Source organism: Dyella marensis, from assembly GCF_900112865.1.
GTDB classification, from domain to species: Bacteria; Pseudomonadota; Gammaproteobacteria; order Xanthomonadales; family Rhodanobacteraceae; genus Dyella_D; species Dyella_D marensis_A.
In genome coordinates this window covers 57672-113225 of sequence record NZ_FONH01000006.1, presented here as the reverse complement: position 1 = coordinate 113225, position 55554 = coordinate 57672, and the positions used below count along the sequence as shown (strand labels likewise).

At 68.2% G+C, this 55554-nt stretch carries 56 protein-coding genes, 1 tRNA gene and 1 riboswitch (2 of these 58 running past the window's edge); of the genes, 7 read left to right on the top strand and 50 right to left on the bottom strand.

Going from position 1 to position 55554, the window contains the following annotated elements; all coding sequences use genetic code 11:
- The 11 genes from BM172_RS11375 to thiL all read right to left on the bottom strand — a co-directional run.
- Positions 1-898 carry the 5' portion of an ABC transporter permease gene (locus BM172_RS11375; RefSeq protein WP_026633586.1) on the bottom strand. It extends 332 nt beyond the left edge of the window, so the window shows 898 of its 1230 coding nt (coding positions 1-898); its start codon is at positions 896-898; its stop codon lies off the left edge, out of view.
- Between the two features lie 18 nt (positions 899-916).
- On the bottom strand, positions 917-2230 hold the full coding sequence (locus tag BM172_RS11370; RefSeq protein ID WP_026633587.1) for an ABC transporter permease: 1314 nt from the start codon (positions 2228-2230) through the stop codon (positions 917-919).
- A gap of 43 nt (positions 2231-2273) precedes the next feature.
- Positions 2274-3512 carry an ABC transporter permease gene (locus BM172_RS11365; protein WP_035322361.1) on the bottom strand — a complete coding sequence of 413 codons (1239 nt, stop codon included), beginning with the start codon at positions 3510-3512 and terminating at the stop codon, positions 2274-2276.
- Positions 3513-3527: 15 nt separating this feature from the next.
- Positions 3528-4841 (bottom strand): ABC transporter permease, encoded by a 1314-nt coding sequence (locus tag BM172_RS11360; protein ID WP_026633589.1) that lies wholly within the window; start codon positions 4839-4841, stop codon positions 3528-3530.
- A 177-nt stretch (positions 4842-5018) separates the two neighbouring features.
- Positions 5019-5735, bottom strand: coding sequence for an ABC transporter ATP-binding protein (locus tag BM172_RS11355; protein WP_026633590.1), 717 nt, complete (start codon positions 5733-5735; stop codon positions 5019-5021).
- A gap of 39 nt (positions 5736-5774) precedes the next feature.
- The gene (locus BM172_RS11350) at positions 5775-7046 is read right to left on the bottom strand and encodes an efflux RND transporter periplasmic adaptor subunit (protein ID WP_026633591.1); all 1272 of its coding nucleotides are present in this window, start codon (positions 7044-7046) and stop codon (positions 5775-5777) included.
- 174 nt (positions 7047-7220) lie between these two features.
- Positions 7221-7793 (bottom strand): hypothetical protein, encoded by a 573-nt coding sequence (locus BM172_RS11345; RefSeq protein ID WP_051548328.1) that lies wholly within the window; start codon positions 7791-7793, stop codon positions 7221-7223.
- A gap of 113 nt (positions 7794-7906) precedes the next feature.
- Positions 7907-8122, bottom strand: coding sequence for a hemin uptake protein HemP (hemP, locus tag BM172_RS11340; RefSeq protein ID WP_026633592.1), 216 nt, complete (start codon positions 8120-8122; stop codon positions 7907-7909).
- A 122-nt stretch (positions 8123-8244) separates the two neighbouring features.
- Positions 8245-9213, bottom strand: coding sequence for a potassium channel beta subunit family protein (locus BM172_RS11335; RefSeq protein ID WP_026633593.1), 969 nt, complete (start codon positions 9211-9213; stop codon positions 8245-8247).
- 83 nt (positions 9214-9296) lie between these two features.
- Positions 9297-9797, bottom strand: coding sequence for a phosphatidylglycerophosphatase A family protein (locus BM172_RS11330; RefSeq protein WP_026633594.1), 501 nt, complete (start codon positions 9795-9797; stop codon positions 9297-9299).
- Positions 9794-10768: a thiamine-phosphate kinase gene (gene thiL / locus BM172_RS11325; RefSeq protein ID WP_026633595.1), complete on the bottom strand. Its 975-nt coding sequence runs from the start codon at positions 10766-10768 to the stop codon at positions 9794-9796. The genes BM172_RS11330 and thiL overlap by 4 nt, the downstream gene beginning before the upstream one ends.
- A gap of 143 nt (positions 10769-10911) precedes the next feature.
- Between thiL and BM172_RS11320 the strand changes: the two genes are divergently transcribed.
- On the top strand, positions 10912-11385 hold the full coding sequence (locus BM172_RS11320) for a nuclear transport factor 2 family protein (RefSeq protein ID WP_035322364.1): 474 nt from the start codon (positions 10912-10914) through the stop codon (positions 11383-11385).
- A 39-nt stretch (positions 11386-11424) separates the two neighbouring features.
- Here the strand turns inward: BM172_RS11320 and BM172_RS11315 are convergent, their stop codons facing one another.
- The 7 genes from BM172_RS11315 to BM172_RS11285 form a co-directional block, all read right to left on the bottom strand.
- Entirely contained in the window at positions 11425-11958 is a 534-nt protein-coding gene (locus BM172_RS11315; RefSeq protein ID WP_026633597.1) for a GNAT family N-acetyltransferase, read from the bottom strand.
- On the bottom strand, positions 11958-12404 hold the full coding sequence (gene nusB / locus BM172_RS11310) for a transcription antitermination factor NusB (protein ID WP_026633598.1): 447 nt from the start codon (positions 12402-12404) through the stop codon (positions 11958-11960). The genes BM172_RS11315 and nusB overlap by 1 nt, the downstream gene beginning before the upstream one ends.
- Complete coding sequence (ribH, locus tag BM172_RS11305) at positions 12404-12865, bottom strand: 6,7-dimethyl-8-ribityllumazine synthase (protein WP_026633599.1); 462 nt, start codon at positions 12863-12865, stop codon at positions 12404-12406. Before ribH ends, nusB begins: the two co-directional genes overlap by 1 nt.
- A gap of 44 nt (positions 12866-12909) precedes the next feature.
- Positions 12910-13869, bottom strand: a complete 960-nt coding sequence (gene ldcA, locus BM172_RS11300) for a muramoyltetrapeptide carboxypeptidase (RefSeq protein WP_026633600.1) — start codon at positions 13867-13869, stop codon at positions 12910-12912.
- Between the two features lie 82 nt (positions 13870-13951).
- On the bottom strand, positions 13952-15043 hold the full coding sequence (gene ribBA, locus BM172_RS11295; protein ID WP_026633601.1) for a bifunctional 3,4-dihydroxy-2-butanone-4-phosphate synthase/GTP cyclohydrolase II: 1092 nt from the start codon (positions 15041-15043) through the stop codon (positions 13952-13954).
- Positions 15044-15221: 178 nt separating this feature from the next.
- Complete coding sequence (locus BM172_RS11290) at positions 15222-15866, bottom strand: riboflavin synthase (RefSeq protein WP_026633602.1); 645 nt, start codon at positions 15864-15866, stop codon at positions 15222-15224.
- Positions 15867-15994: 128 nt separating this feature from the next.
- Positions 15995-16182: riboswitch (FMN riboswitch) on the bottom strand.
- Positions 16183-16274: 92 nt separating this feature from the next.
- Positions 16275-17177, bottom strand: coding sequence for a LysR family transcriptional regulator (locus BM172_RS11285; protein ID WP_026633603.1), 903 nt, complete (start codon positions 17175-17177; stop codon positions 16275-16277).
- Positions 17178-17267: 90 nt separating this feature from the next.
- Between BM172_RS11285 and BM172_RS11280 the strand changes: the two genes are divergently transcribed.
- Positions 17268-18278, top strand: coding sequence for a zinc-dependent alcohol dehydrogenase family protein (locus BM172_RS11280; protein ID WP_026633604.1), 1011 nt, complete (start codon positions 17268-17270; stop codon positions 18276-18278).
- 243 nt (positions 18279-18521) lie between these two features.
- On the opposite strand, the gene BM172_RS11275 is transcribed toward BM172_RS11280, so the two are convergent.
- The 6 genes from BM172_RS11275 to BM172_RS11250 form a co-directional block, all read right to left on the bottom strand.
- The gene (locus BM172_RS11275) at positions 18522-19544 is read right to left on the bottom strand and encodes a Gfo/Idh/MocA family protein (protein ID WP_026633605.1); all 1023 of its coding nucleotides are present in this window, start codon (positions 19542-19544) and stop codon (positions 18522-18524) included.
- Positions 19541-20383, bottom strand: coding sequence for a phytanoyl-CoA dioxygenase family protein (locus BM172_RS11270; RefSeq protein ID WP_026633606.1), 843 nt, complete (start codon positions 20381-20383; stop codon positions 19541-19543). The genes BM172_RS11275 and BM172_RS11270 overlap by 4 nt, the downstream gene beginning before the upstream one ends.
- A gap of 82 nt (positions 20384-20465) precedes the next feature.
- Complete coding sequence (gene ribD, locus BM172_RS11265) at positions 20466-21518, bottom strand: bifunctional diaminohydroxyphosphoribosylaminopyrimidine deaminase/5-amino-6-(5-phosphoribosylamino)uracil reductase RibD (protein WP_026633607.1); 1053 nt, start codon at positions 21516-21518, stop codon at positions 20466-20468.
- 107 nt (positions 21519-21625) lie between these two features.
- The gene (nrdR, locus tag BM172_RS11260) at positions 21626-22144 is read right to left on the bottom strand and encodes a transcriptional regulator NrdR (protein WP_026633608.1); all 519 of its coding nucleotides are present in this window, start codon (positions 22142-22144) and stop codon (positions 21626-21628) included.
- A 143-nt stretch (positions 22145-22287) separates the two neighbouring features.
- Complete coding sequence (gene glyA / locus BM172_RS11255) at positions 22288-23541, bottom strand: serine hydroxymethyltransferase (protein ID WP_026633609.1); 1254 nt, start codon at positions 23539-23541, stop codon at positions 22288-22290.
- 218 nt (positions 23542-23759) lie between these two features.
- A complete protein-coding gene (locus tag BM172_RS11250) occupies positions 23760-24653 on the bottom strand; it encodes a DUF817 domain-containing protein (protein ID WP_051548329.1) in 894 nt (297 codons plus the stop codon).
- Between the two features lie 201 nt (positions 24654-24854).
- On the opposite strand from BM172_RS11250, the gene ettA reads away from it, so the two are divergent.
- Together ettA and pyrF are read left to right on the top strand one after the other, a co-directional pair.
- Positions 24855-26516 (top strand): energy-dependent translational throttle protein EttA, encoded by a 1662-nt coding sequence (gene ettA, locus BM172_RS11245; protein ID WP_026633610.1) that lies wholly within the window; start codon positions 24855-24857, stop codon positions 26514-26516.
- Between the two features lie 214 nt (positions 26517-26730).
- Complete coding sequence (gene pyrF / locus BM172_RS11240) at positions 26731-27543, top strand: orotidine-5'-phosphate decarboxylase (RefSeq protein ID WP_026633611.1); 813 nt, start codon at positions 26731-26733, stop codon at positions 27541-27543.
- 88 nt (positions 27544-27631) lie between these two features.
- Here pyrF and BM172_RS11235 read toward each other — a convergent pair whose 3' ends face one another.
- The 5 genes from BM172_RS11235 to BM172_RS11215 all read right to left on the bottom strand — a co-directional run bounded on the left by BM172_RS11235 (position 27632) and on the right by BM172_RS11215 (position 35834).
- Positions 27632-28801: an acyltransferase family protein gene (locus tag BM172_RS11235; protein ID WP_026633612.1), complete on the bottom strand. Its 1170-nt coding sequence runs from the start codon at positions 28799-28801 to the stop codon at positions 27632-27634.
- Positions 28773-29933, bottom strand: coding sequence for a threonine aldolase family protein (locus BM172_RS11230; RefSeq protein WP_035322366.1), 1161 nt, complete (start codon positions 29931-29933; stop codon positions 28773-28775). The genes BM172_RS11235 and BM172_RS11230 overlap by 29 nt, the downstream gene beginning before the upstream one ends.
- A gap of 192 nt (positions 29934-30125) precedes the next feature.
- The gene (locus tag BM172_RS11225; protein WP_026633613.1) at positions 30126-30911 is read right to left on the bottom strand and encodes an AcvB/VirJ family lysyl-phosphatidylglycerol hydrolase; all 786 of its coding nucleotides are present in this window, start codon (positions 30909-30911) and stop codon (positions 30126-30128) included.
- Positions 30908-33511: a bifunctional lysylphosphatidylglycerol flippase/synthetase MprF gene (gene mprF / locus BM172_RS11220; RefSeq protein ID WP_231504130.1), complete on the bottom strand. Its 2604-nt coding sequence runs from the start codon at positions 33509-33511 to the stop codon at positions 30908-30910. Before mprF ends, BM172_RS11225 begins: the two co-directional genes overlap by 4 nt.
- A gap of 337 nt (positions 33512-33848) precedes the next feature.
- The gene (locus BM172_RS11215) at positions 33849-35834 is read right to left on the bottom strand and encodes an OPT family oligopeptide transporter (protein ID WP_026633615.1); all 1986 of its coding nucleotides are present in this window, start codon (positions 35832-35834) and stop codon (positions 33849-33851) included.
- 289 nt (positions 35835-36123) lie between these two features.
- Here BM172_RS11215 and BM172_RS11210 point away from each other — a divergent pair, with 289 nt between their 5' ends.
- Positions 36124-36585: a YybH family protein gene (locus tag BM172_RS11210; RefSeq protein WP_026633616.1), complete on the top strand. Its 462-nt coding sequence runs from the start codon at positions 36124-36126 to the stop codon at positions 36583-36585.
- Positions 36586-36600: 15 nt separating this feature from the next.
- Here the strand turns inward: BM172_RS11210 and BM172_RS11205 are convergent, their stop codons facing one another.
- On the bottom strand, positions 36601-37065 hold the full coding sequence (locus BM172_RS11205; RefSeq protein WP_026633617.1) for a hypothetical protein: 465 nt from the start codon (positions 37063-37065) through the stop codon (positions 36601-36603).
- A gap of 229 nt (positions 37066-37294) precedes the next feature.
- On the opposite strand from BM172_RS11205, the gene BM172_RS11200 reads away from it, so the two are divergent.
- The gene (locus BM172_RS11200; protein ID WP_051548330.1) at positions 37295-37633 is read left to right on the top strand and encodes a transcriptional regulator; all 339 of its coding nucleotides are present in this window, start codon (positions 37295-37297) and stop codon (positions 37631-37633) included.
- Between the two features lie 70 nt (positions 37634-37703).
- Here the strand turns inward: BM172_RS11200 and BM172_RS11195 are convergent, their stop codons facing one another.
- The 20 genes from BM172_RS11195 to BM172_RS11100 all read right to left on the bottom strand — a co-directional run bounded on the left by BM172_RS11195 (position 37704) and on the right by BM172_RS11100 (position 54209).
- The gene (locus tag BM172_RS11195; protein ID WP_026633618.1) at positions 37704-38066 is read right to left on the bottom strand and encodes an RcnB family protein; all 363 of its coding nucleotides are present in this window, start codon (positions 38064-38066) and stop codon (positions 37704-37706) included.
- A 179-nt stretch (positions 38067-38245) separates the two neighbouring features.
- A tRNA-Lys gene (locus tag BM172_RS11190) sits at positions 38246-38321 on the bottom strand.
- A 72-nt stretch (positions 38322-38393) separates the two neighbouring features.
- Entirely contained in the window at positions 38394-39089 is a 696-nt protein-coding gene (queC, locus tag BM172_RS11185) for a 7-cyano-7-deazaguanine synthase QueC (protein ID WP_026633619.1), read from the bottom strand.
- 110 nt (positions 39090-39199) lie between these two features.
- Positions 39200-39892: a 7-carboxy-7-deazaguanine synthase QueE gene (gene queE, locus BM172_RS11180; RefSeq protein ID WP_026633620.1), complete on the bottom strand. Its 693-nt coding sequence runs from the start codon at positions 39890-39892 to the stop codon at positions 39200-39202.
- A 10-nt stretch (positions 39893-39902) separates the two neighbouring features.
- Entirely contained in the window at positions 39903-40793 is an 891-nt protein-coding gene (gene ybgF, locus BM172_RS11175; RefSeq protein ID WP_231504116.1) for a tol-pal system protein YbgF, read from the bottom strand.
- Between the two features lie 2 nt (positions 40794-40795).
- Entirely contained in the window at positions 40796-41305 is a 510-nt protein-coding gene (pal, locus tag BM172_RS11170; RefSeq protein ID WP_026633622.1) for a peptidoglycan-associated lipoprotein Pal, read from the bottom strand.
- A 244-nt stretch (positions 41306-41549) separates the two neighbouring features.
- Positions 41550-42869: a Tol-Pal system beta propeller repeat protein TolB gene (gene tolB / locus BM172_RS11165; protein WP_026633623.1), complete on the bottom strand. Its 1320-nt coding sequence runs from the start codon at positions 42867-42869 to the stop codon at positions 41550-41552.
- A gap of 8 nt (positions 42870-42877) precedes the next feature.
- Positions 42878-43819: a cell envelope integrity TolA family protein gene (locus BM172_RS11160; RefSeq protein WP_026633624.1), complete on the bottom strand. Its 942-nt coding sequence runs from the start codon at positions 43817-43819 to the stop codon at positions 42878-42880.
- The gene (gene tolR, locus BM172_RS11155; protein ID WP_026633625.1) at positions 43806-44252 is read right to left on the bottom strand and encodes a protein TolR; all 447 of its coding nucleotides are present in this window, start codon (positions 44250-44252) and stop codon (positions 43806-43808) included. Before tolR ends, BM172_RS11160 begins: the two co-directional genes overlap by 14 nt.
- Positions 44253-44267: 15 nt before the next feature.
- A complete protein-coding gene (gene tolQ / locus BM172_RS11150; protein ID WP_026633626.1) occupies positions 44268-44954 on the bottom strand; it encodes a protein TolQ in 687 nt (228 codons plus the stop codon).
- Positions 44955-44978: 24 nt separating this feature from the next.
- Entirely contained in the window at positions 44979-45413 is a 435-nt protein-coding gene (ybgC, locus tag BM172_RS11145) for a tol-pal system-associated acyl-CoA thioesterase (protein WP_026633627.1), read from the bottom strand.
- Entirely contained in the window at positions 45406-46452 is a 1047-nt protein-coding gene (gene ruvB, locus BM172_RS11140; RefSeq protein ID WP_026633628.1) for a Holliday junction branch migration DNA helicase RuvB, read from the bottom strand. The genes ybgC and ruvB overlap by 8 nt, the downstream gene beginning before the upstream one ends.
- Positions 46453-46616: 164 nt before the next feature.
- A complete protein-coding gene (locus BM172_RS11135; RefSeq protein WP_051548331.1) occupies positions 46617-48518 on the bottom strand; it encodes a potassium transporter Kup in 1902 nt (633 codons plus the stop codon).
- A 4-nt stretch (positions 48519-48522) separates the two neighbouring features.
- Positions 48523-49116, bottom strand: a complete 594-nt coding sequence (gene ruvA / locus BM172_RS11130) for a Holliday junction branch migration protein RuvA (protein ID WP_026633630.1) — start codon at positions 49114-49116, stop codon at positions 48523-48525.
- The gene (gene ruvC, locus BM172_RS11125) at positions 49113-49631 is read right to left on the bottom strand and encodes a crossover junction endodeoxyribonuclease RuvC (protein ID WP_026633631.1); all 519 of its coding nucleotides are present in this window, start codon (positions 49629-49631) and stop codon (positions 49113-49115) included. The genes ruvA and ruvC overlap by 4 nt, the downstream gene beginning before the upstream one ends.
- Positions 49632-49682: 51 nt before the next feature.
- A complete protein-coding gene (locus BM172_RS11120) occupies positions 49683-50423 on the bottom strand; it encodes a YebC/PmpR family DNA-binding transcriptional regulator (protein WP_026633632.1) in 741 nt (246 codons plus the stop codon).
- Between the two features lie 114 nt (positions 50424-50537).
- Positions 50538-51194: an esterase/lipase family protein gene (locus BM172_RS11115; protein WP_026633633.1), complete on the bottom strand. Its 657-nt coding sequence runs from the start codon at positions 51192-51194 to the stop codon at positions 50538-50540.
- Positions 51195-51297: 103 nt separating this feature from the next.
- Positions 51298-53067, bottom strand: a complete 1770-nt coding sequence (aspS, locus tag BM172_RS11110; RefSeq protein ID WP_026633634.1) for an aspartate--tRNA ligase — start codon at positions 53065-53067, stop codon at positions 51298-51300.
- Between the two features lie 188 nt (positions 53068-53255).
- Positions 53256-53786 (bottom strand): DUF3011 domain-containing protein, encoded by a 531-nt coding sequence (locus BM172_RS11105; RefSeq protein ID WP_051548332.1) that lies wholly within the window; start codon positions 53784-53786, stop codon positions 53256-53258.
- A 129-nt stretch (positions 53787-53915) separates the two neighbouring features.
- Entirely contained in the window at positions 53916-54209 is a 294-nt protein-coding gene (locus BM172_RS11100; RefSeq protein WP_026633636.1) for an FmdB family zinc ribbon protein, read from the bottom strand.
- A gap of 250 nt (positions 54210-54459) precedes the next feature.
- Between BM172_RS11100 and BM172_RS11095 the strand changes: the two genes are divergently transcribed.
- A protein-coding gene (locus tag BM172_RS11095) for a TonB-dependent receptor plug domain-containing protein (protein ID WP_026633637.1) crosses the window boundary here: on the top strand, positions 54460-55554 show its 5' portion. The gene runs 1341 nt beyond the window's last position; the window shows 1095 of its 2436 coding nt (coding positions 1-1095); it begins with the start codon at positions 54460-54462; the stop codon falls past the right edge of the window.

Genomic DNA, 55554 nt, shown 5'->3' with positions numbered 1-55554 from the left:
CGGTGATCGCCAGCAGCACCAGGCTGATGACGCCCATCAGCACGGCCATGCCGCGGTCGCTTTCGTAGGCCATCGAGCGCACCTCGGCGAAGCTGAGGATGCCCTCCTTGTCGTCCCACACCCGTCGCGGGTTGTCCGCGAACAACGCCTTGCGCGCGGCGATCATGGCCGGCTCCAGCTGGCCGGGCTGGGTGCGCACGATGTAGAAGGCGCCTTCCGCGATCGCCATGCGGCGCGGCACGATCACCGATCGATACGCGAAGTTCGACGCCCAGCGCGCGACGCTCTGCGCCTGCAGCAGGTCCACCACGCCGACGATGGTGGCCGGGCCGCCGACCAGGTACACCGTTTTGCCCAGGGCGCTGCCGCCGGGAAACAGTTTCTCGGCCAGCGCCCGCGTGACCATGATCACCGGCGGCGCCAGGCGGTCGCGCATGCTCATGGGCTGGATCTCGTCGGCGCGGAAATTGCGGCCGCCGACCAGCTTCAGGTCCAGCGTGTCGAGGAAGTGCTCGTCGGCGAAATAGATCGTCGCGTCGGAGCTGTCCTCGATCTGTTCGGCGCTCAGCCGCACGCCATCGTCCCAGCCGCCGCCGCGCAGCGGATACGAGTTGCTGGTGGTGACATCTTTCACGCCGGGCACGCGACGCAGCACGTCCAGGTCGCTGCGCAGCTTCGCATCCGCCTGGGCGCTGCTGGTCTGGCCGATCCATTCGTTCTGGATCACGAAGATGTTCGGCTCGTCGATGCCGGTGGGCTCCGACAGATGCGCCACGCGCTGTTGGATGATGAACAGGGCGTTGCATACGATCGCCAGGGTCAGCGCGATCTGCATGGCGATCAGGATGGTGCCGGCCTTGTGCTGGCGCAGCGCGGCGAGAATGGGCTTGATTTCCATGGCCTTGATCTCCTCGCCTCAGTTGGACTTGAGCTGCCAGGCGGGCTGCACCTGCGCCGCCCGCCAGGTCGGATAGAACGCCGCCAGCACCGTCGCGGCGATCGCCACCAGCAGGGCCAGCGACACCAGCGACAGGTCCAGCCGTGCCAGGTGCGCGATCTCCGGCTCGAACACCAGGCCCACGCCGAGCATGCCGACGCCGGTCAGCACCACGCCCAGCAGGCCGCCGGCCAGGCCGACCATGCCCGCCTCGGCGAGGAACTGGCGGTAGATGTCCGCGCGCGATGCGCCCAGCGCGCGGCGCACGCCGATCTCCGATGCGCGGCGCATGAACTTCGCCAGCAGCAGGCCGATGGTGTTGACCAGGCAGATCACGAAGAAGCCCACCGCCACCACCAGCGCGATGCGGCTTTCCGGCGGCACCGCGTGCTTGTATTCGAGCCAGCCGGGCACATCGCGCAGACGGACGTTCGGCGCCCAGTTGAAGCGGCCGGCGCGGCGCTGGTCATCCGCATAGGAGGCCAGGAACTGCCGGTAGCGCTCCACCTCGGTCGCGCTGCTCAGCTCGACCCAGGGACTGATCCACACGCACTGGCCGCGCAGCCAGCTTTCGCGGTCGTCGCCGCGCTTGCCGCCACCGCCGCAGTTGTTGTTGCCCGCCGTCTCGATCTTCAGATCCATCGCGCGGTTGAACGGGATGTAGACCTGCGAGGGCTCGGAGTAGGCGTGGCCGCTGAACATGTCGAAGAAGCGCGGCTTCGGATCCCAGGTCTCGGTGACGCCGACGACGCGGTACTGCTGGTCGTCCAGCACGATCTCCTTGCCCACGCTGTTGGCGCCGCCGAACAGTTTCTGGTTGAGGCTGCGGCTGATCACGATGACCGGGGCGTGCGCGTCGTCGTCCGCGGCGCTCCAGCCGGAACCGTACTGGAACGGCACGTCGAACATCGGGAAGAAATCGCCGGTCGCCGCATAGCCCGGCACCTTGAATGGCGCCTTCCGCGCGTCCTCCGGCAGCACCGACAGGCGCACCGCGAACAGCACGGTCTGGCGCCTGGCCTGGTGCGCCTTCATCAAGGCGACGGCGTCGGTGTAGTTCAGCGCGTCCGGCGGCTCGCCGCCGTTGTTGTACTGCGGCCCGCGGTTGTCGATCTGCGGCACGAACAGCTGCGAGGACTTCTGCGGGATCGGATCGCCCGACACCGCGCGGAACACCGCGTAGGTAATCATCGACGCCGCCACGCCGAAGCCGATCGCCATCACCATCAGCGCGGTCAGCACCGGGTTCTTGCGCAGGCTGCGCGCGCCGAGCCGCAGGTTGTGGACAAACATTCCGCTCATGATTCTCTCTGGTTGGAAGGGGATCGCCGCACGCTCACACCGAGCGCGTGGCTTCCACCGGAGGCACTTTCGCCGCGCGCATGGCCGGCGCCAGCACCGCCGCCTGGCCGAGCAGGAGCAGCGCCACCACGCCGACCACCACGTAGACGATCGACAGGCGGGCCATCTCGAACTGCGAGACCATCCACAGGTTCATGCCGATCGCCAGGCCCACGCCGATCACCACGCCGGCCACGCCGATCATCAGGTTCTCGGTAAGGAAATAGCTGAGGATGTCGCGCTTGGTCGCGCCCAGCGCGCGGCGCACGCCGATCTGCTTGCGGCGCTGGCCGACCCAGAAGCTGGTCAGGCCGACGATGCCGGCAGCGGTAATGGCCAGCAGGATCACGCAGATCACGCCCATCAGGATGGCCATGCCGCGGTCGTTCTTGTAGGCGTCGCCGCGCACTTGCTCATAGGTGCGCACCGCGCGGTCGCCGGAGATCACGCGCATGCGGCTGGTCTTGAGCAGAGCCGCCGGCGCGCTATTGACCACGTCGGCCAGCTGGCCCGGTTTGGCGCGGATCAGGTAGATCGTGTAGTTGCTGGTCAGCTGCACCGGCAACAGCATGGCGTTGTCGTTGAAGTTGTCCGACCAGGTGCCGTTCCACGGCACCTGCAGCCGCGCGACGATGCCGATGATAGTGCTCGGCGGGATGTCCTTGCCGCCCAGGTACAGCTGCTTGCCCAGCGCGTCGCCCTTCGGATACAGCTTGTCGGCCAGCGCCTTGGTGACGATCACCTGCGCGGTGGACTTGATGTCCTTCGGGTCGGCGGTGATCACCTCGTCCGCGGTGAAGTTGCGGCCGGCGATGAGCTGGGCGCCGTATACGGCCAGCGCATGGTCGTCGACGAAGTACAGCGTGGTCTGCGCGGTCGACTTGCCTTCGTTCTTCGGCACCAGGTTGACGCCGGTCGACCAGCCGCCGCCGCGCAGCGGGAACGAGTTGGTGGCGAAGGCGTCCTGCACGCCGGGTGTCTGGCGCAGCGCCTGCACGTCGGCCTTGATCAGCGGGGCGGTGTCCTTGCCGTCCACCGAGACCCAGCGGTTCTGGATCGCCAGCACGTTGTTCTCGTCCATGCCGGTGGGCCGCGACAGGCGGTCCACGCGCTGCTGGATGATGAACAGCGCGTTGCACACGATCGCCAGGGTCAGCGCGATCTGCATCGCGATCAGGATAGTGCCGGCCTTGTGGCGCTTGAGGGCGGCGAGAATGGGCTTGATCTGCAGCATGGTCGTCGCCTCGGGTTAATTGGACTTGAGCTGCCAGGCCGGCTGCACCTGAGCGGCGCGCCAGGTCGGGTAGAACGCCGCGATCACCGTGGCCAGGATCGCCACCAGCAAGGTCAGCAGCACCAGCGGAACGTCGAGCTTGGCCAGGCGCGCCACCTGCGGATCGAAGATCAGCGAGATGCCGTATACGCCCACGCCGGTCAGCAGCAGGCCGAGCAGGCCGCCGGCCAGGCCGACCGCGCTCGCCTCGATCAGGAACTGCGTGTAGATCTCCCTGCGCGAGGCGCCCAGGGCGCGGCGCACGCCGATCTCGGAGGAGCGGCGCATGAACTTGGCCAGCAGCAGGCCGATGGTGTTGACCAGGCAGATCACCAGGAAGCCCAGTGCGACCAGCAGCGAGATCTTCGCCTCCGGCGGCACCACCTTCTGGTAGTCCAGCCACTCGACCACATTGCGCAGGCGGGTATTCGGCGCCCACTTGAAGCGGCCGGCGCGCTGTTGTTCGGCCGCATAGCCGTTGAGATAGCTGCGGTAGGCGTCGGCTTCGGCCTTGCTCGGCAGCTCGGCCCAGAAGCCCAGCCACACGCATTCCGAATGCAGCCAGTTGTCCCAGCCGGTGCCGGGATCCTTGTTGCAGTTGTTGTTGCCGTTGGTCGACACCTTCAGCTCGATCATGCGGGTGAACGGCACGAACAGCTGGGTCGGATCGTCGAAACCGCCGGTATTCACCGCGTCGAAGAACAGCGGCTGCGGGTCCCAGTGGTCCATCACGCCGACGATGCGGTAGCTGCGGCCGTCCAGGTTGATCTCGCGGCCGACGCTGTTCTCGCCGCGGAACAGCTTCTCGTTGAGCTGCTGGCCGATCACGGCGACCTGGGCGTGCGCGTCGTCGTCCGCCTGGGTCCAGCCGCGGCCGTACTTGAACGGGATGTCGAACATCGGGAACGCATCGGCGTACACGCCGTAGGTGTTCTCGCGGAACGGCAGCTGGCTGGCGTCCGCCGGCACGATGGACAGGCCGGCCGGATACAGCGCGGTCTGGCGCTTCGCCTTGTGGTCGCGCATCAGGCCGATCGCGTCGGTGTAGCTCATCGCGCGCGGCGGCTCACCCTGGTTCTGCTGCGCGTCTTCCGGGCCCCAGTTGTCGATCTGCGGCACGAACAGCTGCGAGGACTTCTGCGGGATCGGGTTGTTGGAGGTGGCGCGGAACACCGAATAGGTAGTCATCGACGCCGCCACGCCGAAGCCGATCGCCATCACCATCAAGGCGGTGAGCAACGGATTCTTGCGGAGACTGCGCAGGCCGAGCTGGAAGTAGTAGGCGAACATGGAGGCGTCCGATGAGTAGATCAGTTCCCAATTCCGAATCCTTCTCCCCGTTCACAAATTTTGTGTACGGGGAGAAGGTGGCGGCAGCCGGATGAGGGTTCGGGTGAAGCGCAACGCTCCACTCCGCCCGTACCCTCACCCCAACCCCTCTCCCGGTGGGAGAGGGGCTTTAAAGCTTTATGCAGGCGCGCCGGCGCGCGCCTGCTGCTGGTGAAAGCGCGGGTCTTCCGCCAGGTCGACCACCTGGCCGTCGATGACGTGCACGTTGCGCTGCGCGCGCGTGGCCAGTTCCGGATCGTGGGTGACCATCACGATGGTGGCGCCCTCGCGGTGGATCTCCTCCAGCAGCTCCATCACGCCGCGGGCCATCTGGGTGTCCAGGTTGCCGGTCGGTTCGTCGGCGAGCAGCAGGCGCGGCGAGCCGGCCAGTGCGCGGGCGATCGCCACGCGCTGCTGCTGGCCGCCGGACAGTTCCGCCGGGTAGTGCTTGGCGCGCGAGGCCAGGCCCACGCGCTCCAGCGCGTCCATGATGCGCTGCTTGCGCTCCAGCGCCTTCATGCCGCGATAGCGCAGCGGCACTTCGACGTTGTCGTACACGTTGAGATCGGGGATCAGGTTGAAGGCCTGGAAGATGAAGCCGATCTTCTCGTTGCGGATCTTGGAGCGGGCGTTGTCGTTGAGGTTGCTCACCTCCACGCCGTCCAGGTGGTATTCGCCGCCGGTGAAGGTTTCCAGCAGGCCCGCGATGGTGAGGAAGGTGGTCTTGCCGGAGCCGGACGGGCCGGTCACGGCGACGAACTCGCCTTCCTTCACGTCGATGTTGAAATCGCGCAGCGCGTAGGTCTCCACCACTTCGGTGCGGTAGACCTTGGACAGGTGGGTCATCTTGAGCATGGTTGTGTCGTCCTTCGGTAAGGGTGCAGTGGTGGTAGGTCAGCGGCTGATGGCGACGCGCGCCGCATTCTTGAAGCTGTCGGTGCCGGAGATCACGATGCGGTCGCCTTCCTTCAGGCCGTCCAGGATCTCCACCTTGTCGATGCTGCTGGCGCCGACGCGGATCGGGTGCTTCTCGGCGATGCCGTCGCGCACGATGTAGGCGTAGGCGCCGCCGGATTCGTCGACGAAGGAACCGCGCTGCACGGCCAGCACGTTGTCGCGACGGTCCAGCAGGATGCGCACGGACAGGCGCTGGTTCTGGCGCAGCTGCTTGGGCGTGTCGCCCTCGAAGCGCAGGCGGGCGGCCACTTCGCCGTTCACCACTTCGGGCGAGATGGCGCTGACCAGGCCCTTCCAGGTATTGCCGTTGCCGCTGATCTCGCCGCCCATGCCGATGCCCAGGTCGCGGGCGAAGCTTTCCGGCACCTTCATTTCCACTTCGAGCTTGCTCAGGTCGATCACGCTGAGCAGCTGTGCATCCTTGGCCACGGTGGCGCGTTCGGCGATGAACAGCTGGCCGACCTGGCCGTCCACCGGCGACTTCACGTCGAGTTCGTCGACCTGTCGCTGCAGGTCCTTTACCAGCAGCACCTGGCGGTCGTGGGCGAGCTTCTTCGACTTGATGTCGAAGTCGAGGCTGGCGCCGTCGTTGGAGAGATCGGCCTTGGCATGCTCCAGGGTGATGCGCGCCTTCTCGACGTCGTCCTTGGCCTTGTCCACGTTCATGCTGGGCACGGCGCCCTGGCCGAAGGCCTTCTGGTAGCGCTGCAGGTCGCGCTGCGCGCTGGTCTGGTCGATCTGCGCGTTGTCGTAGGACTTCTGCAGTTCGCCGCGCTTCTTCTTGGCGTCGATCTGCGAGCGCAGGTAGTCGACTTCCATCGCGTCGGCGGCGCTCTGCTCCTGCGCCAGCTTGTTCATCAGCTCGGGGCTGTCGATGCTGGCCAGCACCTGGCCCTTCTTGACCACGTCGCCGGCGTGCACCTTCAGCGTGACCGCGCCGCCGTAGGTGGCGTACAGGGTCGGGCTGACCGCCGCGACCACCTTGCCCTCGGCGGCGATGTCGCGCACGAACAGGCCGCGCTCGACCGTGCCGAAGGCAAGACGCGAGCCGCTGACCGAGGCATCGGCGGAGAACAGGCGGCTGGCCTGCGGCAGCACGAGCGCCAGCACGGCCACCGCGGCAACGCCGGCTCCAATGAAGATGAGCTTGCGCTTGCGGCTGGGCTTGACCTCGACCAGGCGGTCTTGAGCAGAAGTATCGCGAATCATGATCGGTCCCTGGCCACGGACATGTGTGGCCCCTGGACCGGTATCAGCAAGCGCTGTGCCAACCGCCAGGACGATCGATTCGGCTTGTTTTTCAGCGAGTTGGCGTGGGCACCCGGGAGGGGCGCGCTGTCCGCGGACAGACCGACGGACAGGCGGACAAGTGTCCGGACACGCTTACGCGAGGCGGCCGATCTCCAACGCCTCGGCGCGCACCACTTCGCGCGCGATGCCTTCTCCCAGCACCGAAAGATGTGCGGCGTCCCTGCCGCCGAGCACGTCCATATTGCCCAGGCGCCGCTGGGTGAAATGCAGCAGGCGCGCGTCGGCGGCGCGGAACGGCCGCTGCACGCGGCGGAAGGCGGGCGCGCCGGCAAGGGTGCCGGCGCTGAGCAGCACGTCCCAGGCCAGGTAGTCGGTGTCCGGCAGCAGATGCAGCCGCGCGCGCAGGCGGCCGCTCGCGTCCACGCATTCCAGCCATTCGCGCGGGCCGTCCGCGCCGATCAGGCAGGACGCCAGCAGCCATTCGGTGTGCAGCAGCGGCGCCAGGTCCTCGCTTTCGGCGAGCCAGCCGCGCGCGGGATGCTCCGGCGAGGCTTCGCCGCGCATCGGCAGGTACAGCACCGTGCCGAGCAATGGCAGCCGCGCGGCGAGCGCGGACGGCGCCACGCGCAGCCAGCGCGGCTCGCAGGAGGGTGCACGGGAATGCGGACAGACCGCGGCGAGGGTATGGGCCAGCCAGCCGAACATGGCGCGCTCCTTGGCGGAGGAGACCCGGCTGGCGCGATGCGGGAGGGCAGCGCGGTGCTGGCGATAGGCCTGGATTGAGAACGATGCCGGCGCGGGGCCGGACGACGACGGACTTACTTGGTCAGGATCAGCTTGTCGTTGCGGGTCAGCCGCAGGTGGTACTCGCTGCCCTGGTGGGTGATCACCAGTTCGCGCTCGCCGGCGAGCAGGGACTGGCTGGAGATGCGGCGCGCACCGGGCTCGTCGGCGGCCTGGGCTTTCAGGCGCAGCAGGCCGAGGGGTCGCGACAGCAGGTCGGCCGGGGTGGAAAGGACGGCAGGGTTGGACATGAGCAGGCTCCGCTGTGGTCAGAGGCGGAGTTGATGATAATCGTTCTCATTTACCTGTCAACGGCCAGATCGTGAACATGCCGGGGCAGAACGCCGCGCCCTGCCCCGGCGCCGTCGAACGGTCAGGCGACGGCCTGCTCCACCCGCGCCAGCACGTCCGGCGTCAAGCGGGGCAGCAGGCGCAGCACGTCGAGGTTGTGTTCCAGCTGCTCCAGGCGACTGGCGCCCAGCATCACCGTGGACACATGCGGGTTGACCAGGCACCAGGCGATCGCCAGCTGCGCCTGGCTCACGCCGAGCTCGGCCGCGATCGGCGCCAGCCGCCGTACCTTGGCGATGCGTTCGCCGCCCTGCTCCAGCACCGCCTGGCGCAGCCATTCGTAGCCGGGCTGGGCCAGGCGCGCGTCGTTCGGCACGCCGTCGTTGTACTTGCCGGTAAGCAGGCCCGAAGCCAGCGGCGACCAGATCGTGGTGCCCATGCCGTAGTCGCGGTACAGCGGCGCGTATTCCTGCTCGACCCGCTCACGATGCAGCAGGTTGTATTCGGGCTGTTCCATGCTGGGCGCATACAGATGGTTCTCGCGCGCCACGCGATGCGCCTCGCCGATCAGTCCGGCCGGCCATTCGCTGGTACCCCAGTACAGCACCTTGCCCTGGCGCACCAGCAGATCCATCGCCGCGACGGTCTCCTCCACCGGCGTATCCGGATCGGGGCGATGGCAGAAATACAGGTCCAGGTGATCCACGCGCAGGCGCTGCAGCGCCTGGTGGCAGGCCTCGAGCACATGCTTGCGGGACAGGCCGCGCTGGGTCGGCAGCGGATTCGGCCGCGCGCCGAAGAACACCTTGCTCGACACGCAGTAGCTGTCGCGCGGGAAACGCAGGTCGGCCAGCACGTCGCCCATCAGCGTCTCCGCCACGCCGTGGTTGTACACCTCGGCGTTGTCGAAGTAATTCACGCCATGGTCGTGCGCCATGGCCAGCATGTCGCGCGCCAGCGAACGACCCACCTGCTGGCCGAACGTGACCCAGGCGCCGAAGGACAATGCCGAGAGCTGCAGGCCGCTCTTGCCGAGACGACGGTATTGCATGGGGAAGCTCCTTCCAGGATGGCTATCGCGGCGAGCATGCCAACTCGCCGGCGAGGCGTCCAACCCGGCGAAGATCGGCAACGCTAACGCAGCAACGCCAGCCCGACGCCCAGCACCACCGCGGCGAACACGCCCGCCACCACGTCGTCCACCATCACGCCGAGGCCGCCCTTCAGGTGCCGGTCCAGCCAGCCGATCGGCCAGGGCTTGCCGACATCGAACAGGCGAAAGAGCGCGAAGCCGGCCAGCACCGCCCACCACGGCGCCAGCAGCGCCGGCACCAGCGCGATCCACTGGCCGACGAACTCGTCCCAGACCAGGCTGCGGTGATCGTCCACGCCCAGCGCGCGGCCGGCGACGTTGCAGGCCCATACGCCCAGCGCGAAGGCCAGCACCGCCGCCAGCGCATACAACGGCAGCGGCAGCTGGCGCAGCAGCAGCCATGGCAGCAGCGCCGCGAGCGAACCGAAGGTGCCCTGCGCCTTGGGCGCGAGACCGGAACCGAAGCCGCAGGCGATCCAGCCGGCCAGCGATGACGTGAGGCGGCCGCGCTGTTCGGGAGTAAGGATTTTCTTGTCACTCATGCGGCGAAATGATCCCAGCCCTGGCGCGCCGGCTCCAGCCATGCGCCGTCTTCGCCGCGCACCCGCACGCCCTCGCCTTCGACGATGCGGCCGATGCGCGCGGCGCCGCAGCCCAGGCGCGCCAGGTCCGCCTGTACTTCCGCGGCGCGCGCGGCGGGTACGGTGAAGCACAGCTCGTAGTCGTCGCCGCCGCCCAACGCGAAATCGCGCGCCGAGCCATCGTCGAACAGACCCAGCAAGGCCGACGAACGCGGCAGCAGCGCGCTTTCGATCTCCGCGCCGACGCCGCTGGCCGTGCAGATATGGCCGAGATCGGCGACGAGTCCGTCCGACACGTCGAGGCAGGCGCTGGCGCGCTCGCGCAAGGCCAGGCCCGCGGCCACGCGCGGCGTCGGGCGCTGCAGGCGCTCCACCAGATAGTCGGCCAGCATGCCGTCCGCGCCGCCGTGCTGCAGCAGATGCAATCCCGCCGCCGCATCGCCCAGCGTGCCGGTGACCATCACCACATCGCCCGGCTTCGCCCCGGCCCGGCGCAGCGCTTTGCCTGGCGGCACGAAGCCATGCACCGCCACGCTGACGGCGAGCGGACCGCTGGTGGTGTCGCCGCCGACCAGCGCCAGCCGATGCGGCTGCGCCAGCCGCGCGAAGCCTTCGGCAAACTCGTCGACGAAACGCTGCCGCGCCTGCGCGTCGCCGCCGCGCGGCATGGTCAGCGCCAGCAGCGCCCAGGCCGGCGTGGCGCCCATCGCGGCGAGGTCGGACAGGTTCACCGCCAGCGCCTTCCAGCCCAGGTCAGCCGGGGCGGTGTCGCGCAGGAAGTGCACGCCTTCGACCATGGTGTCGATCGCCACCGCCAGCTCCTGCCCTTCCGGCACGGCCAGCAGGGCGGCATCGTCGCCTATACCTAAGCGCACGTCGTCGCGCCCCTGCGCGGTGCGCTCGCGGATGCGGTCGATCAGGCGGAACTCCATGGCGATCCTGCAGCAGCCGGCAACAGCGGCAAGCAGACCATCCGCACCCCGCGCATGCAAGCGCCGACCCTGCCCTTAGTCATGCGGGCGGCTGCCGGGCGCGTCGCTAGAATCGGCCGGACTACCGTCACGGAGGTCCGCCCATGCACGTCCGTCGTTCTTCGCTGCCGCTCGCCGCCTGCGCCGTGCTGGCGATCGCTCCGCTACACGCCGCTACGCCCGAAGACCATGCTTCGGAGAAGCAGGCAGTACTCACCCCGTTCCAGACCCTGCTCGACGGCATCGGCAAGCGCGATCACGAGATGATGCGCTCCGCCCTGCTGCCCGGCGGCATGATCACGCTCACCCGCGCCGACAAGACCCAGCAGCTGCATTACGACGCGTTTATCGAGCACATCCCCGCCACCGGCACGCAGAAGCTGGAAGAACGCATCCACGATCCGCTGGTGAAGATCGACGACAACATCGCGGTGATCTGGGCGCCGTACGAGTTCCTGGTCGACGGCAAGGTCGATCACTGCGGCACGGATATCGCGCATCTGGTGAAGCAGAATGGGAAGTGGTTGATCGCGGGGATTGCCGATAACGGCCGCAAGGACTGCGCACCCGCAAAATAGTCCGGCGCAGGTTGGGGCGAGCCTGCGGCTCACCCCAACCTACCTTGTGAAAACGATGGTCGGCGCGCCGTGATAAACGCTGCGCCGCCACTCGCGGAAACCCGCGCGCTCAGCGACGCGGATCGACGCCAGATTCTCCGGCGCGATAATGCACACCGCGCGCATCTGCGGCAGCTTTTCAGCAGCCCACGCCGTCGCCGCAGCCACCGCCTCGCTCGCATAGCCCTTGCCATGCACGGCCGGCGACAGAATCCAGCCGAACTCCAGCATTCCGGCCAGCGAAGGATCGAGCTCGCGGCGGAAATCGGCGAAGCCGATATCGCCCACATAGCGGCCGCCGTCCTTCTCCTCCACGGCCCAGAAGCCGTAGCCGAGCATGCTCCACAGCCCGCGCCAGGACAGCATCCGGCGCCAGACTTCTTCGCTGGTGAACGCGCGGCCACCGAGGAAGCGTGTGACTTCGGCATCGCCCCACACCGCCGCGCAGGCGGCGTGGTCTTCCGGACGGTGCCCGCGCAACCGCAGCCGCGCGGTTTCCAGCACCGGCACGTCGCTGGCCGGCGCGACGGCCATCAGCCGCGTTTCTCCACCTGGCGCAGCTGCATGGCGAGCTTGTCCAGCACGCCGTTGACGTAGCTGTGGCCGTGGTCGGCGCCGAAGCGCTTGGTGACCTCGATCGCCTCGTTGATGATCACGCGGTACGGCACGTCAGGTCGGTACTTCAGCTCGTAGGCGGCCATGCGCAGCGCGGCGCGCTCGATCGGGTCGATCTGCTCGATCTCGCGATCGACGTAGGGCTTGAGGCTTTCGTCGATGGCGGCGAGGTTCTTCTCCACGCCGTGCAGCAGGTCCTCGAAGTAATCGAGGTCGGCCACTTCCATGTCCTGCTCGTGCTGGAACTGTTCGATCACCGCCTTCATGGCGCTGCCGCCGATCTGCCAGGCGTACAGCGCCTGCAGCGCGCGGCGGCGGGCGCGCGAGCGCGCGGCCAGGTCGATGCCGTCCGGACGCGGGCTCATCACAGCTTCCCGTACAGGTTGACCATCTCCAGCGCGGCGATGGCGGCGTCGGCGCCCTTGTTGCCGGCCTTGGTGCCGGAACGTTCGATCGCCTGCTCGATGCTGTCGGTGGTCAGCACGCCGAACGACACCGGCACGCCGGAGCCATAGGCCGCACCGGCCAGGCCCTTGGCGCATTCGCCGGCGACGAAGTCGAAATGCGGGGTGGAACCGCGGATCACCGCGCCCAGCGCGATGACGGCGGCGTACTTGCCGGAATGGGCCAGCTTGTGGCCGGCCAGCGCGATCTCCCAGGCGCCCGGCACGCGGACCAGGTCGATCGCCTCGTCCTGCACGCCGTGGCGCACCAGGGCGTCGCGCGCGCCGGCCACCAGGGCCTCGACCACGAAGCCGTTGAAGCGGCCGGCGACGATGGCAAAGCGGCCCTTGGGCGTGGAGAAATCGCCTTCGATGATGTTCATGGGTATGCGTTTCCTGGGCGTAAGGCCCGTGTGGGCCAGGTATTTTACGGAATTTGGGGCAGCGTGCCCGGATCGGGCCGGGACTCGGGTCCGGTCAGGTGGGGGTAGCCGCCGAACGACAGCACGGCTTCGCCGCCGGCCACGCGCAGGCGGGCCGCGGCGCCGAACGGCAGGGTGAACTTGTCGGTCTCGTGGCCGAACGGCAGCCCGCGCACCACCGGCACCCGCGCCACCCGGCCGATCTGCTCGAACGCGGCGGGGACGTCGTAGCCGTTGTCGTAGGCGGCCGGCCGGCAATGGCTGAAATGGCCCAGCACCAGCGCGCGCTGGCGGTCCAGCACGCCGGACAGGTGCAGTTGGTACAGCAGCCGCTCGATCCGGTACGGCGGCTCGCCCACGTCCTCGACGAACAGGATGCCGCCGTCGATCCGCGGGAAATACGGCGTGCCGAGCAGGCTGCACAGCACGGCGAGGTTGCCGCCCCACAGCGGACCTTCCACGTCCAGCTCGCCCGGCGTGGGCGTGGTCCAGATCGCGGTGGACTGCGGCGCGGCCACGGTGCGCCAGAAATGCTCCCACATCAGCGGATGCAGTTCCGGCGCGCCGAAATCGGCGCCGAGCATGGGGCCGCCGAAAGTGACCAGCCCGCTCTGCGCGTGCAGGGCCAGCTGGATCGCGGTGAAGTCGCTGTGCCCGACCAGCACGGTGGCGGTGCCGGCCAGGCGCTCGCGCAGCGCGCCGTAGTCGAGCTGCTCCAGCAGGCGCGTGGCGCCATAGCCGCCGCGGATGGCCAGCACGATGTCCGGCAGGTGCTCCGCGCTGGCCAGCGCGTTGAGATCGGCCACGCGCTGCTCGTCCGAACCGGCATAGCGCAGCTCGGTGCGCTCGAGTACGTCCAGGCCTTCCAGCGTGCAGCCGGCGGCCTGCAGCCGCGCCACCGCGCGCTGCATGGCGGCGCGGTCGTGGGGATAGCCGGAGGGAGCGATCAGGCGGATCGAGGTCATGGCGTCAGCGGTCGTTGGCGAAGCGGGCAGTATGCCGCGCGCGCCCTGGCCGCCAGGTGGCGGCGCACGGGCGCGGGCCGGATCACACGTGCTCGACCACCTCCAGGCCGAAGCCGCCCAGGCCGACCAGCTTGCGCGGCGTGCCCAGCACGCGCAGGCGCTGCACGCCCAGGTCCGCCAGCATCTGCGCGCCGAGACCCAGCTGGCGCCATTCCTGCTGCTGCGCTTCTTCCGGCTCCTGCGCGGCGGGCTGGCGGTTGAGGCGGCGCAGCAGTGCTTCGGGCGTGTCCTCGCCGGACAGCACCAGCAGCACGCCGCGGCCTTCGTCGGCGATGCGGCGCAGCGCGGAGGTCACCGTGAGGCCGAGATCCTCGCGCTGCAGATGCAGCACGTCCGACAGCGTGTTGCGCACGTGCACGCGGGTCAGCACCGGCGCGCCATCGTCCACCGCGCCGCGCACCAGGGCGAAATGCAGGCCGCGGCGGATCGCATCGCGGTAGGCCACCAGATGGAACGGACCGAATTCGGTCTCGACCTGTTCTTCGTGCACGCGTTCGACGGTCTTCTCGGTTTCCAGGCGATAGCGGATCAGGTCGGCGATGCTGCCGATCTTCAGTCCATGCTTGCGCGCGAAGATCTCCAGCTCCGGCCGGCGCGCCATCGAGCCGTCCTCGTGCAGGATCTCGATCAGCACCGCCGACGGCTCCAGCCCCGCCAGCGCGGCGAGGTCGCAGCCGGCTTCGGTATGGCCGGCGCGGGTCAGCACGCCGCCCGGCTGCGCGGTGAGCGGGAAGATGTGGCCGGGCTGCGAGAGATCCTGCGGCCTGGCGTCGGACTTGACCGCCACCTGGATGGTGCGCGCGCGGTCGTGCGCGGAGATGCCGGTGGTGACGCCTTCGGCCGCCTCGATCGAGACGGTGAAGTTGGTGTGGTACGGCGAGGTGTTGTCGCTGACCATCGGGCGCAGGCCCAGCTGGCGCGTGCGCTGCTCGGTCAGCGTCAGGCAGACCAGGCCGCGCGCCTCGCGCACCATGAAGTTGATGTCCTCCGGCCGCACCATCTGCGCAGCCATGATCAGATCGCCTTCGTTCTCACGGTCCTCGTCGTCAAGGATCACGACCATGCGGCCGGCGCGGATGTCTTCGAGGATTTCGGGGATGGTGTTGAAAGCCATAGGGGATCTCAGTGAAATTCGTTAGTACGCCAACCTGCAAGGTGGAATCCTTCTCCCTCCGGGAGAAGGTGGCGGCAGCCGGATGAGGGTGCGGGCGGAGCGGTGCACATCACTTCCGCGCTCCGCCCGAACCCTCACCCCAACCCCTCTCCCGGAGGGAGAGGGGCTTTCAAAAGCCTCACGCGAAGCCGTGCTTCTTCAAGAAATCCTCATCCAGCCGCGGCGACCCTTCGCCCCCGCCGATCAGCCGCTCCACATAGCGCGCCACCACATCCACCTCCAGGTTCACCGCATCGCCCGGGCGGCGCGCGTGGAATACCGTGTGTTCCACCGTGTGGGGGATAAGGTTCACGCCGAAGCGCAGGCCGTTGACCTCGTTCACGGTGAGGCTGGTGCCCTCGATGCAGATCGAGCCCTTGGCGGCGATGTAGCGCGCCAGGTTGGCCGGTACCTCGAAGGTCCAGCGCTGCGAGCGGCCGTCCGGCGCGATCGAGACCACCTTGCCGACGCCGTCGACGTGGCCGGATACCAGGTGCCCGCCCAGGCGGTCGGCCAGGCGCAGGGCTTTCTCCAGGTTCACCGGGTCGCCGGCCTTGAGCTTGCCCAGGGTGGTGAGCGCCAGGGTTTCGTTGGAGACGTCGGCGCTGAAGCCGCGCGCTTCCAGCGTCACCGCGGTGAGGCAGACGCCGGAGACGGCGATGCTGTCGCCGAGCTTCACGTCGGCCAGGTCGAGATCGGCGGTATCGACGTACAGACGCACGTCGCCGCCGCGCGGTTCGAGCCGCGCGATGCGGCCCACGCTCTGGATGATTCCGGTGAACATCAGCGCACCTCCTGCACGGAGGCGGCGGTCGGGCTGTCGATGTGTTTCATGAAACGTTTCCCGCATCAAAGGTCAGCGAAAAACGCCCCAAGGCGCATGGCAGGCGCACACCGCGAGGGCGTCCGCCGTACCGTCTTCTCTCATCCGGACTTTCCGGCAACGGGTGAAGGTTGCCGACCGTCGGCTCCGGCATCGGACCGGATCTGCTGACCTTCCGCTCAGAGAGCGAAAGCGCTCGCGGGCTTGTGTCGGAGACCCTTGCGGGCCTCGTCCACCTACCGCCGGTGGGGAATCGCACCCCGCCCTGAAGACGTCGTAGTGGTTGTCGCCGGGTCGCCCCGGCCGCGGGAGTCTAGCACCGGCCGGCGTTTCCCGGGACGGACGCTGCGTGCGCCTTGCAGACGCAACCTAAAGCTCGGAGGAGAGGAAATCGATCAGCGCACGCAGGGCAGGCGCCCGGTCCGCGCCCGGCAGCCAGACCAGCTGGATGGGCGACGTGCTCAGTTCCCACTCCGGCAACACCCGCGCCAGTTGCCCGGCCGCCACCAGCGGATCGGCCATGTAGTCGCCCTGGATGCCGATGCCCACGCCGGCCAGCAGCGCCTCACGCGTGGCCATCGAGTCGTTGCAGCTCAGCACCGGATCGATGCGCACCGAGCGCCGCCGCCGGCCCTGGCTGAACTGCCACAGCGTGCCGGTGCGCAGGCCGCTGAAGGCGACGCAGCGGTGCGCCTTCAGTTCGGCCGGATCGTGCAAGGCCGGCGCCGCGGCGAGATAGGACGGCGCCGCGCACAGATAACGCCGCATGCTGCCCACCTGCCGCGCCACCAGCTGCGAATCGGCCAGCCGGCCCACGCGCAGGGCCAGGTCGATGCGGCCGGCGACCAGGTCGACATAGGCGTCGTCGTATACCGCCTCGATGCGGATCTGCGGGTGCCCGGCCAGGAAGCGCGCCAGCACCGGCGCCACGCACAGGCGCCCGTACGCACCCGGCAGATGCACGCACAGCCGCCCCGCCGGCTCGCCGCCCTGCGGCCGCAGCTCCGCCGCCATCGCCAGCATCACCGCGTCCAGCCGCTCGCAATGCGCCAGCAGCTGCTCGCCGCGCGGCGTCAGCGTCACCCGCCGGGTGGTGCGCAGGAACAGCTTGCCGCCGACGGCTTCCTCCAGCGCGGCGATGCGCCGGCTCAGCACTGATGGCGTGCAGCCGGCTTCGTGCGCCGCGCGCGAGAAATTCAGCAGCCGCGCCGCGATGGCGAAGCCACGCAGCTCGCGCAGGCGATTGGGGGTGAGCTCGAAGGATTGATTCATGGAGCGAATAAAAGATATGCGATGTGGACGGATTATCGCCACATCCTCCCAGAGCCACCATGGCGCCCATCGACCACCCAGGAGCCCGCCATGCGCACCTACCAGCTCACCCAGTTCGGCCCCGAACACCTGTCCCTCGTCGAGCAGCCCGCTCCCCGCCCCGGCCCCGGCCAGGTGCTGGTGAAGATGGAAGCGGCCTCGCTCAACTTCCGCGACCACCTGATGGTCAACGGACAGCTCTATCGCGACGTGCCGCTGCCGATGACGCCGGTGTCCGACGGCGCCGGCACGGTGCTGGAGGTCGGCGAAGGCGTCACCCGCTTCAAGCCCGGCGATCGTGTCAGCACCTTCTACAAGGCGCGCTGGCTGGCCGGCGGCATGCGTCCCGAGTGGGAAGGTGCGGACCTGGGCGGCCCCGGGCCGGGCGCGATGCGCGAGCTGGCCTGCTACGACGCCTATGCGCTGGCCCGTGCGCCCTCGCATATGAACGCGCTGCAGGCGGCGACCCTGCCGATCGCCGCGCTCACCGCATGGACCGCGCTGGAGCAGGCCCATCTCAGCACCGGCCAGAGCGTGCTGTTGCTGGGCACCGGCGGCGTGTCGCTGTTCGCCTTGCAGTTGGCGAAGGCGCGCGGGGCGAAAGCGATCCTGCTGTCGTCCAGCGACGAGAAGCTGGCGCGGGCCAAGGCGCTGGGTGCCGACGTCGGCATTAATTACGCCAAGTTGCCCGAGTGGGGCGCGGCGGTGCGCGAAGCGAACGGCGGGCGCGGCGTCGATGCAGTGATCGAGACGGTGGGCGCGTCAACCTTCGCGCAGTCGGTGGAGGCGGTGGCGATGCACGGCTTTATCGGCATCGTCGGCTTCATGGGCGGCCGCGAAGCCGCGCTGCCGCTGGTGCCGGCCATTCTCAAGCGCGTACGGCTGCAGGGCATCTCGGTCGCCTCGCTGGAAGAGCACGAGCGGATGGTGCGGGCGCTGGAGGCAATCCGGCTGGAGCCGGTGATCGATGCGGTGTACGGATTTGGGGAGTTGCGCGAGGCGTTTGCGGAGATGGCGGGCGGGAAGCAGTTCGGCAAGATTGCGATCGATTTCGGCAAGTAACCCTCAACGCACGACGTGGAATCCTTCTCCCTCCGGCGACCCGAAGGTAGTCCCCGTGGGAGAGCACGCGGGGAGCGCCCATGGATGTGCGCGGCTCTGAGGAGCGAGGAAGGTGGCGGCAGCCGGATGAGGGTACGGCCGGAGCGGTGCACATCACCCTTGCGCTCCGGCCGTACCCTCACCCCAACCCCTCTCTCCCACGGGGACTACCTTCGGGTCGCCGGTGGGAGAGGGGCTTCGGGCTCATGCACCGATCGTCTGCCCCGTCTTGCGCCGATACGCCCGCAACACCTGATCCATCACCCACGTAGTGCGCGCGCCGCTCTCCGCCGTCGACGGACACACACCCTTCTCGCCGCGCAACTCCCGCACGATCGTCTCGATCAACGGCTGTTGGATATGCGCAGGATTGGCCACGCGATGCTCGCGCACGCCCTCCTTCGTCTCCACCACGATCGGCCCATCGCCAAACGTGGCGAAGCGCATGTTGCCCTTGTCGCCGATCACTTCGATGCAGTCGTGATGCCTGTACGCATCGAAATTCCACAACCCCGTCCCCAGCACCCCGCTGTCGAAGGCGAACGACATCGCCACCGTATCCTCCGGCGGATACGCGCCGAGCTGGTTGCCGGCTCGCCCTTCCGCCGAAACGATCGGCCCGAACAGCCAGTCGAGGATATCCAGCGTGTGGCAGCCGATATCCATGAACACGCCGCCGCCGGAGATCTCCGGCAGCACATGCCAGGGCAGCTTCGCGCGATCGTGATAGCGCGGATGATGCGGCTCGTACAGCACCGTGTTGACCACCCGCGGGTTGCCGATCGCCTGCTCGCCGAACAGCAGCTCGCGCACCCGGTGGAAGCGCGGCAGCATGCGCCGGTAATAGGCGACGAACACCGGCACGTTCGCCTCGCGGCCCGCGCGCAGGATCGCCTCGCATTCGGCGTGATCCAGCGCCATCGGCTTTTCCACGTATACCGGCTTGCCGGCGGCGATGCTCATCAGCGCGTACTGCTTGTGCGTCGACGGCGGCGTGGCGACATAGACCGCATCCACCTCGGCATCGGCGATCAAGGCGGCCGCATCGTCATACCAGCGCGGCACACCGTGGCGCTGCGCGTAATCCTTCGCCTTGGCGCCGTCGCGCCGCATCACCGCCACCAGCGCGGAATGCGGGGCCTGCTGGAAGCCGGGGCCGCTCTTCACCTCGGTGACGTTGCCGCAGCCGATGATGCCCCAACGGATCGGTTTCGCTTCGCCGCTCATCGGATCTCGAATTCCTTGCTGATGAATTGCTGGTGCCAGGCGTGGTACTGGTCCACTTCCGGATGGCGCGCGCGCTCGGCGATGTGTTCTTCCAGCGCCGTGCGCACCGCGGGCGCCAGGCTCGCCAGATACTCCGGCGTGTACTCGCGATGGTCCAGCACGCCGAAGTGGCAGGTCGGCGCATGCAGCCGCGAATGGAAGCCCAGGTGGATGGTGATGCGCCGCTGCGCCAGCACGCCGGCATAGCCGCGGTGCACCGCATAGTTGTTGTAGAACACCGCCTGGCCTGGCCTGAGCACCAGCTGGATGCCGTTGGCGAGTTCCGGTTGCGCATCGACCGGCGCGATGCGCGGGTCGGTGCCGAAGATGCGCCGCTCGGCCTCGTCGTACGGACGGCGGTGGCTGCCCGGCACGATCCACAGGCAGGGATCGTCGGTCAGCGGGATGTTCACCTGCACATAGTTGTAGCGATAGTCGTCGCTGAACCAGTGCGGGTCGATCTGCTCGTCCGGCACCTGCATCAGGTCGCGGTGCCAGCCCTGGCGATAGTCCACGCCGGCATCGGCATAGAACAGCGAGGCGCCGTCGATCACGATGCCTTCGCCTAGCAGGTCCGCCGCGATGGCGCGCAGCGCCGGCTGGCAGATCACCTCCTGGATCGTGCGCACGTCCTTGCCCGGCTGCAGGAACTGCAGGTTCATCATGCGGCCGCGCTCGCCGCGCTCGCTGCGTGCACGCTCCACGGCGTCGGCGTAGCGCGCGACCGTGTCCGCGTCCAGCGCATCGCGGATCACATAGCCTTGGGTACGGAACTGTTCGCGCTCCGCCGCGGTAAGCATGCAGCGCACTCCTGGTGTGCCATCGGCGCTGGAACGCCGCATTGGCCGGCGATTCTGGGCGCCGCCTCGCGGGCGGTCAATCTCAGGCGGGACGCAGGATCAGCCGCAGGTCCTGGCCCAGCATGCGCTGGTCGAGCACGCGCAGGTTCCAGCGCGCGCCCATGTCCTGCAACAGCGGCAGCTGCAGCAGCGGCCGCGCGGCATCGCCCAGCAGCAGCGGCGCGACGTAGAGCAGCAGCTCGTCCGCCAGGCCTGCCGCCAGCAGCGCGCCGCACAGGGTGGGGCCGGCTTCGACGTGCAGTTCATTGCAGCCGCGCGCCGCCAGCAGGGTCAGCGTGGCGGCGAGGTCGAGGCCGCCGTCCGCTGCCGGCACGACGGCGCGATCGACGTCCTGCAGATGCGCAGGCACCGCCGCGCCCTCCGCATGCAGCAGCAAGGTCGGCGCGCTGCCATCCAGCACATGGCTGCCGGCCGGCGTGCGCAGCTGGCGGTCGAGCACCACGCGCAGCGGCGGCGCGAACGGCTGGTCGATGCGTGCGGTAAGCCGGGGATCGTCGGCCAGCACCGTGCCGCTGCCGGCCAGGATCGCCGAGCTGCGCGCACGCCAGCGCTGCACATCGGCGCGCGCGGCCTCGCCGGTGATCCACTTGGATTCGCCGTTGGCCAGCGCCGTGCGGCCGTCCAGGCTCATCGCCAGCTTGACGCGCACCCAGGGCCGGTTGCGCTCGATGCGGCTGAAGAAGCCGACGTTCAAGGCGCGCGAGGCCTCGCGCATCAGGCCGATGTCGACGGCGATGCCGGCGTCGCGCAGCTTGCCGAGGCCCCGGCCCGCCACCTGCGGGAACGGATCCTCGGCGGCCACCACCACGCGCGACACGCCCGCGGCCACCAGCGCATCCGCGCAGGGCGGCGTGCGGCCGTGGTGGGCGCAAGGTTCAAGGGTGACGTAGGCGGTGGCGCCGCGGGCGCGTTCGCCGGCCGCGCGCAGCGCGAACACTTCGGCATGCGGTTCGCCGGCGCGGGGGTGGAAGCCTTCGCCTACCACCTCGTCGCCATGCGCGATCACGCAACCGACGCGCGGATTCGGCTGCGTGGTGAACAGGCCGCGCTCGGCCAGGCGCAGGGCCTGCGCCATCAGGACGTGATCGGTCGGAGTGAAACTGGACATGGCGTCCCGTCGATGGATGAGAGCGGCGTGCTGGGACGAAACAGTCTATGCGAAGCGGCGCCGACGCCGCGCCGTTATTTCTTGCCGCGCCGCGCGCCCGCCTCGCCCAGCAGCGACAGCTGCAGGCTCTCCAGGCCCGGCAGGTCGCGTTCGAGCTTTTCGATTTCCTCGCGGAAGGCCTGCACGTCCTCGAACTTGCGGTAGACCGAGGCGAAGCGCACATAGGCGACCTGGTCGAGCTTCTTGAGCTCGCGCATCACCAGCTCGCCGACCTGGCGCGACGGCACTTCACGCTCGCCGCTCTTGCGCAGGTCGTTGACGATGGTGCGCACCGCCACGTCCACCGCGTCGCTGGCCACCGGCCGCTTCTGCAGGGCGCGCTCGAAGCTCACGCGCAGCTTGCGCTCGTCGAAGGTCTCGCGGCGCTCGCCGCTCTTGACGATGGCCGGCAGCTTGAGCTCGGCGGTCTCGAAGGTGTTGAAGCGTTCGCCGCACTGGGGGCATTCGCGTCGCCGGCGCACCGTGGTGCCGTCGTCGGCCAGACGCGAATCGATCACACGGGTGTCTTCATGCTGACAAAAGGGGCAATGCATGGGGCGCCATTAGACGTTCAGTTGGGCCGCCATACAACCCGGCGCCCTTCCGACAGAGCCGGAAGGGGCCAGGATGGCGAGGCTGCGCGCAACGACCGGCCCCTTTTCCGGATCGTCGCGCGACCGCCAGCAGCGGCGATGGATCAGCCGTAGACCGGGAACTTATGGCACTGCGCGGTGACCTGCTCGCGCACCTTGGCCAGCACGGCCTCGTCGTTCGGCGCGTCCAGCACATCGCAGATCCAGCCGGCCAGCGCGACCACGTCGGCCTCCTGGTAGCCTCGCGTGGTGACCGCCGGCGTGCCGATGCGCAGGCCCGAAGTGACAAACGGCTTGCGCGGATCGTTCGGCACGGCGTTCTTGTTGACCGTGATATGCGCCTTGCCCAGCGCCTCTTCCGCGTCCTTGCCGGTGACCTCGCGGCCGATCAGGTCGACCAGCATCAGGTGGTTCTCGGTGCCGCCGGAGACGATCTTGTAGCCGCGCTCGATGAAGGTCTTCGCCATCGCCTTGGCGTTCTTCACCACCTGCTGCTGGTAGCTCTTGAACGACGGGTCCAGCGCCTCCTTGAAGGCCACCGCCTTGGCGGCGATCACGTGCATCAGCGGGCCGCCCTGGATGCCGGGGAACACGATCGACTGCAGCTTCTTTTCGATCTCTTCGCCGGCGTCCTTTGCGACGATGATGCCGCCGCGCGGGCCGCGCAGGGTCTTGTGGGTGGTCGAGGTGACCACGTGCGCGTGCGGCAGCGGGCTGGGATACACGCCCGCGGCAATCAGGCCGGCGACGTGCGCCATGTCGACGAACAGGTAGGCACCGACCTTGTCGGCGATGGCGCGGAAGCGCGCCCAGTCCATCACCTGCGAGTAGGCGCTGAAGCCGGCCACGATCATCTTCGGCTTGTGCTCCAGGGCCATGCGCTCGACTTCGTCGTAGTCGACCAGGCCCTGCTCGTTCACGCCGTACTGCACGGCGTTGAGGATCTTGCCGGAGAGATTGACCTTGGCGCCGTGGGTGAGGTGGCCGCCGTGGGCCAGGCTCATGCCCAGGATGGTGTCGCCCGGATTGAGCAGGGCGAAGTACACCGCCTGGTTGGCCTGCGAGCCGGAATGCGGCTGCACGTTGGCATAGGTGGCCCCGAACAGCTCCTTCAGGCGCTCGATGGCGAGGCGCTCGGCCACGTCCACGTATTCGCAGCCGCCGTAGTAGCGCTTGCCCGGGTAGCCTTCGGCGTACTTGTTGGTCAGCACGCTGCCCTGGGCCTCCAGCACGCGCGGGCTGGCGTAGTTCTCGGAGGCGATCAGCTCGACGTGGTCTTCCTGCCGGCGCGCCTCGTCGGCCATGGCCTGGGCCAGCTCGTCGTCGAAGCCGGCGATCGTCTCGTTCTTGGCAAACATCCTGACCTCTGCGGGTGGCGGCGGGGAGTGGAAGCCGGAAATTGTAGCGCCCGGGGGGTTTGGGGGCCACCTTAGGAAGGGTCGGAAACCGCATACCGGCGCGTGTCCGGGCCTCTGTTCCTGCCCGGGAATCCTTCTCCCGTCGGGAGAAGGTGGCGGCAGCCGGATGAGGGTACGGGCGGAGCGGAGCACATCACTCTTGCGCTCCGCCCGCACCCTCACCCCAACCCCTCTCCCAGGGGGAGAGGGGCTTTACGGCGCGCCACCGCCGACACCATCACGTAGCTGATGATCATCAGCAGCAGCCAGGAGCCGAGCTTGCTCAGCGGGACCACGCTCCAGCCGTCCCGCTGCGCCGGATAGCGCCAGGCCGCGGCGAAGGTGCCCACGTTCTCGGCCAGCCAGATGAAGCTGGCCACCAGCACGAAGCCGAGCAGCAGCGGCATGCGGCGATGCTCGCGGCGCACGCGGAAATGCACCCAGCTGCGCCCGAACAGCACGGCCACCGCGGCAAACAGCAGCCAGCGCGCATCCGCCACGAAGTGATGGGTAAAGAAATTGACGTAGATCGCCAGCGCCAGCCACGCTGTCGCCGCGAACGGGGGATGCCGCACGAAGCGGAACTCGAACAGCCGCCAGGCCCGCGCGATATAGCTGCCGACCGCCGCATACATGAAACCGGTGAACAGCGGCACGCCGCCGATGCGCAGCACCGACGGCTCCGGGTATTCCCATGAGCCCATCGCGGTCTTGAACACCTCCATCGCCGTGCCGGTGAGGTGGAACAGCAGGATCACCATGGCCTCCTCGCGCGTCTCCAGGCGCAGCGCCAGCAGCAGGCATTGCAGGGCGAACGCGGCCAGCACCAGGAAGTCGTAGCGCGCCAGCCAGGCGCCGGACGGGTAGCACGCCCAGGTCAGCAGCAGCAGGGCCAGCATGCAGGCGCCGAACAGGCAGGCCCAGGCCTGCTTGAGACCGAAGCAGACGAACTCGTGCAGCACCAGGGCCCAGCGCCCGCGCGGCGCGGCCCAGCCCTGCGCCCAGGCGTCCAGGCGTCCCAGGCCGCCTGACGTCGATACCGATGCCGGTGCGGCGGAAACCAGGGAATCCATGCGGGCGCGCTCCTTGCCGGTGGTAGTGCGCCAGCCTGGAGGCCGGGCATGGCCCTGGTGCGCCAAGGCATGGCGCAGCCCGGGCGCGGCGCTGGCCGTCACCGGGACGACGCGCCGACCCGCTATAATCTCGGGTTTAACCCAACGCCCTAGCGCCTCCGTCCTCCTTGCGGGCCGGCGGCGCACGCCTCCGGAGGCTCCATGCAGTACATCTACACCATGAACGGGGTCAGCAAGATCGTTCCCCCGAAGCGCCAGATCATCAAGGACATCTCCCTCTCGTTCTTCCCCGGCGCCAAGATCGGCCTGCTGGGCCTCAACGGCGCGGGCAAGTCCACGGTGCTGCGCATCATGGCCGGCGTCGACACCGATTTTCAGGGCGAGGCCCGCCCCCAGCCCGGCATCAAGGTCGGCTACCTGGCGCAGGAGCCGCAGCTGGATGCGGAGAAGACCGTGCGCGAGGCGGTGGAAGAAGGCGTGTCGGTGGTCCTGGACGCGCAGAAGCGCCTGGAAGAGGTGTACGCCGCCTACGCCGAGGAAGGCGCCGACTTCGACAAGCTGGCCGCCGAGCAGCAGGAGCTAGAGAACATCCTGGCGGTGAACGACGCCCACGCGCTGGAACGCCAGCTCGAAGTGGCCGCCGACGCGCTGCGCCTGCCGCCGTGGGACGCCAAGATCGGTCCGCTCTCGGGCGGCGAGAAGCGCCGCGTCGCGCTGTGCCGCCTGCTGCTGTCCAAGCCGGACATGCTGCTGCTGGACGAGCCCACCAACCACCTGGACGCCGAGTCGGTGGACTGGCTGGAGCAGTTCCTGCAGAACTACCCCGGCACCGTGGTGGCGGTCACCCATGACCGCTACTTCCTGGACAACGCCGCCGAGTGGATCCTCGAGCTGGACCGCGGCCGCGGCATCCCGTGGAAGGGCAACTACACCGAGTGGCTGGAGCAGAAGGACGCGCGCCTGAAGCAGGAAGCCAGCCAGGAGAAGTCGCGCCAGAAGGCGATCGAGAAGGAACTGGAGTGGGTGCGCTCGGCCGCCAAGGGCCGCCAGTCCAAGGGCAAGGCGCGCCTGAACCGCTTCGAGGAGCTGAACTCGGTCGAATACCAGCATCGCAACGAGACCAACGAGATCTTCATCCCGCCGGGCGAGCGCCTGGGCCAGGAAGTGATCGAGTTCAAGAACGTGTCCAAGGCCTTCGGCGACCGCCTGCTCATCGACGACCTGTCGTTCAAGGTGCCGCCGGGCGCGATCGTCGGCGTGATCGGCCCGAACGGCGCCGGCAAGTCCACGCTGATGAAGCTGATCACCGGCAAGGAGCAGCCCGATTCCGGCGAGGTGAAGCTGGGCCACACGGTCAAGCTGGCCTATGTCGACCAGTCGCGCGGCATGCTCGATGCGAAGAACAACGTGTGGCAGGAAATCTCCGGCGGCCTGGACATCCTCACCATCGGCAACTTCGAGATCCAGTCGCGCGCCTACATCGGCCGCTTCAACTTCAAGGGCACCGACCAGCAGAAGATCGTCGGCAATCTCTCGGGCGGCGAACGCGGCCGCCTGCACCTGGCCAAGACCCTGCTGCAGGGCGGCAACATGCTGCTGCTCGACGAGCCGTCCAACGACCTGGACGTGGAAACCCTGCGCGCGCTGGAAGACGCGCTGCTGGAATTCCCCGGCTGCGCGATGGTGATCTCGCATGACCGCTGGTTCCTGGACCGCATCGCCACGCACATCCTGGCGTTCGAGGGCGACTCGCATGTGGAGTTCTTCCCCGGCAACTACAACGAGTACGAGGCGGACAAGAAGCGTCGCCTGGGTGATGAGGCGGCGAAGCCGCATCGGGTGAAGTACAAGAAGCTGGCGTAAGCGCTTCGCTTCTAGCCCCTCTCCTTCCGGCGACCCGAAGGTAGTCCCCGTGGGAGAGAGGGGTTGGGGTGAGGGTACGGGCGGAGTGGCGCGTTGCGCTCCGCCCGTACCCTCACCCGCCTGCCGGCACCCTCTCTCCCACGGGGACTACCTTCGGGTCGCCGGAGGGAGAGGGATTGCACATCTGCCGCCCTCATTGATCACGGAGACATCCATGCACTTCATGCAATCCCTGCAAGCCGCATGGCAGCGCCACCACTCCCTGGTCTGCGTCGGCCTCGACCCAGAGCCAGCGAAATTCCCCGCCCATCTGCGCAATGACGCCGACGCCGTCTTCAAGTTCTGCGCCGCCATCGTCGACGCCACCGCCGACCTGGTCTGCGCCTACAAGCCGCAGATCGCGCACTTCGCCGCGCTGCGGGCGGAAGGCGCGCTGGAGCGGCTGATCGCGCACATCCACGAACACCACCCCACCGTGCCGGTGATCCTCGACGCCAAGCGCGGCGATATCGGCAGCACCGCGCAGCACTACGTCACCGAAGCGTTCGAGCGCTACGGCGCCGATGCGGTGACGATCAATCCGTATATGGGCCGCGACTCCGCGCAACCCTTCCTGGACCGCGCCGACAAGGGCGTGATCCTGCTCTGCCATACCTCCAACCCGGGCGCCGCGGATCTGCAGGACCTCGACGTCGGCGGCCGGCCGCTGTACCAGCGCGTGGCCGAGATGATCGCGCGCGACTGGAATACGCACGGCAACTGCGCCCTGGTCACCGGCGCCACCTGGCCGGAGCAGCTGGCCGAAGTGCGTGCGCTGGTCGGCGACGTGCCGCTGCTGGTGCCGGGCATCGGCGCGCAGGGCGGCGACGTGGAGGCGGTGGTCCGCAATGGCCGCACCGCCGACGGCAATGGCCTGATGATCAGCTCCTCCCGCGCCATTCTGTATGCCGGCCAGGGCGAGGATTTCGCCGCAGCGGCGCGCATCGCCGCGCAGGAACTGCGCGACAGCATCAACCGCTACCGCTGAGCGCTTTTCCCGCGGCCCTGGCGCGACGCGGTGGCGCCGCATTCCATGGGTGGACTGGCGATCGGCCGCGACCTGATGGAGCCGTGAGCTATTCGGCAGCCGCCACGGCGATCGCCGGCACCGGCTGCGCACGCTGCAGCCGCGCGCGCAGCCAGCGCTCGCACGGCGCGGACAGATAGCGCTCCACCGTCGCGCCGAGCAACCAGCACAGCAGCACCGCCGGCAGATACCACAACCATCCGTGCGAGATATCGCCGCCGCTGGCGCGGAACAGGCGCACCGCGCCGTACACCACGAACATGTGGGTCAGGTAGATCTCGTAGCTCAGCTGCCCCCAGCGACGCAGCCAGCCGAAGCCGGACAGCGGGCGCGCGCCGCCGGCTGCCTCGCGCTGACGGCAGGCGACCAGCACGCACAGCGTCGAGAAGGTGAGCAGCAGCATCACGCCGTCCTGCAGCAGCGGCCACCACCACGGCATGCCGATGAACACGGCGAACAGGCCGATGGCGCCGGCGATACCCAGCGTCCGCGTGGCCCAGCGCGGCGCGCGCCAATGCGCCACCGCCAGCGCACCGAGCACACCGGTGCCGATCGCCGACATGCCCGGCAGGTAGGCCTTCTCCTTCCAGATCTCGCTGGCGTCGTCGAGCGAGGCCAGCAGCCACGGCAGCGCCATGGCAAAGGCGCACAGCAGCAGCGCCATCAGCGCATCGCGGCGCAGCAGCAGGCAGGCCAGCGGGAAGCCGAGGTAGAACATCTCTTCGATCGACAGCGACCACAGCACGTCCCAGTTGCCCGGCAGGTAGCCGGTCTGGCCTTCGTACCAGTTCAAGTGCAGGCCCAGCGCCGCAATGATCGCGCGCGGCAGCGACTGCCCTTCGCGGCCGATCACGTAGTCCTGCGCGCCGAGCAGGTGCAGCAGGCTCAGCACGCCGACCAGCGCGAGCAGGCAGGGCATGATGCGGGCGAAGCGGCGCGCATAGAAATCGCGCAGGTCGATGCGCTCCAGCGCGCCCCAGCGGCGGATCGCATTGCCGGCGATCAGGAAGCCGGAGATCACGAAGAACACGAACACCGCTTCATAGCCGTTGAAGTTCAGCGCACTCAGCAGGCGCGTCGGCAGCACGTCGGCCAACGCGGTTTTCTTCAGCGGTATGCGCAGGCCCAGATGGTGCAGCACCACCAGCAGGATGGCGATGCCGCGCAGCAGGTCGATGCCGGGATTGCGTTCAACGGGCGAAGGCTTGGACGATGGCATCGACGGGCTTGCGCAGGAGGGATTCGTTGAACGTTAGCATCAGGCGGCCCTCGTGCGGCTCGCCGATCATCACATCGGCCTTGGCCAGCCGCTCCTGCAGGCCTTGCCGCCGGCCTTCGGCAATGTCCAGGAAATGGATATTGGTGCCGTGCTCCACGCGCCGCACCGTATAGCCGTCCAGCTTCGCCAGCCCGTCGAGCAGGCGGCCGCCGGCCCCGCGCACTTTCGCAAAGCGCTCCTCGAAGCCGTTGAGCGTATCCAGCGCCAGCAGTGCCGGCTGCCAGCCGTGGAAGATGGTGCCGCCGAAGATATGCCGCGCATCGCGCGCCTTGGCGATCACGGTCTTGCTGCCGGCGAGGATCGCGCCGAACGGCGCGCCCAGGTATTTGTACAGCGAGACATAGACCGTATCGAACGGCGCCGCGTACGCCGTGGCGGTGAAGCCGTCGGCGCCGCTGTTCAACAGCAGGCGCGCACCATCCAGGTGCATCCCGATGCCCTTCGCGCGAGCACGCTCGGCGATGGCCTGCACGATCTCGAACGGCACCATCGCGCCGTCGGCGCGGCGCACCGGGCTTTCCAGCGAGATCGCGCCGATCGGCAAGGGATAGGCGGCCTTCTCCGACACCACGATCGCCGCATTCACTTCCTCCAGCGTCGGCGCCGCGCGGCCCGGTGCCAGCGGCACCAGGTTGATCGCGCTCAGCGTGGTCACCGCGTCGCTCTCGTCGCAGTAGACGTGGCTTTCCTGCTGCACCAGGGCGCGCTTCTTCTCGCCGCACAGCAGGCGCAGCGCGACGTGGTTGGCGAGCGTGCCGGTGGGCATGAAGGCGGCGTCTTCCTTGCCGAGCAGCTGGGCGAAGCGCTGTTCGAGTTCGTCCACCGCGCCGCGCTTCAGATAGAAATCGCCGGCCTTGTCGCGGGTCTGCAGGATGGCGTCCATCCGCGCCAGCACGTCGCGGCCGTAATGCGGCACGTCGTCGCCCATCAGGATGACGCTGCGGTTGATGTGCTGAGGGTCCTGCGGGCTCCTCGGCGAGGCAGCGGCCCAGGCGGCGGGCGCGACGCCCGCGCCCAGCGCGGCGAGCGAGCCTGCGGCAAACGACGAACGGAGAAAGTCCCGACGGTCCATGACGCGCTCCCCTTGGCTGGTTGTCCGGCGCACCGTAGCACTGGAAGCGGGAGGGCCTATCGGCCGAAGGTCATGCCCGCCATCCAAGCGGCACGTCCGGCGTAGGTTGGGGTGAGCGCAGCGAACCCCAACAATGCGACACGCCTGGAGATGTTGGGGTTCGCTGCGCTCACCCCAACCTACGCCGGCGCGTTATTGGCCAGCCGCCGCCGGCAAATCCGCAATCATCTGCCGCGCCAGCCCTTCATAGTCGTAGTCGAAATGATGGTCGCCGGTCTTGCGATACACCTTGATCCACGCCGGCAAACCCGCCGTCGCGCAGATGGTGTCGTCCTCGTCATCCTTGCCGTAGTAGCACATCACCGGCGGATGGCCGTCCAGGGCCAGCAGCGGGGCGCGGGCGTCGTAGTGCTTCACCGGGTTGAGCGACTGGAACAGGTTCTGCGTCTGCGTCTTGAACCAGCCCTCGACCATGTAACCCTGCATCTCGATCTCGTAGCTGACGTCCTTGCTCGGCGACAGCAGCACCAGTTGGGCCACGCGCGCGCGGTTCTCCGGCTTCAGCTTCTCGATGATCGAAGGCAGCACGTCCGCGCCGAAGGAGAAACCGATCAGCCACACGCGCTGCTTGTGCAGGCGCGCGGTGGACTGCTCGATCAGCGCATCCAGGTCGGCCGCCGAGGCCTCGGCATTGCTCTGCCGCCAGTAGTACTTCAGCAGGCTCACGCCCAGCACCGGCACGCCATGCTGGGCGAGGATGCCGCCGAGCTGCTTGTCCAGGTCGCGCCAGCCGCCGTCGCCGGAATAGAAGATGGCGACCACGTCGCCGCGTCCGGCCAATGGCGTCGCGCCCGGCGCGGCAGGCAGGTCGACCAGCGACTCGGCCATGCTGGCGTGATGCCACGGCTGCCACACGAGCACGCCGATGGCCGCGGCGGCGAGCACGATGCCGCCGATGATCTTGGTGATTCGCTTCATCGACGCACCATACCCGATAGGCCGCCCGAGATCAGGCTGGCGATGTTGGCCAGCACCAGCGGCAAGGCGATGCCCGCGGGAACGGCGAGATAGCGCGGCTCCCACTCGGGATCGAACTTGTCCTTGTATTTGTGCAGGCCGCGGAAGTTGTAGAAGCGCTCGCCGCGGCCGAATACCAGCGCGCCCAGGCGGCTCCACAGCGGCGCGGTGCGCCGGTTCTGCAGACCGGAGAACGGCGCCATGCCAAGGTTGAACCAGACGTAGCCTTCGCCGCGCGCCCACTGCATCAGTTCGATGAACATGAAATCCATCACGCCGGAGGTGCCGTCGGGCAGGTGGCGCATCAGGTCGACCGAGGCCTCTTCCTTGCTGTCGGTGAGGAACAGGTTGGCGAAGGCCACCAGTTCCTCGCCCTTCCACACCAGCGCCATCGGCGTGCGCGCCAGATAGGCCGGATCGAAGGTGCCCAGCGAGAAGCCTTTCTCGCGCACACCCTTGTCGCGCATCCACGCATCCGAGATGGTCTTGAGCTGCGGGATCAAGGCGGGCACGCGGTCGGCCGCCACGATCTCCAGGCGCATGCCGTCGCGGGTGAGTTTGTTGATGGTGTTGCGCAGCACCTTCTTGGACTTGCCGTCGAGATTGAAGCCGTCCAGCTTCACGCGCGCTTCCTCGCCGATCTTCAGCAGGTTCATGCCTACTTCCAGATACAGGTCCAGGTCCTGCGGACGCACCTGGTAGAACAGCGGCCAGCCACCGGCGCGCTCGCACTGCTCGCGGAAGGTCCACACCAGCTCGCGGCGCGCATCCTCGTCCTCGCCGACCGGATCGCCCATCGCCACCCAGCTGCGGCCTTCCACGTCATACATGATGAAGGCCTTGCTCTCGCTGTCGAACAGCAAGGTCTTGTCGCTCATCAAGGCGAGGTGCGCCTGCGCCGAGGAATAGTGCTTGATCAGCGGCAACGCGCGCGCCAGTTCTTCTTCGCCGGGCAGCCGCAGCTGCGGGCGCGCCGGACGGATCAGGTTGGCCAGCGCGAACAGCATGCCCACCGCGGTGGCGCCGACCAGGGCGCGCAGCGCGCGCGGCGCGCCGCCGTGGTAGAAGCTGAATTCCCACCACAGGTTGGTGCTGTACTCCACGTGCTTGTAGCTGAAGGAGACCAGCCAGCCCGCGCAGCCGAGCACGGCGAGGATGGCGATGATCCAGCCCACCGAGAAGGTCGCGCTGAACAGCGAGGCGCGGCGATAGAACAATCGATGCGCCGGCGCCAGGCCCAGCGCCAGCAGCGACAGCAGCGTGGCTTCTTCGTAGTCGATGCCCTTGAGCAGCGACAGCACCGCGCCGAGCAGCAGCAGCACCAGGGTCAGCACATAGGCCGCGTCCAGCCGCCGCTGCAGGCCGCGCGCCAGGATCAGCAGCAGCATGCCGACCATGCTGGCGAAGAAGTGCGAGAACTCCAGCACCGGCAGCGGCAGCACGTGGCGCAGGATTTCCATGCGTCCCGGCAGCGCCGACGTCGCACCGGAGAACAGCAGCACCGCGCCGGAGACCAGGGTGAGGCCGGCGAAGAACGGCGGCAGCAGGCCGGTGAACCACGGCGCCAGCGGCACCTTGCCGGCCACGCCGCGCGCCTCGCGCGCCAGCACCACCACGGTGGCCGCGCACAGCGGCAGGAAGTAGTAGATCAGGCGGTACGCCGCCAGCGCGCCGAGGATCGGCGCCTCCAGGCCTTCGTTGCCGGTGGCGCCGAAGCCGGCCAGCATCACCGCCTCGAACACGCCCAGGCCGCCGGGGACATGGCTGACCAGGCCGGCGATCTGCGCCAGCACGAAGATCGCCATGAAATGGCCGAAGCCGGTGTCCACCGCGTTCGGCATCAGCAGGTACAGCACCCACGCCGCCAGGCCCCAATCCACTGCGCCGGTAAGGATCTGCCGCGCCGCCGTGGACGTGGACGGCCAGCTCACGCGCCAGCGCCATAGCCGCAGCGGCTGGCGCAGCACGTGGCTGCCGGCCAGCCACAGCACGGGAATCAGGGTCAGCACGATCGCCACCGGGATGCGCCAGCCGGCGAGCGGCACCGTCGGCGGCACCGGCACCAGCAGCAAGGTGACGCCGGTGAGTGCGAACAGGCCGAGCCAGAAGCTGGCCGTGCAGTACAGCACCACCTTGGCCACCTCGGCGGTGGACAGGCCGGCCTGGATATAGAAGCGGTAGCGGATCGAGCCGGAGATCAGCAGCGCCATGCCCAGCGCATTGCTGAAGGCGTAGCTGATGAAGGAGATCAGGGTGACCTGGGCGCGCGGCAGCTTGCGCCCGATCGAGGCCAGGCCGAACCAGTCGTACAGCGTCATCACGCCGTAGCTGGCCGCGGTGAGCAGCACGGCCAGCACGATGCGGTGGTTTTCCAGGCCGTGCACATAGCGCGCGACCTCGCGGTAGCTCACCTGGCTGGCCAGCGAGCGCAGCGCCCACAGCGCCAGGCAGAGCATGCCGACGGAAAGCAGCGGACCGGCGAGCCGGCGCAGCCACGCCCCGCGAGGGCGCGTCAGGGCTTCTTCCGTCTCCGGAGCGTCCGCCCCTCTCTGCTCCACCACTCGACCCAAGGCCTCCACGAATGATTCAAGGCATGCGCCTGCACGCCGGGTGTTGCTGCAACCGATCCGCGCGCCATGTGCGCCGGGCGGGCGCGAGCACGAGTGCTGGTCCGCCACGGTCGGCAAGCATAGCGTGTCGAACCTGTCTCAGGTCCGTCGTTTCCCGGCTGTCCCCCTGGCCGCCGCGCGGGGCGCAGGCATGGAGAACATGCGGGTGCGCGGCCGCGGGAGCGGTCGCGCCAGTGTAAGACGAACAAGGGAGCGGAAAATGACAACGGCCGGCTAAGGTCGGCCGCTATCGATGGCCGCCGACCTCGCCGGCGGCCATGACAGGAACTTACGCTCCGCGACGCGCCAGGCGGGCGATCCAGCGGTACAGCACCGCGACCACGGCCACAAAGACCAGGCCGCCCAGGACTTCGGCGATATTGGCGAACGCCGGCGGCACCAGGGCCAGCGGGGAACCGCCGAAAACTGCCACGACCGCCGCGACCAGCACGCCGACGATGCTCTCGCCGACGATCAGGCCGGAGGCCAGCAGCACACCGAGCTGCTTGGTGGCTTCCGGCTTCGGGCCGCGATCCGCGCGGCGGTCGAACAACCAGCCGACCACCGAGCCCACCACCACCATCAGCGTGCTGGCCGTCGGCAGGTAGATGCCCAGGCCCACCGCCAGCGGCGGAATGCGCATCCTGGTCGTGCGCGCGAGGATCGCGTCGACCACGATCACGCCGACGCCGATCCAGATGCCGGTGATGATCAGGCCCCAGTCGATGTTGTTGGTGATCACGCCCTGCGCCAGCGCCGAGATCAGGCCGGCCTGCGGCGCGGGCAGCGCGGCGGGACCGGCGCCCGGCACGCCGGCGAAGCCATAAGCCTTGTTGAGCAGGTCCAGCACCGGCGGGATCACCGCGGCACCGGCGATCACGCCGATCACCAGGGCCACCTGCTGGCGCCACGGCGTGGCGTCGACCAGCTGGCCGGTCTTGAGATCCTGCAGGTTGTTGTTGGCGATGGCGGCCACGGTGAAGATCACCGCCGTGGTGAACAGCGCAAACGCTACCAACGCCTTGCCGGCCTCGGCCGGCACATAGGGCTTCACGCCCGCCACCAGCAGCAGCGCGGCGCCGATCACCACCAGGATGCCCACGCCCGACAGCGGGCTGTTGGACGAACCGATCAGGCCGGCCATGTAGCCGCACACGGTGGAGACGAAGAAGCCCATCAGCACCACATAGGCCACGCCGCCCACCGCCAGCACGGCGAGGTGGTCGCCCAGGCCGCTGCTGTTGGCGAAGTAGCCGAGCAGCCAGGCGATCGGCACGAAGCAGACCAGGGTGATCAGGCCGACGATGCCGATCGGGATGTCCTGCTCGGTGCGCGGCAGCGTGGCGGCGTTGCCGGCCTTGCGCACGCGCGAGGCGGCCATCGCCGAAGTGAGGCCGCTGATCACCGGCCTGACCAGCTTGGCCAGGGTCCAGATGGCGGAGACGCCGATGGCGCCGGCGCCGACGAAGCGCACCTTGTGGCTCCAGGTGGCCTGGGCCAGCTCGGCGACGCCGCCGGTGCTGTGCTCGACCAGCGAATAGAACGGCACGCCCCAGCCCCAGCCGATCAGCGCGCCGACCAGCATGGCGATGCCGACCGAGAGACCGACCAGGTGGCCGATCGCGAACAGCGCGAAGGAAAGATTGAAGTCGAAGCCGCTGACCGAGCCCTTGCTGCCGACGCGGAAATAGCTGATCACGTCCGAGGCGAACACCTGGGTGGCCACCACCACGGCGAACACCGCCGAGGTGATCGAACCCCACATCACCGCGGCCAGCCCGGCCTTGCCCTCTTCCACGCTGCCGCCTTCCTCGTGCTCGCCGCTGCCGACCTTGAGCACTTCGGCGCAGGCGATGCCTTCCGGATACGGCAGGTCGGAATTGGTGACCAGCGCGCGGCGCAACGGGATCGAATACATCACGCCGAGCACGCCGCCGAGCGCGCACACGGCGAACGAGGTCCAGAACGGGAAGCCGGTCCACCAGCCGATCATGATCATGCCGGGCAGCACGAAGATGATCGAGGACAAGGTGCCGGCCGCCGAGGCGATGGTCTGCACCACGTTGTTTTCCTGGATGGTGGATCCGCGCATCGCGCGCAGGATCGCCATCGAGATCACCGCCGCCGGAATCGAGGTGGCGAAGGTGAGGCCGGCCTTGAGGCCGAAGAACACGTTGGCGGCGGTGAACACCAGCGTGATCAGCACGCCCAGGATCACGCCGCGTAAGGTCAGTTCCTTGCGCACGTCGGCGCCGGACGCGGGTTGCGCGCTCACGAGTGCATTCCTTTCATGATTGAAGCTCTCCCCATTGGCTTAGGTTCCAGGCGGCATTGGAATGAAACGGCGGCCGCTCGCCGATCGATGACCTGAATCGTCCTAGATTTGCCACATTTTCGCCCAGGAGCAAAGAGCGTGTGCGGCAAAGGGCTGCGGCGTCCCGCGCTGCGGCCCCGGCGAAAAGCCCGATCGTGCGGAAAATTCGGAAGCTGCCTGCCGGAAAACTTGATTCTCCCTTGGCAGGCGCCGCTCCATACTCGCGGCTCCCCACCGACCCGAGCCTCCCATGTCCGCCTCGCTCCCTGAAGCCATCGACGGCCTCGACACGCATTTCGCGCCGGGGCATCCGCTCGCCGCGTTGAGCGGCTTCTACCGCGCCTTCAACCAGCGCGACCTGGAGGCGATGGCGCGCAACTGGTCGCACGACGAAGGGGCATCGATGAGCAATCCGCTGGGCGGGATCGAGCGCGGCTGGACGCGGATCCGCGCGGTCTATGCGCGCATCTTCCTCGGCGAGGCGCGGGTGAGCGTGGCGTTCCACGCCTACACCCTGCACGAATTCGGCGATGCCTTCCTGGCCGTCGGGCGCGAACGCGGCGTGCTGGAACGCGGCAACACCAAGCTGGAACTGGCGATCCGCACCTCGCGCCTGTACCGGCGCATCGAGGGGCAATGGCGGCAGTTCCACCACCATGGCTCGTTCGAGGATCCGGCGCTGCTGGAGGCCTATCACGAGGCGGTGCGCTGACGCGCCGCTGCATCATCAGCCATCCGGATACTCGCCCTTCGCCCGGCTCTCCCTGGCCCAGCTGTGCGCATGCAGCCGGGCCAGCCGTGGGTAGGCCATGTAGCGCGCCGCGAACTCGGCCAGGTGGCGCCAGCGGTGCGCATCCCGCCGCAACTGCATCATGTGCTCGCGCAACAGCCGCCCCGCCGGCGTGCCCAGCCACCCCGCACCCGCCCATTCGCGGATGAACTGACGCAGCGTCACCGCCGCGCTCCAGGCGGCCGCCGCCTGCGCCAGCGCGTTGGCGCGGATTTCGCGCAGCCGGGCCGGATGAAATCGCGCCAGGCCTTCGTCTTCCAGCATCAGCAAGCTATTGCCCTGCAGGTCGTTCAACAGACGGTCGAGCTGGGTATTCGGATAGATCCAGGTGGCCGCCGCCTCAGGACTGCTCTCCAGTCCGAAAAAGTCCGCTTCGGTCTTGCATTTCTTGTAATCTCTCATTAGCGAAAAAATCCAATAAAGACAAAGAAATGCAACCATATGTTGCCTTTATAAACAATTAGAAATTGCCTAATCAACGGATCAGATCATCAACAATGCGGACTCGACGTTTCGTAGTTCGATTCCATTGTTTTTGACCTAAGCGGCGGGCGGCCCAGTCGTCCGCCGCGCAGCGAGAAGGAGTCTCCCTTTGGCAATAAACGGGTTTTCCCAGCGACTACACCTGGCCATGGACCTGATCGGCATGACCAAGGGCCGCGGCCGCACCACCCGGCTGGCCGACATGTTCGGCGTATCGCGCGAAACGGCGCGCAAATGGCTCAGCGACATGGCGCGGCCGGAAACCAAGCGCCTGACCGAGATCGCCGGGCGCTTCGGCGTCAGCTTCGAATGGCTGGCCACCGGGCGCGGCGAGCCGAAAGGCTTCATGAAAGTGCAGGATGCGGCGGCGCCATACCGGGTGGACCATCGCGAACAGGCACGTTTATTCGGACTGATCGGACGCCTGACGCGGGATCAGCGCCGCGCGCTGCTGGTGATCCTGGAGCAGATGGTGAAGAAGGATTGAAAGCCGGATGCCTCCGCCAACAAAAAGCCCGCTCCTTGGAGCGGGCTTTTTGTTGGCGGGAGCGGAAATGTCAGTGGCCGTTGACCACGATGTCCACGATCAGGCCCGTGGCAACCGCGGTGAGAAAGATCTGCCCCTCGTCGTCGCGAACATAGCGGTAGCCCCGCTCGGGGCGGCGCAGGTGGTAACGCTCGTAGTCGGTGACGTAATAGGTGTGCGTGTAGTAGCGATCCGGCAGGCGTTCGCCGCGGCGATACGCATGCTTTTCCCAGCCGCGATGCCGGCCATTGTCGTGGCGCCCCTCGTCCTTGGGATTGTGGCCGCGGTCGTTGCCTCGGTCATGATCCCAGTCGTGGTCCTGCGGTGCAGCCCAGGAAGCGGCGCTCATGGCGAGCAGCACGATGCTGACGGTCAGACTCAGTAGACGTTTCATGGCGACTCCATCCCCGAAGGGCATTGATGGATGCGGCTGCCGCGTGGGCAGCCGGAAACGATGCTAATGCCCGCAAGCTGAATTCCCCGGCGGAAAAGCGGCCGCCGCGCGCAATGGCGGCTGAACCGGTACGCCCGTTGGCAAAAAATAAGGACCCGCGTCGCCGCGGGTCCTTCGATTGGTGGGCCGTGACAGATTCGAACTGTCGACCAACGGATTAAAAGTCCGCTGCTCTACCGGCTGAGCTAACGGCCCGTATCGTTCAAGCATGGCGCAAGCCAAGCGGGCGATTTTAAGGTCAGCGCGCCTGAGGCACAAGCAAACAGCTCAGGCGTAGCGCGTGGGATCGGCCAGGCCGGCGTCGCGGAAACCCTGCGCGCGCAGGCGGCAGGCATCGCAATGGCCGCAGGCGCGGCCCTGCGCATCGGCCTGGTAGCAGCTCACCGTTTCCGAGAAATCCACGCCCAGGCGCGCGCCTTCGCGTGCGATGTCCGCCTTGCTCATGCGCATCAGCGGCGCATGCACGCGGATGCCCGCGCCTTCCACGCCGGCCTTGGTGGCGACGTTGGCCAGGCTCTCGAAGGCTTCGATAAAGGCCGGGCGGCAATCCGGATAGCCCGAATAATCGACCGCGTTGACACCGCACCAGATATCGCTGGAGCCGAGCACTTCGGCCCAGCCCAGCGCGATCGACAGCATGATGGTGTTGCGCGCCGGCACATAGGTGATCGGGATGCCGCCGGAGTCGCCATGCAGGTCGGCGTCGAGCGGCACGTCGATGTCGGCGGTGAGCGCCGAGCCGCCGATCGAGCGCAGGTCGACCTGCACCGTCTTGTGCTCCACCGCACCGAGCAGGCGCGACACGCGCGCCGACGCTTCCAGCTCGGAACTGTGGCGCTGGCCGTAGGCCACGCTCAGCGCATGCACCTGATAGCCCTGCTCGCGCGCGATGGCGATGGTGACGGCGGAGTCCATGCCGCCGGAAACGAGCACGACGGCCCTGGGGAGAGAGGTTTGAGACATGGGTGACATCCACTTCCTGGGTCAGGCCGGTCACCGGCCGGAAAGCGCCACCGGCGACACAGGCCGGCGCGCGGAAACCGCTACACACGGGCGACGCCGCGCGCCGCCGCTCAATGGCCCGGCGCGTCGTTCCACAGCAGCTTGTGCAGCTGCAGCTGGAAGCGCACCGGCAGCTTGTCCTCGATGATCCATTCGGCGAGTTCGCGCGGATTCACCTTGCCGTGCACCGGCGAGAACAGCACCATGCAGCGCCGGTCGATGGCGTGCCCGGCAACTGCCTCGCGCGCCCATTCGTAGTCGGCGCGGCTGGCCAGAACGAACTTCACCTGGTCGTGCGGCAGCAGGTGCTGCAGGTTGGACCACAGGTTGCGCGCGCTCTCGCCGGAGCCGGGCGCCTTCAGGTCCATCACCTTGCGCACGCGCGGATCGACCGCCGCCACATCGAGTGCGCCGGAGGTCTCCAGCGACACGTCGTAGCCGGCGTCGCACAGGCGCTGCAGCAGGATCAGGCAGCGCTTCTGCGCCAGCGGCTCGCCGCCGGTCACGCAGACATGCCGCGCGCCATGCGAAGCGACTTCGGCGAGGATGTCGTCGATGTCGCGCCAGCCGCCGCCGTAGAACGAATACTCGGTATCGCACCACACGCAGCGCAGCGGGCAGCCGGTGAGGCGCACGAACACGGTGCGCCAGCCGATCGCGTCGGCCTCGCCCTGGATCGAATGGAAGATCTCGGTGATGCGCAGGCGCTCGGCGGTGGCCGGCGCCGACGTGGTGGACGCCACGGTCGCGTTGCCCTCGCTCACCGCCGGAACCTCAGTTGGCCGGCTGCGATTGCAGGCGGCGCAGGCGCTCCTGGGCCAGGCCGGCGGCCTTGGAGCCCGGATACTTGGTGGTCACCGACTTCAGCGTGGCCTTGCCCTGGTCGGCCTGCTTGAGCTCCAGCTGGCTGTAGCCGAGCTTGAGCATCGCATCGGCCGCCTTGTCGCTCTGCGGATACTGCGCGAGCAGCCGCTGGAAGGCCTCGGCCGCGACCGGGTAGTTCATGGTCACGTAGTAGGACTCGCCCAGCCAGTAATAGGCGTTGGGCGTGAGCGGGCTGTCCGGGTACTGCTGGATGAACGTGCGGAAGCCGCGCGAGGCCTGCACGTAGTCGCCGCCGCGCAGCGCCTTGAAGGCCGTGTCGTAGGAGGTCTGCGCCGCGGCCTGGTCGCCCGGCGCGGCGGCCGGCGCCTTGGCGTCGCCGTTCCTGCCCTTGCCGTCCGCGGGATTCGCGACAGCGGGGTTCTTCGTTTCCGTCGCGGCGGCGGACGCGGCCGCGCCATGCGCACTGCCGGCGCTCGCCGGAGCGGCGTTCGCATTGCCGGCGCCGGCATTGCCGCCCGCGCCGTTTTCAAGGCGGCCGATACGCGAATCGAGATCCACGTACTGCGCCTTGCTGGAATCCTTGGCTTCCTGCAGCTGGTGCTGCAGCTCTTCGATCTGGCCCTGCATCTGCCGCAGCTGCGCCTGCATGGCCTGCATCTGGTTGACCATGCCGACGCCGCCCTGGTCCTGGTTCTGCGCCTGCTGCTCGAGCCGCGTGACGCGGTCGGCAAGGCTGAGGCGGGAATCCTGCGCCAGTGCGGGAACGGCAAAAAGCATGGCGGACGCGATCGCGCCCGCCATGCCTAGCCTGGCCGTGAAGCTGTTAGCCAGTCGCTTCATGCTTACTTCGCCGTGTAGACGATCTCGACGCGGCGGTTCTTGCCCCAGCAGTCTTCGTTGTGCTCGCGGCACACCGGCTTTTCCTTGCCGTAGCTGATCACGTTCAGCTGGCTGGCCGAACCGCCGGCGGCGGTCAGGGCGCCGGAAACGGCGTTGCCGCGGCGCTCGCCGAGGCCCAGGTTGTACTCGCGGGTGCCGCGCTCGTCGGTGTTGCCTTCCAGACGGATCTGGGCGGTCGGGCGATCCTGCAGGTACTTGGCGTGGCACGCCATGATCTGCTGGAACTCCGGCTTGATCTCATCCTTGTCGAAGTCGAAGTACACGACGCGCTGACGCAGGCAAGCGTCACGGTCGAGATCTTCCGGGGTGTACTTGCCCGAGGTCTGCGGCTGGCTGGTGGCCACCTGGTTGTTGTCAACCGGCTGCTGCGGCTTCACTTCAGCCTTCTTCGAGCATGCGGCCGCGCCAACGCAGAGCAGGGCGACCAGGGCGACGCGAACGGTCTTATTCATGGTGAACGTTCCTTCAAACGGGTTTGAGTTCCGACAGTCAATAGCGATTGCGGTTACAGGACAGTGATCGCCGGTGGACCGGCTGTTGTTGTGACACCTTGGTACCGGCGCCGCGGCTGGCCGCTGCGCCGGCCACCCATCCGGGCGCGGGCCCGGCGGGCGACCGGGCCGGCGGCAGGACTCGCGTCCCACCACCACCCCTGATCCTCCAGGCCGCAGCACCCTTGGGCGCGCGGCCGCTCATTCAACGCTGCCGGTACGGTCCCCAGGACGGTTCGCGCACGTCGCCATCGGCAAGCACGAGGCGCTGGCGAACCTGACCATCGGCCGAAACGGCATAAAGCACGCCGCGCCGTCCTTCGGTAGCGGCATACAGCAGCATGCTGGCGTTGGGCGCGAAGCTCGGGGACTCATCGATCGGGCCCGGCGAGAGAGGACGCACCTGCCCACCCAGACTGCGGTCCATGACCGCAATACGATACACGTTCCCGTTGCCCTGCACCATGGCGACCTGCTTGCCGTCGTAGCTGACGTCGGCGCTCAGGTTGTTCTGCCCCTGGAAGCTGATGCGGTTGGCGCCGCCGCCGGAGGCGGGCATCTGGTAGATCTGCGGCCGGCCCGAGCGGTCCGAGGTGAAGTAGATGCTCTGGCCGTCCGGCGACCACACCGGCTCGGTATTGATGGCCAGGGTCTTGGTCAGGCGGGTCTCCTGGCGGCTGGCCACGTCCATCACGTAGATCTCGGGGTTGCCCGAGTAGGACAGCGACACCGCCAGCTTGCTGCCGTCCGGCGACCAGGCCGGGGCGCTGTTGATGCCGCGGGGACGGGCCGAGACCAGCTGGCGCTGGCCGGTGGTGATGTCCTGCACGTAGATGGCCGAGTTGCCGCTCTCGAAGGACACGTAGGCGATCTTCTTGCCGTCCGGCGACCAGTGCGGCGACAGCAGCGATTCGCGCGAGCGCGCCACCACCTGCGGATTGAAGCCATCCGAATCGGCCACGATCAGCGAATACGTGGTGTTGTTGCCCAGGCCCACGGCAGTGATGTAGGCGATGCGGGTCCAGAACGCGCCGCGCACGCCGGTGATCTTTTCGTAGATCTGGTCGGCGATCTGGTGGGCCACGCCGCGCAGGTCGCCGGCCGGGGCGGTGAAGGCCTGGGCCAGCAGGCTCTGCTGCTTGTTGACGTCCCACAGCTCGTACTCGACGCGCAGCATGCCGCCGCCGGCATCGCTGATGCGGCCGATGGTGATGAAGTCCTGCTTGAGCAGGCGCCAGGTCGGGAACTTGATGTCCGCGCCCTTGGACGGCGTCTCGACGATTTCGCTCTTGGCCAGCGAGCGGAACTTGCCCGAGCGGTTGAAATCGTTGCGGATCACGTCGGCCACGTCGGTCGGCAGCGGCGCGCCGCCGGCCTGGGCGAACGGCACCACGGCGATCGGCGTGGCGGTCTTGATGCCCTGCACGATGTCGACGTTGAGTGACTGCTGGGCTGCCGCCGAACCGGCGAACAACGCCGCGACGGACAGCAGGGCGGATGCGAAGGCGATACTCAATGTGCGCATAGGGCTGGTCACTGCTGCGGCCTGAAGGTAAAGGTTAGGTTGCGCTGGAACACGGTCTCGAAGCCCTGGTAGGGCAAGGGCTGCGCTCGCAGCACGGCGTTCTCGACCGAGCGCTTGCCGGCGTCGTCGTACGGGCAGCTGGGGTCGACCTTGGCGCTCATGACGTTTCCGCCCGGCAGCTGCACGATGTGCACGACACAAGGAACGTTCGGCATGTTATCGGGACGTAGCCAATTCTGCGTGACCGCGTTCTGAACTGCGGCCAGATACTGGCCCAGCAGGCCGGTGTCCGGCCCGTTGTTGCCGGTCTGGCGCTGGTCGGCCTTGGGCACGTCGGCCAGGCCGTTGTCCTTGGCGTCCTTGATGTCCTGGAGCTGCTGGTTGGCCTGCTTGGCCCGGTCTTCGGCCTTCTTGCGCGTCTGGTCGGCCTTGTCCATCTGGGCGAACAGCTCGTCCAGCTTCTTCTTTTCTTCCTTCTGCTTGGCCGCCTGTGCGTCCAGCTCGGACTGCCGCTGGCGCTCGCGCTGCTCCTGCTCGCGCTTGGCGTCCTCGGCCTTCTGCAGGGCATCGGCGACCACTTTTTCCTGGTCCTTGATGTCCGGGCGCTGGGGCGGCGGCGGCAGGGTCTTCACCACCGGGGCCTGTTCCTGCGGGACCGGCGGCGTCACCGTGGGCGGCGGCGGCGTGGAGTCCGGCACCGGCTTGGTCTTCACTGACTTCGGCGGCGGCGCGCCGGTGGGGCCGACCAGGGTGGCCTCGATGATCTGGCCCGGCAGGTCGATCGGCTTGGCGCAGGCGATCGGGTTCCAGCCCGGCGGCAGGTGCAGGGTCTCGAACACGCTTTCGTAAAACGAGCAGGGCACGATCGCCAGGGCCAGGAAGCCGACGATGCCCACATGCAGGATGGCGGAAAGGATGACCGCCTTCGGCGTGCCTTTACGGTCGTCCATGCTTCCCGCTCGACTCGGGCTGGCTCATCAGGCCGATCTTGGACACGCCCGCTTCCTGCAGCACCGGCAGGATCAGGTAGACCTTGCCGTAGTTGGCGCGCTCGTCGCCGGCCACCAGCACCTGCAGCTCGGGGTTTTCCTTCTGGAAGGCCGTGATCTTGGCCTTGAACTCCTCGGCGCTGACCGGCTCGCGCTTGGAGCCCTGGGAGCTGAGGTAGATCTGGCCGTTCTCGTCGACCGAGACCACCACCGGGTCCTTCTTGTCCTGCAGCGACTTGGCCTGGGTCTGCGGCAGCTGGATGTCCACGCCGAGATTCATCATCGGCGCGGTGACCATGAAGATGATCAGCAGCACCAGCATCACGTCGATATACGGCACGACGTTGATCTCGGACTTGAGCTTGAAGCGCTTGTGGCGCGCGGAACTACGCATGAGGAAGTCCTCCGCTCAGGCCGCGTCGTCGGTCTGGATCTGGCGCTGCAGGACCGAGGAGAACTCCTCCTGGAACACCTCGTAGCGCGAAGCCACGCGATCGACCTTGTTGGCGTAGCGGTTGTAGGCCCACACCGCGGGGATCGCCGCGAACAGGCCCATGGCGGTGGCGATCAGCGCCTCGGAGATGTGCGGCGCAACCACGGCGATGGTCACGTCCTTCATTTCGCCCAGGCCCTGGAACGCGCCCATGATGCCGATCACCGTGCCGAACAGGCCGACGTAGGGGCTGATCGAGCCGACATTGGCGAGGAATTCCAGGTTGCGCTCCAGGCGGCCGATCTCGCGGGTACCGGTCACGCGCATCGCGCGCTCGGTGCCCTCGATCACGATGCGCAGGTCATGCGTGCGGCGCTGGCGCTGGCGGGCGAATTCGCGGAAGCCCGATTCGAACACCGTCTCCAGGCCGCCGTTGCCGGCGCCGCGGCCGTTCACTTCGCGGAACAGCTGGGCCAGGTCGGCGCCGGACCAGAAGCGCTCCTCGAAGGTCTCCGCCTCGTCCATCGCGGCCTTCAGCTGCTGGTGCTTGCGGATGATGATCACCCACGAGAGGAAGGAGAACACCAGCAAGACCAGCATCACGGCCTGCACCAGGATGCTCGCTTCCGCGACGAGCTTGAAAATGTTCAATCCACCGTTCATTGCTTGAGCGTTCTCCGCCGCGGGTTACTTGATTGGGGGTAGGCCGGGGATCAGGCCGGAAGGAATCTGCGCCGGGCGCATGCGTTCGAGGTCCACGCAGGCCACGCGCACCTGCGCGCGGATCAACGCCATGCCGTCCGCCCGGCTGATGGTCTGGCCGAAAAGGATACTGGCAGCGCGCCGTTCTTTGACTTCGACCGTTACGCTCAGTTCATCGTCCAGCATGGCGGCCTTGAGGAACTCGATGCTCAGGTCCCGCACCAGGAAGGCCAGGCCGGTGGCCGCCCGCACCGCCGACTGGTCCACGCCCTGCCCGCGCAGCCATTCGGTGCGGGCGCGCTCCATGAAGCGCAGGTAGCTGGCGTGGTACACCACGCCGCCGGCGTCGGTGTCTTCCCAATAGACGCGGACCGGCCAGCGAAAGCTGTCCGGGGCGGGATGCGGCGCGGTATCAGACATCGGGTTCGCCCGGGAACAGGTCGGCCGGCTGCGGCTGGCGCGGCGGCGGGTTCAGGCCCAGGTGGCGCCAGCCCTTGGCGCTGGCCATGCGGCCGCGCGCGGTGCGCACCAGGAAGCCCTGCTGGATCAGGTAAGGCTCGACCACGTCCTCGAGGGTGCCGCGGTCCTCGCTGAGCGCGGCGGCCAGGGACTCGACCCCGACCGGGCCGCCGTCGAAGTTCTCGATGATGGTGGCCAGCAGGCGCCGGTCCAGCTCGTCGAAGCCCTCGGCGTCGACCTTGAGCATGTCCATCGCGGCCTGCGCCGCGGCGCAGGTGATCTGGCCGCCTGCGCGCACTTCGGCATAGTCGCGCACGCGGCGCAGCAGGCGGTTGGCGATGCGCGGGGTGCCGCGCGAACGGCGGGCGATTTCCTGCGCGCCTTCCACTTCGCAGGGGATGCCCATGATGCGCGCCGAGCGGCGCACGATCGCGGTGAGCTCCTCCGGCGAATAGAACTCCAGGCGCTGCACGATGCCGAAGCGGTCGCGCAGCGGCGCGGTCAGCAGGCCGGCGCGGGTGGTGGCGCCGATCAGGGTGAACGGCGGCAGGTCCAGCTTGATCGAGCGGGCCGCGGGGCCTTCGCCGATCATGATGTCGATCTGGAAGTCTTCCATCGCCGGATACAGCACCTCCTCCACCACGGGCGAGAGGCGATGGATCTCGTCGACGAACAGCACGTCGTGCGGCTCGAGGTTGGTCAGCAACGCGGCCAGGTCGCCGGCGCGCTCCAGCACCGGGCCGGAGGTGGAACGCAGGTTGACGCCCAGCTCGTTGGCGATCACGTGCGACAAGGTGGTCTTGCCCAGGCCCGGCGGGCCGAAGATCAGCACATGGTCCAGTGCGCCGCCACGTTTGCGGGCGGCCTCGATATAGATCGAGAGCTGCTCGCGCACCGCCTGCTGGCCGAGGTATTCCGCCAGGCGCTTGGGGCGGATCGAGGCTTCCAGGGCCTCGTCGTCCAGCTGCGCGGCGGACGTGATGATGCGGTGATCGGCCATGGGGTGGGAATAGGTCCGGGAACAGGCGGCGTGCGCGATTCGCCGGGCATTCTACCGGACGTAGGTTGGGGTGAGCGAAGCGAACCCCAACAGGGCGGCCATGGGGCGAGGCCTGTTGGGGTTCGCCTGCAGCTCACCCCAACCTACGCCCTACGCCGAGGGGCTCAGATCTCGACCTGCGCGCCCAGCTCGATCAGCCGGTTGCCCGGGATCTGGAAGAACGCGGTGGCCGGCAGCGCGTTGCGGGCCATGAAGGCGAACAGCTTGTCGCGCCACAGCGCCATGCCCGGACGGCGCTCGTCGGCGATGATGGTTTCGCGCGACAGGAAGAACGTGGTGTCCATCATGTCGAACGGCAGGCCGGCCTTCGAGCAGCGCAGCAGGGCCTGCGGGATGTTCGGGTCCTCGGCGAAGCCGAAGCGCAGGGCCAGGCCGTAGAAGTCGCCGCCCAGCGGCGTGATCTGGATGCGCTCGTCGGCCTCGGCCACCGGCGTCTCCAGCATTTCCACCGTCAGCAGCACGTTGCGCTCGTGCAGCACCTTGTTGTGCTTGAGGTTGTGCAGCAGCGCATGCGGCACGGCGTGCTGGTTGGCGGTGAGGAACACCGCCGTGCCGGGCACGCGCAGCGGCGGATGCTCGCCGACGTTCTCGATGAACGGTTCCAGCGCCAGGCCGGACTGCTTGATCTCGCGCACCACCAGCTCGCGCCCGCGGCGCCAGGTGGTCATCACCACGAAGACCGCCACGCCCAGCACCAGCGGGAACCAGCCGCCGTACTCGATCTTGATCACGTTGGCGCTGAGGAAGGACAGGTCGATGGTCAGCAGCAGCACGCCGGCGAAGATCACCGTCGGCCGGCTCCAGTGCCACTGGTAGCGCGCCACCACCAGGGCCAGGATGGTGGTCACCGTCATGGTGCCGGTCACCGCGATGCCGTAGGCCGCGCTCAGGTTCTCGGAGCTGCGGAAGCCCAGCACCGCGATCAGCACCATCACCAGCAGGAAGGTGTTGACCCACGGCACGAAGATCTGGCCGGACATCTCGCGCGAGGTGTGCACGATCGGCATGCGCATCGAATAACCCAGCGACATCGCCTCGCGGGTCATCGAGAACGCGCCGGAGATCACCGCCTGCGAGGCGATCACGGTGGCGATGGTGGCCAGGCCGATCATCGGGTACAGCAGGACCTTGGGCACCAGCTTGAAGAACGGGTTGTCGATCGCTTCCGGATGGTTGAGCAGCAGCGCGCCCTGGCCGAAATAATTGAGCACCAGCGCCGGCAGCACGAAGCCGAACCAGGCCAGGCGGATCGGCTTCTTGCCGAAGTGGCCCATGTCCGCGTACAGCGCCTCGGCGCCGGTCAGCGCCAGCACCACGCCGCCCAGGGCGATGAAGGCCTGCATGCCGTGACTCATGAAGAACTTCACGCCGTACATCGGGTTCAGCGCCAGCAGCACGTGCGGGTTCTGCGCAATCATCTGCACGCCCAGCGCGGCGATCACGATGAACCAGATCACCATCACCGGGCCGAACAGCCTGCCCACCCGCTCGGTGCCGTGCCGCTGCAGGGCGAACAGGAAGAACAGGATCACCACCGAGGTCACCGGCACCACCCAGTGCGGCAGGTCGGGCACGGCCACTTTCATGCCCTCCACCGCCGACAGCACCGAAATGGCCGGGGTGATCACGCCGTCGCCGTAGAACAGCGCCGCGCCGAAAATGCCGAGGATGGCCAGGATCCAGCGCATGCGCGCGTCGCCGCGCGCGCTGCGCAGGGCCAGCGCGAGCAGGGCCATGATGCCGCCCTCGCCCTTGTTGTCCGCGCGCATGATGAAGACCACGTACTTCAGCGAGACCACGATGATCTGCGCCCAGAAGATCAGCGACAGCACGCCGAAGATGCTCTCCGGCGTGGGCTTCATGCCGTCATGGCTCAAGGTGGTCTGCAGCGTGTACAGCGGGCTGGTGCCGATGTCGCCGTAGACCACGCCGATCGCGCCCAGCGCGAGCGCGGCGAGGCGGCGCTTGGTGTCGGCATCGGCGCCGTGCAGGTTGTCCTGGCTCACGGGCTCAAGCTCCTAATGCGGCGCGCAGCGCCTTGCGGATGATGGCTTCGGCGCTGTCGCCGTCGGCGGCGACTTTCTGCACCAGGCGCGTCACTTCGGCGGGTTTGTAGCCGAGCTGCTGCAGGGCCACGGTGGCTTCGCCGGCGGGATCCAGCGGCGCGCCCTTGCCGGCGGCGCCGGGCAGGCTCACCGCCAGGCCGTCCACGCGGTCGCGCAGCTCCACCACCATGCGCTCGGCGGTCTTCTTGCCGATGCCGGGAATCTTGGTCAGCGCGACCACGTCGCCGGCCTGCACCAGACGCGCGAAATCGTTGGTCGACACGCCGGACAGCACCGACAGCGCGATCTTCGCGCCGATGCCGCTGACTTTCTGCAGATTGCGGAACAGCGCGCGCTCCGCCTCGTGCAGGAAGCCGTACAGCGCGACGCTGTCTTCTTTCACGGCATAGTGCGTGAGCAGGATCACTTCCTTGCCGGTCGGCGGCAGGTCGTAGATGGTCGACATCGGCGCCTCGAGCTCGTAGCCGACGCCGCCGACCTCCACCAGCAGCCACGGCGGCTGCTTGGAAACCAGGATTCCGCGCAGGCGGCCGATCATCGGCGCCTCCAGGCGGTGCGCGGAATGCCCACGCGGGCAAGGCTGGCGCGCGTGTGCGCGTGGGTCACGGCGATCGCCAGCGCGTCGGCCGCATCCGCCTGCAGGGGGCCCTTCAGGCCGAGCAATACGCCGATCATGTGCTGCACCTGGGTCTTGTCGCCACGGCCGCTGCCGACCACCGATTGCTTCACTTCCGTCGCCGCATATTCGTGCACCGCGATTCCCCGGCTGACCACCGCGCAGATCGCGGCACCCCTTGCCTGCCCAAGCTTCAGCGCCGAATCGGCGTTGCGCGCCATGAATACGCGTTCGATGCCGCATTCCTCCGGCCGATGCTCGGCGATGATGTCACACAGCTCGTCAAAGATGCGTTTCAGGCGCAACGGGAAACTGGCCTCGCCGGCCACTGCCAGCGCGCCGTGGAAAACATGCGCAAGCTTGCCCGTGCCATCCACGTCGATGATGCCTATGCCGGTGCGCTGGCTGCCGGGATCGATGCCGATGATGCGTGTCATGACCGCGGCGCTACCGAAGCAAGGCGTGGTTGCATAAAGCCCGGATGGGCCTTACGCATCCCCGGCCGGCAGCACGGCGTTGTGATAGACCTCGTCGACGTCGTCCAGGCCGTTCAGGCGCTCCAGCAGTTTCTCGAACTGCTCCAGCGCTTCGCCGGACGGGGTGACCAGCGGGCCGTTCGGGCGCATCACCACGTCGGAACCGTCGACCTCGAAGCCGGCCGCGACCAGCGCCTTGCGCATGGCTTCCACCGCGATCGGGTCGGCCGCCAGCAGCACGCTGCCGATGCCGTTCTCGATCACGATGTCCTCGGCGTTGTGCTCGATCGCCGATTCCTCCAGCTTCGCCTCGACCTCGGCGTCGCCGCCGGTATGCACCAGCACCTGGCCCACGCGGGTGAACTGGAACGCCACCGAGTTGGAGGTGCCCATGTTGCCGCCGTTCTTGTTGAGCGCGGCGCGCACGTCGGCGACGGTGCGGGTCTGGTTGTCGGTGACGCAGTCGATGATCAGCGCGGTGCCGGCGGGGCCGTAGCCTTCATAGCGCACCTCGTGCATGTCGGCGCCGCCCTCGGCACCGGAGCCGCGCTTGATCGCGCGCTCGATGGTGTCCTTGGTCATGTTGGCCGCCAGCGCCTTGTCGACCGCCGCGCGCAGGCGCGGATTGGCCGCCGGGTCGGGCGCGCCGCCGCGGGTGGCGATGGTGATCTCGCGGATCAGCTTGGTGAACACCTTGGCGCGCTTGGCGTCTTCGGCGTTCTTGCGACCTTCGATGGACGGGCCTCTACCCATGGCGTGTTCCCTGGCGTGCTGCGTGCGGAAAGCGCGAATTTTATCCCTTCCGCATGGCGGACTGGCAACCGGGCGTCCCGCGATGCCGCGCAAAGCCCGCCGTGGCGCGGCTTCTCAGGCCGTTTCGCGACCCGCCATGTCGCGTCCGAAGCGCCCCTCGCGCAGGAAGCCGGCGATCAGGCGCCCGGTCTCCACCGAAAACAGCAGGCCGGTGTGGTTGGCTTCCACCACGCAATGATCGGCAATGCCGGGCAGGCGCGTCTCGTCGACCGCCACGGTGCCGTCGTGCTCGCCGTCCAGCTGGCCCAGCACGTGGCCCAGGCCGAACGGGGTGCGGCCGGCGATCACGCCCACCTCACGCGTGCCGGTCCACTGCTCGAAGCCGTTTTCCAGCAAGGCGCGGTTATGCCCCAGCAGCACGCCGCCGCCGCGCCCGCCCAGGCTGGCGAAGGAGCGCGCCGTCGCGCTGCCCTTGAGCGGGGAGCCCAGGCAGACGATGCGTCCCGCCGGCAGGTCGCGGTCGTCCAGGCAGGCGCGCAGGGCGAGCAGGCCGCCCAGGCTGTGGCCGACCAGGTGCACCGCCCCGCCCTCCGGCGCCGCCTCGCGCATGCGCGCGTGCAGGCGGGCAACGGTCTGCTCCTGCGTCGCCGCCACGCTCATGTAGTCGAAGCGATGCACGCGGAAACCCGCTTCCATCAGGCGGCGATGCAGCATCAGCAGCGCGAAGCCGCGCATCCACAGGCCGTGCAGCAGGATTACGTGATCGGTCATCGGCGACAGCGCGGGTCCGGAACAAAGCAAGCAACGATAGGACGGATCGGCGCGGCTGCGCTGACCCGTCCATCACACATCCACTGTGGGACCGCGCGAACGCTCAACCGTTCGACGGCTCCGCCGCCACCTTCACGTGCAGCTCTTTCAGCTGTGCGTCCGGCACCAGCGAGGGCGCATCGGTCATCAGGTCCTGCGCGCTGGTGGTCTTGGGGAAGGCGATCACGTCGCGGATCGACTCCGTGCCGGCCATCAGCGCCGCGATGCGGTCGATGCCGAAGGCCAGGCCGCCGTGCGGCGGCGCGCCGAACTTCAGCGCCTTGAGCAGGAAGCCGAACTTCGCCTCGGCCTCTTCCGCGCCGATGCCGAGCAGCTCGAACACCGCGCTCTGCATGTCCGGACGATGGATACGGATCGAGCCGCCGCCGATCTCGGCGCCGTTGAGCACCATGTCGTAGCCGCGGCTCACCGCGATCGCCGCATTGGCGCGCAGGTCGGCGATATCGTCCACCTTCGGCGCGGTGAACGGATGGTGGAGCGCGACGAAGCGTTGCGCTTCCTCGTCGTACTCGAACATCGGGAAGTCGGTGACCCACAGCGGCTTCCAGCTGTTTTCCACCAGGCCGCGGTCCTTGCCGAGCTTCAGGCGCAGCGCGCCCATGAAGTCAGTGACGGTCTTCCACTTGCCGGCGCCGACGAAGACCATGTCGCCGCTCTGCGCGCCGGTGGCCTTGAGCAGCGCATCGAGCGCCGCATCGTCGAGGAACTTCGCCACCGGCGAATTGACGCCCTCGCGACCCTTGGCCAGGTCGTCCACCTTCAGCCAGGCCAGGCCCTTGGCGCCGTACCTGGCCACGTATTCGGTGAGCTGGTCGATCTCCTTGCGGCTCAGCGTGGCGCCGTCCGGCAGGCGCAGCGCGGCGACGCGGCCGGCCGGATCGTTGGCCGGCTCGGCGAACACCTTGAATTCGACGTGCTTGAGCGCGTCGGCCACATCGACCAGTTCCAGCGCGATGCGCAGGTCCGGCTTGTCCGAGCCGAAGCGGCGCATGGCCTCGGCCCAGGTCATGCGCGGGAAGGCGGCGTCCAGCTCGACGCCCTGCACTTCCTTGAACACGTGGCGGATCAGTGCTTCCACGAAGTCCTGCACGTCCGGTTCTTCGACGAAGGCGAATTCCAGGTCGAGCTGGGTGAATTCCGGCTGGCGGTCGGCGCGCAGGTCTTCGTCGCGGAAGCAGCGGGCGATCTGGTAGTAGCGGTCGAAGCCGGCCATCATCAGGATCTGCTTGAACAGCTGCGGCGACTGCGGCAGCGCGTAGAACTGGCCCGGATGCACGCGGCTGGGCACCAGGTAATCGCGCGCGCCTTCCGGCGTGGCCTTGGTCAGGATCGGCGTCTCGATGTCCTGGAAGCCGCGCGCGTCGAGGTAACGGCGCAGCGCCTGCACCAGCTTGATGCGGGTGCGCATCATGCGCTGCATCTCGGGGCGGCGCAGGTCGAGGTAGCGGTAGGTCATCCGCATGTCCTCGTTCGGGTTCTCGTGCAGCGCGAACGGCAGGTCACGGGCGGCGTTGAGAATCTCCACCTTGTCGGCGAGCAGCTCGACCGTGCCGGTCTTGAGCTTGTCGTTGGCCGCCAGGCGCTTGCGCACGGTGCCGGTGACGCGCAGGCAGTACTCGTAGCCGATCTCGCCGGCCACCGCGAACGCATCGGCGTTGTCCTTCTCCACCACCACCTGGGCGATGCCCTCGTGGTCGCGCAGGTCCACGAAGGCGACGTGGCTCTGCAGGCGGATGGTGTTGACCCAGCCGCACAGGGTGACAGTCTGGCCGACCAGGGCCTCGTCGATGAGGCCGCAGTAATGCGTGCGCATGCGCTTGGAACTCCGGGCCGCCTTGGCGGCGTGAGACGTGAAAAGGACCCGGAATGGTAGCAGCCCCTCAACGAGGGGCGTAGGTTGGGGTGAGCCGAAGGCGAACCCCAACGGGCGTTACGGTGCAGCGGGACGCTTGTTGGGGTTCGCTGCGCTCACCCCAACCTACGCCGACCGACGCCGCCGGCTTACCAGCGGCGGTCGATCTGGAAGATCGCGCGGCAGCCTTCGTCCACCCACACGCCGCGGCGATCCCAGCCCCAGGTGTCGCCTTCGCGGCAGGGCGAATCGGACAGGCGGCGCACCAGGCGGACCCGGCCGCCGCGCCCCAGGTCGATCGGGCAGTACTGGCGGCGGTTGCCATTGCTGTCGCAGCGCACCTGGGCCGAATCGTCGCCCCAGCCCGGGCGATCGTCACCCCAGCCGGGACGGTCGCCACCCCAGCCGCCGCCCCAGCCACCGCCGCGCGCCGGCTCGAAATTGGCGCGGCAACCGCGGTCGACCCAGACGCTGCCGCGGTCGTTGCCCCAGGTCTGGCCATAGACACAGCGCGTATCCGAGAGCTGCCTGGACAGCTGCGAGGCCGGCCACGGCGTGCGGCAGCGGACGAAGCGCCCGTCGTTGCTGGAGCAATTGATCGAACCCTGGTCCCATTGGGCGTGCGCGGTCGGCGCCGCCATGGAAGCCATTCCCGCGGCGATCGCGATCGCCGCCCACATCCCCTTGCCGATAGCGCTCATTGGATACCGCCCAGTGTTGAAGGTGGCGCCACGCTATCGCAGGGAAGGCAACCGCGCTTGAATATTTTGCGATTCGAGCGCCGGAAATTTCGAGCCATTGCCGCCGGTTCAGTCGCCGCTGGCGGGAGCCGGCGCGGGGGCCGGCGCCGGAGCCGCCGCCGGAGCCGGAGCTGGCGCGGCGGCGTTGTCGCCGGCCAGGTTGCGCTTCTTGTCGCCGTCCTTCTTGAAGTCGGTCTCGTACCAGCCGCCGCCGGCCAGGCGGAACTGGGGCGCGCTCAGGCGGCGCTGGACGGTGCCGTCCGCCGCGCACTGGGGGCAGGCGCTGGGGTCGGCGTCGGACATCTTCTGCAGGCGGTCGAAACGATGGCCGCAGCCGCCGCATTCGAATTCATAGATAGGCATGGTGGCTCCGTGTTCCGGGCCGGCGCGAGGACCGGCAGCTCGCCATTATCGAGTCGGATCGCGGGATTTCAATGTCCGGCCCGCACGGGCATGCTGGCCGGCAGGGGGGAGGCGACGACGCCTTTCCGCCGCCCCGCCACGAGGAGCGCGCGGAGAGATGGACGTCTAGACGGCTATTGACGAAGCGTCGACGCGGGGTCTAGCCTGCATTGACGCATCGCAACAAATCATGACGAAGAGGGAAGTTCAGATGCATCTGCGCTACCGCACGCTCGCCTCCGCCCTGCTGCTGGCCCTGTCCGCCGGCGCCGCCGCCCAGGACAGCGGCCAGAACGCCACGCCCACACCGGCCCCCGACAAGGCCAAGAACCTGAGCACGGTGATCGTCACCGGCACGCGCGCCGACAACCGCACGGAGAGCAGCTCGCTCACGCCGATCGACGTGGTCTCGGCCAAGGTCCTGCAGCAGAGCGGCACCACCGAGCTGTCCACCGCGCTGTCGCGCATCATTCCCTCGCTCACCTTCCCGCGCCCGGCCGCGGCCGACACCGCCGATTCGCAGCGCCCCGCCCAGTTGCGCGGCCTTTCGCCCGACCAGGTGCTGGTGCTGGTGAACGGCAAGCGCTGGCATCCCGGCGCGATCCTGCTGACCAACGGCGTGCTGGGCCGCGGCTCGCAGGCGGTGGACCTCAACACCATCCCGATGGCGGCGATCGACCACATCGAAGTGCTGCGCGACGGCGCCTCGGCGCAGTACGGCTCCGATGCCATCGCCGGCGTGATCAACATCGTGCTCAAGGGCGGCGCCGACGGCGGCGCGGTGGAACTGAGCGGCGGCCAGTACTCGGCCGGCGACGGCCGGCAATGGAAGGGTTCGGCCAGCTTCGGCCTGCCGCTGAACAACGACCAGGGCTGGCTGCGCTTCACCCTGCAGGACGGCCACCAGGACTACAGCAACCGCGCCGGCCCCAACCGCACCCGCGCCTGGGAAGGTACCACCCAGCGCTACGGCGATCCGGAAGTGGGCGATCACAACCTGTTCCTCAACGGCCAGTACAAGCTCGGCGAATCGGCGGAGCTGTACGCGTTCGGCCATATCGGCAAGCGCGACAGCACCTCGCCGGCGTTCTTCCGCAACCTGGCCAACAGCAACTCGGTGCCGTCGATCTATCCCAACGGCTACCTGCCGCTGGAGAACTCCGATTCGCTGGACCAGTCGCTGGTGGTCGGCATACGCGGCAAGACCGGCGGCGGCTGGCGCTGGGACGTCAGCGCCAACTACGGCGGCAACCGCGTGTCCTATGCCACCAACAACAGCGTCAACCGCGCCTACCTGCACGACTTC

Bases quoted from the DNA above. Each gene is read 5' to 3' on its own strand.
- BM172_RS11370 (WP_026633587.1), bottom strand. From the start codon at position 2,230: ATGTTTGTCCACAACCTGCGGCTCGGCGCGCGCAGCCTGCGCAAGAAC.
- BM172_RS11365 (WP_035322361.1), bottom strand. From the start codon at position 3,512: ATGCTGCAGATCAAGCCCATTCTCGCCGCCCTCAAGCGCCACAAGGCC.
- BM172_RS11360 (WP_026633589.1), bottom strand. From the start codon at position 4,841: ATGTTCGCCTACTACTTCCAGCTCGGCCTGCGCAGTCTCCGCAAGAAT.
- BM172_RS11355 (WP_026633590.1), bottom strand. From the start codon at position 5,735: ATGCTCAAGATGACCCACCTGTCCAAGGTCTACCGCACCGAAGTGGTG.
- BM172_RS11350 (WP_026633591.1), bottom strand. From the start codon at position 7,046: ATGATTCGCGATACTTCTGCTCAAGACCGCCTGGTCGAGGTCAAGCCC.
- BM172_RS11345 (WP_051548328.1), bottom strand. From the start codon at position 7,793: ATGTTCGGCTGGCTGGCCCATACCCTCGCCGCGGTCTGTCCGCATTCC.
- hemP (WP_026633592.1), bottom strand. From the start codon at position 8,122: ATGTCCAACCCTGCCGTCCTTTCCACCCCGGCCGACCTGCTGTCGCGA.
- BM172_RS11335 (WP_026633593.1), bottom strand. From the start codon at position 9,213: ATGCAATACCGTCGTCTCGGCAAGAGCGGCCTGCAGCTCTCGGCATTG.
- BM172_RS11330 (WP_026633594.1), bottom strand. From the start codon at position 9,797: ATGAGTGACAAGAAAATCCTTACTCCCGAACAGCGCGGCCGCCTCACG.
- thiL (WP_026633595.1), bottom strand. From the start codon at position 10,768: ATGGAGTTCCGCCTGATCGACCGCATCCGCGAGCGCACCGCGCAGGGG.
- BM172_RS11320 (WP_035322364.1), top strand. From the start codon at position 10,912: ATGCACGTCCGTCGTTCTTCGCTGCCGCTCGCCGCCTGCGCCGTGCTG.
- BM172_RS11315 (WP_026633597.1), bottom strand. From the start codon at position 11,958: ATGGCCGTCGCGCCGGCCAGCGACGTGCCGGTGCTGGAAACCGCGCGG.
- nusB (WP_026633598.1), bottom strand. From the start codon at position 12,404: ATGAGCCCGCGTCCGGACGGCATCGACCTGGCCGCGCGCTCGCGCGCC.
- ribH (WP_026633599.1), bottom strand. From the start codon at position 12,865: ATGAACATCATCGAAGGCGATTTCTCCACGCCCAAGGGCCGCTTTGCC.
- ldcA (WP_026633600.1), bottom strand. From the start codon at position 13,869: ATGACCTCGATCCGCCTGATCGCTCCCTCCGGCTATCCCCACGACCGC.
- ribBA (WP_026633601.1), bottom strand. From the start codon at position 15,043: ATGGCTTTCAACACCATCCCCGAAATCCTCGAAGACATCCGCGCCGGC.
- BM172_RS11290 (WP_026633602.1), bottom strand. From the start codon at position 15,866: ATGTTCACCGGAATCATCCAGAGCGTGGGCCGCATCGCGCGGCTCGAA.
- BM172_RS11285 (WP_026633603.1), bottom strand. From the start codon at position 17,177: ATGAATCAATCCTTCGAGCTCACCCCCAATCGCCTGCGCGAGCTGCGT.
- BM172_RS11280 (WP_026633604.1), top strand. From the start codon at position 17,268: ATGCGCACCTACCAGCTCACCCAGTTCGGCCCCGAACACCTGTCCCTC.
- BM172_RS11275 (WP_026633605.1), bottom strand. From the start codon at position 19,544: ATGAGCGGCGAAGCGAAACCGATCCGTTGGGGCATCATCGGCTGCGGC.
- BM172_RS11270 (WP_026633606.1), bottom strand. From the start codon at position 20,383: ATGCTTACCGCGGCGGAGCGCGAACAGTTCCGTACCCAAGGCTATGTG.
- ribD (WP_026633607.1), bottom strand. From the start codon at position 21,518: ATGGCGCAGGCCCTGCGCCTGGCCGAGCGCGGCCTGTTCACCACGCAG.
- nrdR (WP_026633608.1), bottom strand. From the start codon at position 22,144: ATGCATTGCCCCTTTTGTCAGCATGAAGACACCCGTGTGATCGATTCG.
- glyA (WP_026633609.1), bottom strand. From the start codon at position 23,541: ATGTTTGCCAAGAACGAGACGATCGCCGGCTTCGACGACGAGCTGGCC.
- BM172_RS11250 (WP_051548329.1), bottom strand. From the start codon at position 24,653: ATGGATTCCCTGGTTTCCGCCGCACCGGCATCGGTATCGACGTCAGGC.
- ettA (WP_026633610.1), top strand. From the start codon at position 24,855: ATGCAGTACATCTACACCATGAACGGGGTCAGCAAGATCGTTCCCCCG.
- pyrF (WP_026633611.1), top strand. From the start codon at position 26,731: ATGCACTTCATGCAATCCCTGCAAGCCGCATGGCAGCGCCACCACTCC.
- BM172_RS11235 (WP_026633612.1), bottom strand. From the start codon at position 28,801: ATGCCATCGTCCAAGCCTTCGCCCGTTGAACGCAATCCCGGCATCGAC.
- BM172_RS11230 (WP_035322366.1), bottom strand. From the start codon at position 29,933: ATGGACCGTCGGGACTTTCTCCGTTCGTCGTTTGCCGCAGGCTCGCTC.
- BM172_RS11225 (WP_026633613.1), bottom strand. From the start codon at position 30,911: ATGAAGCGAATCACCAAGATCATCGGCGGCATCGTGCTCGCCGCCGCG.
- BM172_RS11210 (WP_026633616.1), top strand. From the start codon at position 36,124: ATGTCCGCCTCGCTCCCTGAAGCCATCGACGGCCTCGACACGCATTTC.
- BM172_RS11205 (WP_026633617.1), bottom strand. From the start codon at position 37,065: ATGAGAGATTACAAGAAATGCAAGACCGAAGCGGACTTTTTCGGACTG.
- BM172_RS11200 (WP_051548330.1), top strand. From the start codon at position 37,295: ATGGACCTGATCGGCATGACCAAGGGCCGCGGCCGCACCACCCGGCTG.
- BM172_RS11195 (WP_026633618.1), bottom strand. From the start codon at position 38,066: ATGAAACGTCTACTGAGTCTGACCGTCAGCATCGTGCTGCTCGCCATG.
- queC (WP_026633619.1), bottom strand. From the start codon at position 39,089: ATGTCTCAAACCTCTCTCCCCAGGGCCGTCGTGCTCGTTTCCGGCGGC.
- ybgF (WP_231504116.1), bottom strand. From the start codon at position 40,793: ATGAAGCGACTGGCTAACAGCTTCACGGCCAGGCTAGGCATGGCGGGC.
- pal (WP_026633622.1), bottom strand. From the start codon at position 41,305: ATGAATAAGACCGTTCGCGTCGCCCTGGTCGCCCTGCTCTGCGTTGGC.
- tolB (WP_026633623.1), bottom strand. From the start codon at position 42,869: ATGCGCACATTGAGTATCGCCTTCGCATCCGCCCTGCTGTCCGTCGCG.
- BM172_RS11160 (WP_026633624.1), bottom strand. From the start codon at position 43,819: ATGGACGACCGTAAAGGCACGCCGAAGGCGGTCATCCTTTCCGCCATC.
- tolR (WP_026633625.1), bottom strand. From the start codon at position 44,252: ATGCGTAGTTCCGCGCGCCACAAGCGCTTCAAGCTCAAGTCCGAGATC.
- tolQ (WP_026633626.1), bottom strand. From the start codon at position 44,954: ATGAACGGTGGATTGAACATTTTCAAGCTCGTCGCGGAAGCGAGCATC.
- ybgC (WP_026633627.1), bottom strand. From the start codon at position 45,413: ATGTCTGATACCGCGCCGCATCCCGCCCCGGACAGCTTTCGCTGGCCG.
- ruvB (WP_026633628.1), bottom strand. From the start codon at position 46,452: ATGGCCGATCACCGCATCATCACGTCCGCCGCGCAGCTGGACGACGAG.
- ruvA (WP_026633630.1), bottom strand. From the start codon at position 49,116: ATGATCGGCCGCCTGCGCGGAATCCTGGTTTCCAAGCAGCCGCCGTGG.
- ruvC (WP_026633631.1), bottom strand. From the start codon at position 49,631: ATGACACGCATCATCGGCATCGATCCCGGCAGCCAGCGCACCGGCATA.
- BM172_RS11120 (WP_026633632.1), bottom strand. From the start codon at position 50,423: ATGGGTAGAGGCCCGTCCATCGAAGGTCGCAAGAACGCCGAAGACGCC.
- BM172_RS11115 (WP_026633633.1), bottom strand. From the start codon at position 51,194: ATGACCGATCACGTAATCCTGCTGCACGGCCTGTGGATGCGCGGCTTC.
- aspS (WP_026633634.1), bottom strand. From the start codon at position 53,067: ATGCGCACGCATTACTGCGGCCTCATCGACGAGGCCCTGGTCGGCCAG.
- BM172_RS11105 (WP_051548332.1), bottom strand. From the start codon at position 53,786: ATGTGGGCGGCGATCGCGATCGCCGCGGGAATGGCTTCCATGGCGGCG.
- BM172_RS11100 (WP_026633636.1), bottom strand. From the start codon at position 54,209: ATGCCTATCTATGAATTCGAATGCGGCGGCTGCGGCCATCGTTTCGAC.